Origin of the sequence: Caulobacter sp. DWP3-1-3b2 (assembly GCF_049896325.1) — a bacterium.
Lineage (GTDB): Bacteria > Pseudomonadota > Alphaproteobacteria > Caulobacterales > Caulobacteraceae > Caulobacter.
Map to the genome: position 1 here is coordinate 1 of NZ_JAFCUB010000011.1, position 55647 is coordinate 55647.

At 66.8% G+C, this 55647-nt stretch carries 57 protein-coding genes and 1 pseudogene (1 of these 58 only partly in view); 38 read left to right on the forward strand and 20 right to left on the reverse strand.

What is annotated here, in order from left to right:
- From ACP7AG_RS09765 to flbT, 4 genes are all read right to left on the reverse strand, one after another.
- A partial coding sequence (locus ACP7AG_RS09765; RefSeq protein ID WP_426030666.1) for a hypothetical protein occupies positions 1-181 on the reverse strand: 181 nt, incomplete at its 3' end.
- A 199-nt stretch (positions 182-380) separates the two neighbouring features.
- Complete coding sequence (locus tag ACP7AG_RS09770; protein ID WP_426012110.1) at positions 381-1199, reverse strand: flagellin; 819 nt, start codon at positions 1197-1199, stop codon at positions 381-383.
- Between the two features lie 248 nt (positions 1200-1447).
- Positions 1448-1810, reverse strand: coding sequence for a flagellar biosynthesis regulator FlaF (gene flaF, locus ACP7AG_RS09775; protein ID WP_426012112.1), 363 nt, complete (start codon positions 1808-1810; stop codon positions 1448-1450).
- Positions 1770-2195 carry a flagellar biosynthesis repressor FlbT gene (flbT, locus tag ACP7AG_RS09780; protein ID WP_426012114.1) on the reverse strand — a complete coding sequence of 142 codons (426 nt, stop codon included), beginning with the start codon at positions 2193-2195 and terminating at the stop codon, positions 1770-1772. Before flbT ends, flaF begins: the two co-directional genes overlap by 41 nt.
- 183 nt (positions 2196-2378) lie before the next feature.
- Here flbT and ACP7AG_RS09785 point away from each other — a divergent pair, with 183 nt between their 5' ends.
- The 7 genes from ACP7AG_RS09785 (at position 2379) to ACP7AG_RS09815 (ending at position 8128) form a co-directional block, all read left to right on the forward strand.
- Complete coding sequence (locus tag ACP7AG_RS09785; RefSeq protein WP_426030667.1) at positions 2379-4178, forward strand: tetratricopeptide repeat protein; 1800 nt, start codon at positions 2379-2381, stop codon at positions 4176-4178.
- A gap of 81 nt (positions 4179-4259) precedes the next feature.
- Entirely contained in the window at positions 4260-4979 is a 720-nt protein-coding gene (locus tag ACP7AG_RS09790; RefSeq protein ID WP_426030668.1) for a cytidylyltransferase domain-containing protein, read from the forward strand.
- The gene (gene pseH / locus ACP7AG_RS09795) at positions 4976-5551 is read left to right on the forward strand and encodes a UDP-4-amino-4,6-dideoxy-N-acetyl-beta-L-altrosamine N-acetyltransferase (protein WP_426030669.1); all 576 of its coding nucleotides are present in this window, start codon (positions 4976-4978) and stop codon (positions 5549-5551) included. The genes ACP7AG_RS09790 and pseH overlap by 4 nt, the downstream gene beginning before the upstream one ends.
- Positions 5552-5635: 84 nt before the next feature.
- Positions 5636-6022 (forward strand): primosomal protein, encoded by a 387-nt coding sequence (locus tag ACP7AG_RS09800; protein ID WP_426030670.1) that lies wholly within the window; start codon positions 5636-5638, stop codon positions 6020-6022.
- A 67-nt stretch (positions 6023-6089) separates the two neighbouring features.
- Positions 6090-6245 (forward strand): hypothetical protein, encoded by a 156-nt coding sequence (locus ACP7AG_RS09805; protein ID WP_426030671.1) that lies wholly within the window; start codon positions 6090-6092, stop codon positions 6243-6245.
- Between the two features lie 96 nt (positions 6246-6341).
- The gene (locus tag ACP7AG_RS09810; protein WP_426030672.1) at positions 6342-7211 is read left to right on the forward strand and encodes an AAA family ATPase; all 870 of its coding nucleotides are present in this window, start codon (positions 6342-6344) and stop codon (positions 7209-7211) included.
- A gap of 80 nt (positions 7212-7291) precedes the next feature.
- The gene (locus ACP7AG_RS09815; RefSeq protein ID WP_426030673.1) at positions 7292-8128 is read left to right on the forward strand and encodes a hypothetical protein; all 837 of its coding nucleotides are present in this window, start codon (positions 7292-7294) and stop codon (positions 8126-8128) included.
- Between the two features lie 59 nt (positions 8129-8187).
- Here the strand turns inward: ACP7AG_RS09815 and ACP7AG_RS09820 are convergent, their stop codons facing one another.
- Complete coding sequence (locus ACP7AG_RS09820) at positions 8188-9000, reverse strand: universal stress protein (protein ID WP_426030674.1); 813 nt, start codon at positions 8998-9000, stop codon at positions 8188-8190.
- A 131-nt stretch (positions 9001-9131) separates the two neighbouring features.
- Here ACP7AG_RS09820 and ACP7AG_RS09825 point away from each other — a divergent pair, with 131 nt between their 5' ends.
- The 3 genes and pseudogenes from ACP7AG_RS09825 (at position 9132) to ACP7AG_RS09835 (ending at position 11082) form a co-directional block, all read left to right on the forward strand.
- A complete protein-coding gene (locus tag ACP7AG_RS09825; RefSeq protein WP_426012132.1) occupies positions 9132-9773 on the forward strand; it encodes a YfbR-like 5'-deoxynucleotidase in 642 nt (213 codons plus the stop codon).
- Positions 9712-10774: pseudogene (locus ACP7AG_RS09830) on the forward strand (NUDIX hydrolase). Before ACP7AG_RS09825 ends, ACP7AG_RS09830 begins: the two are co-directional and overlap by 62 nt.
- A gap of 104 nt (positions 10775-10878) precedes the next feature.
- A complete protein-coding gene (locus ACP7AG_RS09835; protein WP_426030675.1) occupies positions 10879-11082 on the forward strand; it encodes a hypothetical protein in 204 nt (67 codons plus the stop codon).
- Positions 11083-11113: 31 nt separating this feature from the next.
- Here ACP7AG_RS09835 and ACP7AG_RS09840 read toward each other — a convergent pair whose 3' ends face one another.
- From ACP7AG_RS09840 to ACP7AG_RS09850, 3 genes are all read right to left on the reverse strand, one after another.
- Positions 11114-12097: a sterol desaturase family protein gene (locus ACP7AG_RS09840; RefSeq protein ID WP_426030676.1), complete on the reverse strand. Its 984-nt coding sequence runs from the start codon at positions 12095-12097 to the stop codon at positions 11114-11116.
- A complete protein-coding gene (locus ACP7AG_RS09845; protein ID WP_426030677.1) occupies positions 12094-12483 on the reverse strand; it encodes a hypothetical protein in 390 nt (129 codons plus the stop codon). The genes ACP7AG_RS09840 and ACP7AG_RS09845 overlap by 4 nt, the downstream gene beginning before the upstream one ends.
- A 221-nt stretch (positions 12484-12704) precedes the next feature.
- A complete protein-coding gene (locus tag ACP7AG_RS09850; RefSeq protein WP_426030678.1) occupies positions 12705-13244 on the reverse strand; it encodes a porin family protein in 540 nt (179 codons plus the stop codon).
- A gap of 304 nt (positions 13245-13548) precedes the next feature.
- Between ACP7AG_RS09850 and ACP7AG_RS09855 the strand changes: the two genes are divergently transcribed.
- Complete coding sequence (locus ACP7AG_RS09855) at positions 13549-14664, forward strand: beta-ketoacyl-ACP synthase III (RefSeq protein ID WP_426030679.1); 1116 nt, start codon at positions 13549-13551, stop codon at positions 14662-14664.
- A gap of 34 nt (positions 14665-14698) precedes the next feature.
- On the opposite strand, the gene ACP7AG_RS09860 is transcribed toward ACP7AG_RS09855, so the two are convergent.
- Together ACP7AG_RS09860 and ACP7AG_RS09865 are read right to left on the reverse strand one after the other, a co-directional pair.
- The gene (locus ACP7AG_RS09860; RefSeq protein ID WP_426012141.1) at positions 14699-14941 is read right to left on the reverse strand and encodes a hypothetical protein; all 243 of its coding nucleotides are present in this window, start codon (positions 14939-14941) and stop codon (positions 14699-14701) included.
- A 45-nt stretch (positions 14942-14986) separates the two neighbouring features.
- Positions 14987-16465 (reverse strand): M48 family metalloprotease, encoded by a 1479-nt coding sequence (locus ACP7AG_RS09865; RefSeq protein WP_426030680.1) that lies wholly within the window; start codon positions 16463-16465, stop codon positions 14987-14989.
- A gap of 175 nt (positions 16466-16640) precedes the next feature.
- Here ACP7AG_RS09865 and tcyJ point away from each other — a divergent pair, with 175 nt between their 5' ends.
- The 7 genes from tcyJ (at position 16641) to ACP7AG_RS09900 (ending at position 22910) form a co-directional block, all read left to right on the forward strand.
- Complete coding sequence (tcyJ, locus tag ACP7AG_RS09870; RefSeq protein WP_426030681.1) at positions 16641-17441, forward strand: cystine ABC transporter substrate-binding protein; 801 nt, start codon at positions 16641-16643, stop codon at positions 17439-17441.
- A gap of 141 nt (positions 17442-17582) precedes the next feature.
- Positions 17583-18239 (forward strand): cystine ABC transporter permease, encoded by a 657-nt coding sequence (gene tcyL / locus ACP7AG_RS09875; RefSeq protein ID WP_426012147.1) that lies wholly within the window; start codon positions 17583-17585, stop codon positions 18237-18239.
- Positions 18240-18247: 8 nt separating this feature from the next.
- The gene (locus ACP7AG_RS09880; protein WP_426012566.1) at positions 18248-18991 is read left to right on the forward strand and encodes an amino acid ABC transporter ATP-binding protein; all 744 of its coding nucleotides are present in this window, start codon (positions 18248-18250) and stop codon (positions 18989-18991) included.
- A 63-nt stretch (positions 18992-19054) separates the two neighbouring features.
- Entirely contained in the window at positions 19055-19357 is a 303-nt protein-coding gene (locus ACP7AG_RS09885; RefSeq protein WP_426012149.1) for a hypothetical protein, read from the forward strand.
- Between the two features lie 65 nt (positions 19358-19422).
- On the forward strand, positions 19423-21513 hold the full coding sequence (recG, locus tag ACP7AG_RS09890) for an ATP-dependent DNA helicase RecG (RefSeq protein ID WP_426030682.1): 2091 nt from the start codon (positions 19423-19425) through the stop codon (positions 21511-21513).
- A gap of 45 nt (positions 21514-21558) precedes the next feature.
- Complete coding sequence (locus tag ACP7AG_RS09895) at positions 21559-22548, forward strand: phosphotransferase family protein (RefSeq protein WP_426030683.1); 990 nt, start codon at positions 21559-21561, stop codon at positions 22546-22548.
- Positions 22545-22910 carry a DUF6285 domain-containing protein gene (locus tag ACP7AG_RS09900; RefSeq protein ID WP_426030684.1) on the forward strand — a complete coding sequence of 122 codons (366 nt, stop codon included), beginning with the start codon at positions 22545-22547 and terminating at the stop codon, positions 22908-22910. The genes ACP7AG_RS09895 and ACP7AG_RS09900 overlap by 4 nt, the downstream gene beginning before the upstream one ends.
- A gap of 13 nt (positions 22911-22923) precedes the next feature.
- On the opposite strand, the gene ACP7AG_RS09905 is transcribed toward ACP7AG_RS09900, so the two are convergent.
- Together ACP7AG_RS09905 and ACP7AG_RS09910 are read right to left on the reverse strand one after the other, a co-directional pair.
- Complete coding sequence (locus ACP7AG_RS09905) at positions 22924-24069, reverse strand: DUF3089 domain-containing protein (RefSeq protein WP_426030685.1); 1146 nt, start codon at positions 24067-24069, stop codon at positions 22924-22926.
- Positions 24070-24119: 50 nt separating this feature from the next.
- Positions 24120-25322, reverse strand: coding sequence for an acetyl-CoA acetyltransferase (locus tag ACP7AG_RS09910; RefSeq protein WP_426030686.1), 1203 nt, complete (start codon positions 25320-25322; stop codon positions 24120-24122).
- A 63-nt stretch (positions 25323-25385) separates the two neighbouring features.
- Here ACP7AG_RS09910 and ACP7AG_RS09915 point away from each other — a divergent pair, with 63 nt between their 5' ends.
- Both ACP7AG_RS09915 and ACP7AG_RS09920 read left to right on the forward strand, forming a co-directional pair.
- Positions 25386-25643, forward strand: a complete 258-nt coding sequence (locus ACP7AG_RS09915; RefSeq protein ID WP_426012159.1) for a type II toxin-antitoxin system VapB family antitoxin — start codon at positions 25386-25388, stop codon at positions 25641-25643.
- Positions 25640-26026 carry a type II toxin-antitoxin system VapC family toxin gene (locus tag ACP7AG_RS09920; RefSeq protein WP_426030687.1) on the forward strand — a complete coding sequence of 129 codons (387 nt, stop codon included), beginning with the start codon at positions 25640-25642 and terminating at the stop codon, positions 26024-26026. The genes ACP7AG_RS09915 and ACP7AG_RS09920 overlap by 4 nt, the downstream gene beginning before the upstream one ends.
- Before the next feature lie 7 nt (positions 26027-26033).
- Here ACP7AG_RS09920 and ACP7AG_RS09925 read toward each other — a convergent pair whose 3' ends face one another.
- The 3 genes from ACP7AG_RS09925 to kdsA all read right to left on the reverse strand — a co-directional run bounded on the left by ACP7AG_RS09925 (position 26034) and on the right by kdsA (position 29549).
- The gene (locus tag ACP7AG_RS09925) at positions 26034-27521 is read right to left on the reverse strand and encodes a hydroxymethylglutaryl-CoA synthase family protein (RefSeq protein WP_426012163.1); all 1488 of its coding nucleotides are present in this window, start codon (positions 27519-27521) and stop codon (positions 26034-26036) included.
- 144 nt (positions 27522-27665) lie between these two features.
- Complete coding sequence (gene rfaD / locus ACP7AG_RS09930; RefSeq protein ID WP_426030688.1) at positions 27666-28667, reverse strand: ADP-glyceromanno-heptose 6-epimerase; 1002 nt, start codon at positions 28665-28667, stop codon at positions 27666-27668.
- Positions 28668-28676: 9 nt separating this feature from the next.
- Positions 28677-29549, reverse strand: a complete 873-nt coding sequence (gene kdsA, locus ACP7AG_RS09935; RefSeq protein WP_426012166.1) for a 3-deoxy-8-phosphooctulonate synthase — start codon at positions 29547-29549, stop codon at positions 28677-28679.
- A gap of 63 nt (positions 29550-29612) precedes the next feature.
- Between kdsA and ACP7AG_RS09940 the strand changes: the two genes are divergently transcribed.
- From ACP7AG_RS09940 to ACP7AG_RS09950, 3 genes are all read left to right on the forward strand, one after another.
- Entirely contained in the window at positions 29613-31061 is a 1449-nt protein-coding gene (locus tag ACP7AG_RS09940) for a cryptochrome/photolyase family protein (RefSeq protein ID WP_426030689.1), read from the forward strand.
- A gap of 87 nt (positions 31062-31148) precedes the next feature.
- Positions 31149-32384: a class I SAM-dependent methyltransferase gene (locus ACP7AG_RS09945; protein ID WP_426012169.1), complete on the forward strand. Its 1236-nt coding sequence runs from the start codon at positions 31149-31151 to the stop codon at positions 32382-32384.
- Between the two features lie 87 nt (positions 32385-32471).
- Complete coding sequence (locus ACP7AG_RS09950; RefSeq protein ID WP_426012171.1) at positions 32472-32750, forward strand: hypothetical protein; 279 nt, start codon at positions 32472-32474, stop codon at positions 32748-32750.
- Here the strand turns inward: ACP7AG_RS09950 and ACP7AG_RS09955 are convergent.
- Complete coding sequence (locus tag ACP7AG_RS09955; RefSeq protein WP_426012172.1) at positions 32747-34285, reverse strand: cryptochrome/photolyase family protein; 1539 nt, start codon at positions 34283-34285, stop codon at positions 32747-32749. The genes ACP7AG_RS09950 and ACP7AG_RS09955 overlap by 4 nt on opposite strands.
- A 105-nt stretch (positions 34286-34390) precedes the next feature.
- Between ACP7AG_RS09955 and ACP7AG_RS09960 the strand changes: the two genes are divergently transcribed.
- The 10 genes from ACP7AG_RS09960 (at position 34391) to ACP7AG_RS10005 (ending at position 42960) form a co-directional block, all read left to right on the forward strand.
- Positions 34391-35389 carry a cysteine synthase A gene (locus ACP7AG_RS09960; RefSeq protein ID WP_426030690.1) on the forward strand — a complete coding sequence of 333 codons (999 nt, stop codon included), beginning with the start codon at positions 34391-34393 and terminating at the stop codon, positions 35387-35389.
- An 82-nt stretch (positions 35390-35471) separates the two neighbouring features.
- Positions 35472-36320, forward strand: coding sequence for a 3-mercaptopyruvate sulfurtransferase (gene sseA, locus ACP7AG_RS09965; RefSeq protein WP_426030691.1), 849 nt, complete (start codon positions 35472-35474; stop codon positions 36318-36320).
- Between the two features lie 178 nt (positions 36321-36498).
- A complete protein-coding gene (metC, locus tag ACP7AG_RS09970; protein WP_426030727.1) occupies positions 36499-37659 on the forward strand; it encodes a cystathionine beta-lyase in 1161 nt (386 codons plus the stop codon).
- 62 nt (positions 37660-37721) lie between these two features.
- Positions 37722-38282, forward strand: a complete 561-nt coding sequence (locus ACP7AG_RS09975) for a DUF1697 domain-containing protein (RefSeq protein ID WP_426030692.1) — start codon at positions 37722-37724, stop codon at positions 38280-38282.
- 64 nt (positions 38283-38346) lie between these two features.
- On the forward strand, positions 38347-38550 hold the full coding sequence (locus tag ACP7AG_RS09980; protein ID WP_426030693.1) for a hypothetical protein: 204 nt from the start codon (positions 38347-38349) through the stop codon (positions 38548-38550).
- Positions 38547-38669 carry a hypothetical protein gene (locus ACP7AG_RS09985; protein ID WP_426012182.1) on the forward strand — a complete coding sequence of 41 codons (123 nt, stop codon included), beginning with the start codon at positions 38547-38549 and terminating at the stop codon, positions 38667-38669. The genes ACP7AG_RS09980 and ACP7AG_RS09985 overlap by 4 nt, the downstream gene beginning before the upstream one ends.
- A 91-nt stretch (positions 38670-38760) precedes the next feature.
- On the forward strand, positions 38761-39129 hold the full coding sequence (locus ACP7AG_RS09990) for a BlaI/MecI/CopY family transcriptional regulator (protein WP_426030694.1): 369 nt from the start codon (positions 38761-38763) through the stop codon (positions 39127-39129).
- Positions 39119-40912, forward strand: coding sequence for a M56 family metallopeptidase (locus ACP7AG_RS09995; RefSeq protein ID WP_426030695.1), 1794 nt, complete (start codon positions 39119-39121; stop codon positions 40910-40912). Before ACP7AG_RS09990 ends, ACP7AG_RS09995 begins: the two co-directional genes overlap by 11 nt.
- A 144-nt stretch (positions 40913-41056) precedes the next feature.
- On the forward strand, positions 41057-42604 hold the full coding sequence (locus ACP7AG_RS10000) for a GMC oxidoreductase (protein ID WP_426030696.1): 1548 nt from the start codon (positions 41057-41059) through the stop codon (positions 42602-42604).
- The gene (locus ACP7AG_RS10005) at positions 42601-42960 is read left to right on the forward strand and encodes a hypothetical protein (protein ID WP_426030697.1); all 360 of its coding nucleotides are present in this window, start codon (positions 42601-42603) and stop codon (positions 42958-42960) included. Before ACP7AG_RS10000 ends, ACP7AG_RS10005 begins: the two co-directional genes overlap by 4 nt.
- 3 nt (positions 42961-42963) lie before the next feature.
- Here the strand turns inward: ACP7AG_RS10005 and ACP7AG_RS10010 are convergent, their stop codons facing one another.
- Positions 42964-43311, reverse strand: a complete 348-nt coding sequence (locus ACP7AG_RS10010) for a hypothetical protein (RefSeq protein ID WP_426012192.1) — start codon at positions 43309-43311, stop codon at positions 42964-42966.
- 416 nt (positions 43312-43727) lie between these two features.
- On the opposite strand from ACP7AG_RS10010, the gene ACP7AG_RS10015 reads away from it, so the two are divergent.
- The gene (locus ACP7AG_RS10015; protein ID WP_426030698.1) at positions 43728-44657 is read left to right on the forward strand and encodes a polysaccharide deacetylase family protein; all 930 of its coding nucleotides are present in this window, start codon (positions 43728-43730) and stop codon (positions 44655-44657) included.
- A 145-nt stretch (positions 44658-44802) separates the two neighbouring features.
- Here the strand turns inward: ACP7AG_RS10015 and ACP7AG_RS10020 are convergent, their stop codons facing one another.
- From ACP7AG_RS10020 to ACP7AG_RS10030, 3 genes are all read right to left on the reverse strand, one after another.
- Positions 44803-45843: a cupin-like domain-containing protein gene (locus tag ACP7AG_RS10020; RefSeq protein WP_426012196.1), complete on the reverse strand. Its 1041-nt coding sequence runs from the start codon at positions 45841-45843 to the stop codon at positions 44803-44805.
- A gap of 48 nt (positions 45844-45891) precedes the next feature.
- On the reverse strand, positions 45892-47049 hold the full coding sequence (locus ACP7AG_RS10025; RefSeq protein ID WP_426012198.1) for an endo-1,4-beta-xylanase: 1158 nt from the start codon (positions 47047-47049) through the stop codon (positions 45892-45894).
- A gap of 144 nt (positions 47050-47193) precedes the next feature.
- Complete coding sequence (locus ACP7AG_RS10030) at positions 47194-50466, reverse strand: TonB-dependent receptor (protein WP_426030699.1); 3273 nt, start codon at positions 50464-50466, stop codon at positions 47194-47196.
- Between the two features lie 360 nt (positions 50467-50826).
- Here ACP7AG_RS10030 and ACP7AG_RS10035 point away from each other — a divergent pair, with 360 nt between their 5' ends.
- The 4 genes in view from ACP7AG_RS10035 to ACP7AG_RS10050 are tightly spaced (at most 11 nt apart) and all read left to right on the forward strand, a layout consistent with a single transcriptional unit that may run on beyond the window.
- Positions 50827-52344 (forward strand): tryptophan halogenase family protein, encoded by a 1518-nt coding sequence (locus ACP7AG_RS10035; protein ID WP_426030700.1) that lies wholly within the window; start codon positions 50827-50829, stop codon positions 52342-52344.
- Between the two features lie 11 nt (positions 52345-52355).
- Positions 52356-53786 (forward strand): tryptophan halogenase family protein, encoded by a 1431-nt coding sequence (locus ACP7AG_RS10040; protein WP_426030701.1) that lies wholly within the window; start codon positions 52356-52358, stop codon positions 53784-53786.
- Positions 53783-55318, forward strand: coding sequence for a tryptophan halogenase family protein (locus tag ACP7AG_RS10045; protein ID WP_426030702.1), 1536 nt, complete (start codon positions 53783-53785; stop codon positions 55316-55318). The genes ACP7AG_RS10040 and ACP7AG_RS10045 overlap by 4 nt, the downstream gene beginning before the upstream one ends.
- A protein-coding gene (locus ACP7AG_RS10050) for a tryptophan halogenase family protein (protein WP_426012208.1) crosses the window boundary here: on the forward strand, positions 55315-55647 show its 5' end (the start). 1173 nt of this gene lie beyond the right edge of the window; the window shows 333 of its 1506 coding nt (coding positions 1-333); the start codon lies at positions 55315-55317; the stop codon falls past the right edge of the window. Before ACP7AG_RS10045 ends, ACP7AG_RS10050 begins: the two co-directional genes overlap by 4 nt.

Consider the following 55647-nt stretch of genomic DNA (forward strand, 5'->3'; position numbering starts at 1 on the left):
TGTTCAGGTTTTGCAGGGCGATCATCGCGCCCGAGTTCGTGTTGATGCTATTGAGACCCATGGTCGTCGTCCTATTCAAGGCATCCGACGTCATTTTGACTGCCGGGAGCGTTTTGCTCATGGGAACAGAAAGCAATTGCCGGGCCAAACCTGCCGGGTAGGCAGATCCACGCAAGCTCATGAAATCCCTGCGTTATAAGTCTATTTACCATGGTCTTGCCTGGGCAACATCTGCCTACAAGAAGTCCGAGTGGGTAAAACTTGCCGGGCAAATGAGGCCTGGGCCGGAGAAACTAGACGACCGTTGATCCCTCAAAAAGAAATGCCGGGCGGCCCGAAGGCCGCCCGGCTTTGATCGCTTCCTTGAGCCTAGTCGCCGATCACTTGAAGAGCGAGAGGATCGACTGCGGCGTTTGGTTCGCGATCGACAGAGCTTGCACGCCCAGTTGTTGCTTCGTCTGCAGCGACTGCAGCTTGGCGCTTTCCTTGGCCAGATCGGCATCAACCAGGTTGCCCACGCCGGCGTCCAGGCTGTCTTGCAGCTTGCCCACGAAGGTCAAGTGCATGTCCAGGCCGACAGAGCTGGTGCCCAGGTTCGCCAACTTGTTCGTCGCGGTCGTCATGGCCGTGGTCATGGTAGCGATCATGGTCTTGGCGGCGGCGGCGGTCGTGAAGGACGAAGTCGCGGTGAGGCCCAGGCCGACGAGCGACAGGGTCTTCGCGTTCACCGTGTAGGCGACGCCGTCCGAGTTGCTGAGGAACTGCAACTTGGTGGTGGTGCCGTCCACGAGGCTGACGCCGTTGAACTTGGCGTTGGTGGCAGCCTTGGTGATCTGGTCACGCAGCGAGGTGAAATCGGAAACCAGGGCGTTGAACGACGAGGTGTTCAGCGAGGTGTCGGAAGCGGCCAGGGCCTTTTCCTTCATCTTGCCGAGCAGATCGGTGATGGTGTCGCCAGCGGCAAGGCCAACGTCGATCGTCGACTGGCCGCGCTGGAGGGAATCCTTCACGGCATTCAGCGATTGCGACGTCGTGCTTTGCATCTTGGCCATCGACCAGATCGCGCCGTTGTCCTTGGCGTTTCCAACCTTCTTGCCGGTGTTGATGCGTTGCTGAGTGGTTTGGAGCTCCGAGTTGGTTGAGTTCAGGTTTTGCAGCGCGGTCATGGCGCCGGCATTGGTGTTGATCGAGTTCATCATGGTGGTTGCTCGCCATTTTGGGAGGAGTGCCCCGGCGTTTTGCCGGTCGGGCGTTTGCCCACGGAACTCATCGCAAGCAGTGGGCCACTTGGCGCCAGCCTCGATAAAATCGTAAGTCGCTGATGTTAAGCGTTATTTTCTAGCCAAGCTTTGGACACGAAACCGCCCGGCGAATGCAGAATTCACCGGGCGGCAGGTTTTACCGGAACGTTTTTTTCGAGGGGGCGCAAACCACCCTCCTTCCGGCCTCAGGCCGCGTCGGCGCGACCGGCCAGGCCTTGCATGATCATGCGGTTGATCTCGATCAGCGGTTCGAAATCCTCCTCCTTGCGCATGATCGCGCTGGAGTGGCGCCCGACCCAGAGGCTGAGCGAAATGATGCTGGCCCGCAGCTGCATCGGCAGGGTGTTTTCCGGCAGCGAGCAGTCGGTCGCCAGCGCCGACCAGACGCGCCTGTTCCAGTCGAGCGCGTCGATGCGCGTTGCGAGATCGTCCACCGGCGCCTCCGACGCGGCCATCAGGGCGCGCGTCACTTGGCCGAACAGACGGTACTCCATCTCACGCGGGTTTTCAGTCCGCGTCGCCGTCTGCTGGTACGCCCGAAGAGACATGCCCCAACCTCTCATCTTCGTATTCGATTAATTTGCGGCTCAGCATGAGCGCCTTGTAGTGCTCGCGCGCCATGACGTGCTTGGAAATAGCGATGCAGTCGCTCAACACGACCGGATTGCGCACGACCCCCATGAACTCGTTCAGGCGGGTCGCGAATTCTTCGTACTGACGCTCGGCGTTGGCCTCGTCCAGATACATCATCATGACCGGGAAATAGATGTGGCGCGCCGGCGTAACGACTTCGTCGAGCTGCATGATGTCTTTTTCACGCAGCACCGACGCCTTGTTCTGCAGCACCAGAACGCCGCGACGGTCGCCATTCTGGACCACCGCGCCGTTCAGCACGAACTTTTCGCCGGGTTTCAGCGACAGCTTCAATGGCACAGGGCCGCTCCCTCTTGCATTGCCATGTCGCCTCTATCCGTCGCGATGACGGTTTCAGGCCAGAAGCTAGGCGGAGGCGGTTAACGTCTCATTGCCAAGCCTGCGACCGTGCGACGCAGCTTAGGACTCAATTAAGCATACTGACCCAGAGGATGACTCTCTCCAATCGCCAAGGCCTCAATCATGTCTCTCAGTCGCGACACGCAGATCTCGGCCAGCGCCCTGGCGATGGCCCAGGAAGCCGTGGCCCAGGCCGTTAATCTCGGCTTTCGGATCTCGACGATCGGCGACTCGGCGTCCGCCGAGGCCCTGGCGCGTCTCGATCGCCAGACCAGCGACGTCCGCAACGGCGAGGTCGCCGCCCTGCTGGCCGAGTCGATCCATGCCATGCAGAACCGAGACTTCGCCAAGGGCGAGAAGTTGGCGCTTCAGGCCCTGGAACGCGACGACAAGCTGGGCGTGGCCTGGCATGTTCTGGGCATCGCCCGCGAGAAGACCGGCGATTTCGCGGGCTCGATGCGCTGCTATGAAGCGGCGCTCAAATTGCTGCCCAATCACGGGGCCGTGGCTGGCGACCTAGGGCGCCTGGCCTTCCGGATGGACATGCCGGAGATCGCCGCCAAGTTCTTCATGCACTACCTGCAGGCTCGCCCCGGTGATTTGGAGGGCGTCAACAACCTGGCCTGCGCCCTGCGCGACCTCAATCGCTGCGAGGACGCCATCGAAGTGCTGCGTCCGGCGATCAACGAACATCCCGCCCAGCCGCTGCTGTGGAACACCCTGGGCACGATCATGTGCAGCCTGGGCGACGGCGTGACCGCCGTGACCTTCTTTGACGAGACGCTCCGGCTGGCCCCGGAATTTGGCAAGGCTTACCACAATCGCGCCTACGCCAAGATCGACCTCGGCGATGTCGAAGGCGCGCTCACGGACTGCGAACTCGCCATCTCCGTGGCGGAGTCGGCCGAGGACCTCGCGACGATGAAGTTCGGCCGCGCCACAATCCTGCTGGCCTTGGGCCGGGTGGCGGAAGGTTGGAAGGAATATGAGGGACGTTTCTCCGCGGACCTGCTTGAGGCCCCCCGCTTCACCATCGAGGGCGAGCGCTACTCACCCGGCATGGACTTGGCCAGCAAGTCGCTGATGATCTGCGCCGAACAGGGCCTGGGCGACGAGGTGATGTTCGCCAACATGCTGCCCGACGTGATCGAGGCCCTCGGCCCGCAGGGCAAGCTGTCGATCGCGGTCGAGCGGCGTCTGGTCCCGCTGTTCCAGCGTTCCTTCCCGCAGATTACCGTGACCCCGCACCGCACCGTCTCCTATGAAGGCCGGGTCTATCGGGGTGCGCCAGAGATCGAGGACTGGAGCGCGATCGACCTGTGGACGCCCATGGGAACGCTGCTTGAAACCTTCCGCTCCACCGTCGCCTCCTTCCCGAACCGTCTCAACTTCCTGGTCGCCGATCCCGCCCGCGTCGAGCATTGGCGGCGGGAATTGGAAAACGCCCCCAAGGGTCCAAAGGTCGGGCTGCTGTGGAAGAGCCTGAAGCTGAACGGCGAGAGAGCCCGGCAGTTTTCGCCCTTCATGCTGTGGCGGCCGGTGTTTGAGACGCCGGGAGTCACCTTCGTCAACCTGCAATATGGCGACTGCTCCGAAGAGATCGCCCTGGCCCGGGAAGAGTTCGGCGTCGACATCTGGCAGCCGCCGGGCATTGACCTGAAGCAGGACCTAGACGACGTCGCGGCCCTCTGCTGCGCCATGGACCTGATCGTTGGCTTCTCCAACGCCACCACCAATCTGGGCGGAGCCTGCGGCGCGCCGATTTGGATGCTGACCGGGGCGTCGTCGTGGACGCGGTTGGGAGCGCAGACCTATCCTTGGTACCCACAGACCCGCTGCTTCATCACCTCGGACTACAACGACTGGGACCCCACGATGCAGAAGGTCGGCGTGGCCCTCAAAGCGCGCTTCCCGATGGTGTAGCTGCCTCACGCCAACAGTATTTCACCCCTAGATGACAACCGCGCCCTGGCGACAACACCAAGGCCACGTTCGGGAACGCCCTTGCCGCTCGCCATTCTCCAGGCCCGCATGTCGTCGACGCGGCTACCCGGCAAGGTGCTGGCCGATCTCGCGGGCGCGCCGATGATCCTGCGGCAGATCGAGCGCTTGCGACGCTGCGAACACCTCAGGCGGATCGTGGTCGCCACTTCCGATCAGCCCACGGACGACCCATTGGCCGCCCGCCTTGAAGTCGCCGGCGTGCCGGTTTTTCGCGGATCCCTGGATGACGTGTTGGGCCGTTTCATCGGCACGATCGACGCTTTCGGCCCTGTGCGCACGGTGGTTCGCCTGACCGGCGACTGCCCCCTCGCCGATCCCCAACTGATTGACGAGACCCTTAAGCTGCACCTGCGCTCGGGCGCCGACTACACCTCCAACACCCCCAGTCGCCGCAGCTTTCCCAAGGGCCTGGACGTCGAGATCTTCGAGGCGGCGGCTCTGAAGATCGCGGCCGGCCAAACCGTCGATCCGTATGACCGCGAGCACGTCACCCCCTTCCTCTACCGCCATCCCGGCCGCTTCCAGATCGCGGGCCTGGAACAGGCGGCCGACGACGGCGACGTGCGCTGGACGGTCGATCGCCCCGACGATCTGGACTTCGTCCGGGCGGTGTATGATGGCCTCCACGCCGCCAATCCGGCCTTCACATCCAACGATGTGCGCGCGTTCGTCGCCGGGCGACCAGACCTGATCCAAATGGGGGGAGATCGCCGCGCATGACCGCCTTGCACACCGTGGTGCTCCGCGACGTTGTCGAGACTGACCGTCAGCGGCTGCTGGACTGGCGCAACGGCCCAGAAGTCGCAGCCTTCATGTATTCCGACCACCAGATCAGCCCTGCAGAGCACGACGGCTGGTTCGGCGGCATGGTCGGCGACGGCCGCCGCCGTTACTGGGTGATCGAGGTCGATGGCCAGCCGGTCGGCCTGGCCAATCTCGCCGACATCGACCGCCGCAACCGCCGCTGCGCCTGGGCCTACTATCTGGCCAGCCCCTCGGTTCGTGGCCTGGGCGTAGGCTCCTATATCGAGTTCTGGGTCATCGAATACGTCTTCAAGACTCTGGGTTTCGACAAGCTATGGTGCGAGGTGCTGCTGTCGAACGACAGCGTCTGGAAGCTGCATGAGCGCTATGGCTTCCAGCGTGAGGCGCTGTTTCGTCATCACGTGATCAAGGACGGCGCGCCGGCCGACGTCGTCGGACTAGGCCTCTTGGCGGAGGACTGGCCGGCGAAGCGCGACCAGATGGTCCAGCGCCTGACTGACAAGGGCTACGCGCTACCTTTCACCTGAACGTCACGGAACATCGAACCAGGCGGCGGATTGAATCCGGGCGGCGAAGGCGCAGGGGTCCTTCGCGAGTTCAGGAGTGCCGCCATGCCGACCGACACCGACTACGACGCCCAGGACACCGCCGAGGTGCTTGACGAGACCAACCTCACCGACGATGGCCAGGACATCGCCAATTTCGACGAGATTGATGATGTGATCGACCTCACCCAAGCCGACGGTGACGCCGATGAGGACGAGGAGGACATCGGCAATATCGACGACGAGGCCCTCGACGAGATCGATGGTGAACTCGAAGGCGGTCGCGACGACGAGGGTCTCGATATCGAACGTGAACCACTCGCCGCCATCGCCGACGACGATGAGAACATCGAGGACTCGATCCCCGACGAGGCCGATACTGCGGCCGATTTCGAATCGACCGAATTGGCCGACGACGACATCGAGGCTTTGGGTTACGCCGACGAAAGCTGAACGCCACCAAACGTCCTTGAACGGCGGTTTCCCGAAGCCTAGGCCCGCCGACGACAGGAGACCGCCGATGCCCGACACGCCCGAACCTGAGCTCGATGAGACGTCGCAAGACCTTGAGAAGCAACTTGAGGAAGGCCTCGAAGATAGCTTTCCCGCCAGCGATCCGCCGTCCGTAGCCCGTCGCCATCGGCGGCATCCCGGCGGCGCCGAGGATGGCCAATAAGCCGACTTGATCCTGGCGACGGTTGGTCTGTAGGTTAGACCTGATTTGAACAACTGTTCGAGGCGTCCTCTTTCAAGACGCCGTCAGGGATCCTGCATGAGCTCGCGCTTCGAAGGCACCGCCGACTATGTCGCCACCGACGACCTGAAGGTGGCGGTAAACGCCGCCGTGGCGTTGGAGCGGCCCTTGCTGATCAAGGGCGAGCCAGGCACCGGCAAGACGGTCCTGGCCTACGAAGTGGCCAAGGCCATGGGCGCGCCGCTGCTGACCTGGCACATCAAATCAACGACGAAAGCCCAGCAGGGCCTATATGAGTATGACGCCGTCACCCGGCTGCGCGACAGCCAATTGGGCGACGAGCGGGTCAAGGACGTCAAAAATTACATCAAGAAGGGCAAGCTTTGGGAAGCCTTCGAGGCCCCGGTGCGCCCCGTGTTGTTGATCGACGAGATCGACAAGGCCGACATCGAGTTTCCCAACGACCTGCTGCAAGAACTCGATCGCAACGAGTTCTATGTCTACGAGACCAATGAGACGATCGCCGCCAAGGTCCGACCGATCATCATCATCACGTCGAACAACGAGAAGGAGTTGCCGGACGCCTTCCTGCGTCGCTGCTTCTTTCACTATATCCGCTTCCCCGAAGTGGCGACGATGCAGGCCATTGTCGACGTGCACTTCCCGGGCATCAAGCAGAAGCTGGTCGCCGAGGCGCTGCGGATCTTCTACGACATGCGCAAGGTGCCGGGCCTGAAGAAAAAGCCCTCCACGTCGGAGCTGCTGGACTGGCTAAAGCTGCTGCTGGTCGAGGATATCGACGAGGCCACCCTGCGCGAGCGGGACCCGACCAAGCTGATCCCGCCCTTGCACGGCGCCCTGCTGAAGAACGAGCAGGACGTCCACCTGTTCGAGCGCTTGGCCTTCCTCGCCCGCCGCGAGGGCTCTGGGGCGCGGCCGGGACAGTAGGCAGAGCCCCCACTTACCGCGATTTCATTGGACCTTCCGGCGTCGCCAGACCACGTTCCCGCCGAATGGAGGATTCCTTGATGCGACATCTGATGCTGCTGACTGCGGCCACGAGCCTCGTGGCCTTGGCGGCTTGCTCGCCCAAGGTCGATATCCATGACGACCGTGCTGGCCGGCCCGGCAAGCACGAATCGCTGCGGGCGATCAGCAAGCTGGATTGCCCGGAGCAGCAGGGTGAACTCAAGCGGGTCAGCGTCGCCACGGACGGGCAAAGCTGCGTCTATGCTGGCCAGAACGCTGAGGTGACGCTGAAGCTTGTCGCCCTCAACGGCGGAGACGCAGAGGCCGCGCTAGCGCCGATCGAGGCCGACCTGAAGACCTTGATGCCGGCCATGAAATCCCCGACCCCACCGCCGCCGCCCGGCGCCAAGCACGATGGCGAGACGGCTCAGGTCCGCCTGCCCGGCATCCGGATCGACGCTCACAATAAGGGCGCGGACATCAAGATTGGCGGCCTCACGATCAACGCCAATGACGGGTCGGCCGAGGTCAAGGTCGCCAAGAACGTCACCATCCGCGACGGCGACACCACCCGGAAGATCAGCGAGCGCGTCGGCAACGGCGGCTCGACGGTCAACGTCAACACCACCAGCGACGACGAAGGCGAGGTCGATGTTCACGCCAATCAGGACGGCGCCCAGATCCGTCAGCGCAAGCGCGGCGACGGCGTGCGCGCCACCTTGATCCTGGCCAGCGACAAGGCGACCAGCGGCTATCGCGTGGTCGGCTACGAGGCCCGGGGCCCCAAGGGCGGCCCGCTGGCCGTCGCCGTGGTCAAGGCCAGGGGCCGCGGCGGCAGCGACCACGATGTGTTCGAGGACATGAAGACGCTGGTCCGACACAACGTCGGGGGATGACACCTTATCAAAACCGCTTATCCCGGCGAATGCCGGGATAAGCGGGTTGGTTTTTAACCCTAGTGCGACAAAAACAGCGACGGCCCGTCGCCGTTCAACAAGCTGCGGGTCGTGCCTCCGAAAATGAATTCCTGCAGGCGCGGATGGCCAAAGGCCCCTGCCACCAGGATATCGGCGCCGACGTCGCGCGCCGCCCCCAGCAGCAGGCTGGCGGCGTCGCCGGATCCCGGCAGCAGCTTGGTCGTGGCCTGAACGCCTCGCGCGCCGAGAAACGCCACCAGCCGCTCCAGGTCGAAAGCCCGCGACGAGGCGTCCGGCGCGCCGGCCACCACCACGCTCGAAGCCTTCTGAAGCAGCGGCAGGGCGGTGCGCACGGCGCGGCTGGCCTCCTTGCCACCGTCCCAGGCCACCAGCGCCACGCCGCCCACCCTCAAGCCGGGCCGGGCCACGATTACAGGCCGTTGCTCGTCGGCGATCATTTGCTGGAAACATTCCGCCAGGGGCCCCCTGCCCCGCGCCGCGGCGCTGTCGAAGACGATGACGTCGGAGAGCCGGCCTTCCATGGCCAGCCCCGCCCAGATGGGCGACTGTAGGCTGACCGCCTTGGCCTTGGCGTAGCCGAGCTCGCCCACCATCCGCGCCACGGCGTTATGGCCTTCGACGGCGGCTTCCTTGAGACTTTCCAGGGCGGTGACCTGCACGCCGCCCATGAAGCCCTCGCCCATCCACGGCATCAGGTCGGCCATGTCGGCCGGGGCGTGGACGCACGCCAACTCGGCGTCGAAGCCTGCGGCCAGGACCGCCGCCGCGTCCAGCAACGCCCGCTCGCCCTCCGTGCCGGCAAGCGGCGCCATGATTCTCGCCCAGCTCATGATCGATCTCCCATCGGAAGCATTTTCACAGGCAACGACCTGCCCCGCATTGATCTTTGTCAACCGATGGGTCAGTCAAACCCTGGGCGGCGGCCGCCTGCGCGGCCACCTTCACCATAAGGAACGATCTCGTGGCCAAAGGGCTGCACAAGGGCCCGCCGAGGGCATGGCAGCGGATGCTGTCGGGACGCAGGCTGGACCTGCTGGACCCCTCGCCCATGGACATCGAGATCGAGGATATCGCCCACGGCCTGGCGCGGGTCGCCCGCTGGAACGGCCAGACGGTCGGCGAGCACGGCTTCTCGGTGGCCCAGCACAGCGTGGTGGTCGAGGAGATCGCCGCCCACATCAAGCCCGACCTCGAGCCCCGATGGCGGCTGGCCGCCCTGCTGCACGACGCCAGCGAATATGTGATCGGCGACATGATCAGCCCGTTCAAGGCGGCCCTCGGCGTCAGTTACAAGGACTTCGAGGCCCGGCTGGAGGACGCCATCCACATCCGCTTTGGCCTGCCGGTGAAGGTCCCGGCGGCGGTCAAAAAACTGATCAAGACGGCCGACCGGGCCTGCGCCTTCTTCGAGGCCACCCAGTTGGCCGGATTCGCGCATGACGAGTCTCTGGCGATCTTTGGCGCGCCGCCCACTGGCTACGACCTGAGGATCAACCCCCTGCCGCCCTTCGAGGCCCAGGCGCGCTATGTTCAGCGCTTCCATGTGCTGTCCAAGGCGGCGGGCTTCGAGTCCGCCCCAGGCGAGGCGTTCGAGACCGAATGACCCCGCAGCCCGCCCCCTTCACGGCGCCGTCCGTCGTCATCGGCCTGTCGGCCGTGGTCGTGGCGATCCGTGAGGGCGAGGCCGTTGTCCTGACCGTCCGGCCGCACGATGCGGTGACCGATATCGCCAGCCCCCTGCCCGGCCTGCCGTTCGGATCGTTCGACCCGGCCGGCCATCGTACCTTCGAGCTGGGCCTGCGGGCCTTCGTCACCGAGCAGACGCGGTTCCAGTTGGGCTATGTGGAGCAGCTCTACACCTTCGGCGACGAAGGCCGCGACGCCCCGCGCGCCGAGATGGGCGCGGGCGCGGCCCGCATCGTCTCGGTCGGCTATCTGGGCCTGACCCCCACCGCCGTCGAGACCCGGGCCCCCGACACCGCCTGGGCCCCATGGTCGGCCTTCTTTCCGTGGGAGGACTGGCGCCATGGCCGCCCCGCTCTGCTGGACCAGGTGCTGGCCCCGGCCCTGCGCCGCTGGGCGGCCGACGACGCCAGCCAGTGGTCCAGAGCGCGCCTGGCCTTCGCCCTGGACGGCGCGACCTGGAACGAGGAACGGGTGCTGGAGCGCTATGAGCTGCTCTATGAAGCGGGCCTGGCCCCCGAGGCCGCCCGCGACCGGGCCCGCGCCGACGGCCATGATCCGGCCGAGCCGGTCGCCCTGTCGGCGGCACTGGGCGAGCCGATGATCTCGGACCACCGCCGCATTCTCGCGACCGGCCTGTCCCGCCTGCGGGGCAAGATCAAGTACCGCCCGGTGGTGTTCGAGCTGATGCCCGCCGAATTCACCCTGTCGGCCCTGCAGCGCACCGTCGAGGCCATTGCCGGGGTGCCGCTGCACAAGCAGAACTTCCGCCGCGTGGTCGAACGCGAGGACCTGGTCGAGGGCCTGGGCCGCCAGGACGCCGACACCGGCGGCCGCCCCGCCGAACTGTTCCGCTTCCGCCGCGAGATCCTGGCGGCCCGGCCGGCCATGGGACTGAGCCTACCGCTGCTGCGGGACTAGGGCTCGAACGGTTTCGGATTGGATCGGGGACGCACGCATGCGTGCGTCCCCATTCGGCAACCCGGCTTTGCGCGGTCGCGCTTCACCGCTAACCTCGACCCAGCTTGCCCAACCTCCCAAAACCGCACCTGATTGCCGCCATCGCCGGGATCGTCCTCCTCGCCAGCCTCGGCGCCGGCGTGACCGCCTATCTCCTGCGCGACGCCAGGACCGAAGTCGCCGATCACCGCACCGACGCCGCCGAGGCCCAGGCCGTCAATTTCGGCAAGGTCTTCTCCCACTGGGATGACGAGATCCCCTCGGTCTGACGACCCAAGTCGGTCTCTTGAACTTTCTCTCTCAAAGAGAGAGGGTTTCTAGGTCCGCTTTCGGCCTCGGCGTGTCCGTTTCCGTCGCGTCGCGGTTCCCGCTTTGCGCGGCGGCCGCCCCCGCCCCGCCCCGCTCCATCCGCGCCCGCCACTTGGCCTTCAGGGTGTGGGACGTATCGCGCGAACCGTCATGGCTCCAGCCCGGTGGGCCAAAGATGTAGCCCAACGCATGGCGGGGGTGGCGGGCCACGTCGCGGCCGATGCCGATCCACTCGTGGAAGACGTTGGTCAGCAGGTTGAAGTTGGGCAGGTTCTTCACCGTGCCGTAGCGGATCTTCTCGTCGTCCGTTTCCGGGATGAAGGTGCCGAACATCCGGTCCCAGATGATCAGGATGCCGGCATAGTTGGCGTCCAGGTAGCGGGCGTTGCGGGCGTGGTGCACCCGGTGGTGCGACGGCGTGTTGAACACCGCCTCAAACCATTTGGGCATGCGCTTGATGGCCTCGGTGTGGATCCAGAACTGGTAGACCAGGCTGATCCCCTTCTGGATCGCCACCATGGCCGGCGGGAAACCCAGGAACGACAGCGGCAGCCACAGCAGCCAGGTGCCGGCGATCCCGCCCGTCCAGGTCTGCCGCAGGGCGGTCGAGAGGTTGTAGTGGGTGGAGGTGTGGTGGTTGACGTGGCTGGCCCACCAGACCCGCCGCTCATGGCTGAGCCGGTGGAAGGCGTAATAGGTCAGGTCCTCGGCGAAGAACAGCACGGCCCAGGCCCAGATCGCGGTCATCGGGATGGTGAAGACCCGGTGCGAATAGGCCCACAGGCTGGCGGCGACCACGATCCCCCCGGTCAGCAGGCCGGCGATGGTGCTGCCCAGGCCCATGGCCAGGGAGGTGGCGGTGTCCTTGGCCTCGTAGCGGGCGTCGGCCTTGCCCAGCCGGGCCAGCAGCACCTCTAGGATCACGGCGATGACGAAGAACGGGATCGCCATCTGGACGGGGTCGAAGGTCTTCATGCGGCGAACTCTTGCGACGTGAATTCGGGCGGCGGCCAGGCGCCGTCCTTCAGCACCAGGCGGGGCGACCCGTCGGCCGACTTGAGGGTCAGGCGGCCGTTAGCGGCGGTGGCGCACAGGGCCTGCGCCCAGGGCAGGTCGCGGGCCACATAGCCGTCGCCCTTGCGCCACAGGACCAGGGCTCGGTCGGCGGACCGCGCCACGACGCCGGCCCCGTCGGCGGCGATCCACAGGGCCTCGATCGGATCGTCGGGGAACTCGTCGGTCAGCAGGGCGCGCGCGCCTCCGGCGTCGAGCGGTGGCGTGGCTCGCGCAATGCGCGCCCAGGCCGCCAAGCCCACCAGCAGGGTCACGGCCGTGGCCGAGCCGAGCAATTGAATTATCATCGCCTTGTCCAAGCCGACGCCTTCCTCCCCGTTTTCTTTCAAGGTCGGGCTGTAGGCGTCGAGCGTCAAGGGCGACGTGGGGTTAGGCCCGCCCACTTGCCCCCTACGGGCCTTCGGCCGTCTTCCCCCAGAGGGGGAAGAGCTCGCGCGAGACCCCGCCCCCGATGGGGGCGGACAGGCGGCGAAGCCGCCAGGTGGGGGCAAGTGAGCGGCCCCTTAGGCTAGAACTTCCGAGCGTAGCCGACCGACATCACATCGGCGTCGGCCGCGTCATTGTCCCGGAATTGCTGGCGGGTGTAGTCGACGCGGACGCCGTTCTTGTCGTCGACCTTGTACTGGGCTCCGACGCCATAATTGACGCTGTCGGCGTCAAACTTGTTTTCGACCCCGGCCACGGTCTGCTTGAACTGGCTGTTGCCGTAGCCAACGCGGGCCAGCAGGTCGATGTGAGGCGTCACCGGCAGGAAGCCGACGCCATAGACTGCGGCCTGATGGGTCTGTTCGAGATTGGACCGGACGCCGTTGGTGTCGATAATGTCGTCCTTGACGCCGCCGGAAAGCTCGCCCTCGACGCCGAAGTGCGGGGTCAGCTTGGCGCCGAGCCGTCCCTGCACCGCGCCGGTGTCGGCGCCGTCGGCGCGGGAGCCGGCATAGCCTAGGGTCCCATAGACCTCTTGAGCGTGCGACAGGGCGGGAACGGCGGCGATCGCCAAAGAAGCGAAGATGGGCGTGGCGAGGGCCACCGACATGAGAGTTTTCATTGTTTTACTCCTGATACTGACGAGACTGGGGAGCGCCTCGACCCGGCTTGAGTAGTGTCGCCATGGGGCCGCGATAGGTCGCGGAGCGGACGGGTTTGGGGCCATTGCGTGTCGTTCCCGACATGTGCAAGGCGAATGTGGCGGCGCCGCATCGTTCCCCTCGCTGAGGCGAAAAGCTCGTGGCGTGGCGCCCAGGCCGCACCGTCGAAGGTGACGGGGGCGTCAGGCGTGCTATTGATTCGCCAGCACGAAAATTAGAGACGCGTCCCTTTAGGCGCGCCAAGCGTCACCGGGACCGCCGCCTTTGCATAAAGCCGTCATCGTCGCCACGGGGCTGTTCACCCCGCCGTTCAGCGTTTCGAACACCGAGTTGGTCGAAGCCTTCAACAGCTATGTGGAGCGCTTCAACGCCGCCAACGCCGAGGCCATCGCCGCCGGCGAGGTGACGGCCCTGGCCCCCTCCTCGCCCGAGTTCATCGAGAAGGCCTCGGGCATCAAGGCCCGCTATGTGATGAACAAGAGCGGGATCATCGACCCCGAGATCATGCGGCCGGTGCTGCCCGAGCGCCCCAACGACCAAATCTCGATCCTGGCCGAGATGGCCGTCGAGGCGGCCAAGCAGGCGATCGAGCGCTGGGGAAAGCCGGTCTCGGAAATCGGGGCGGTGATCTGCGCCGCTTCCAATATGCAGCGCGCCTATCCCGCCATGGCCATCGAGGTGCAGCAGGCTCTGGGCATCGAGGGCTTCGCCTTCGACATGAACGTCGCCTGCTCCTCGGCCACCTTTGGCCTCAAGACCGCCGCCGACTTCATCGCCGTCGGCAGCGCCAAGGCGGTGCTGATGGTCAATCCCGAAATCTGCTCGGGCCACCTAAACTTCACCGACCGCGACAGCCACTTCATCTTCGGCGACGTGGCCACCGCGGTGATCCTGGAAGAGGAAAGCCAGGCGACCGGCGGCTGGGAAATCCTGGGCACGCGGCTGAAGACGCAGTTCTCCAACAACATCCGCAACAATTTCGGCTTCCTCAACCGCACGGCCCCCGAGGGCGAAGGCGCGCGCGACAAGCTGTTCGTGCAGGAAGGCCGCAAGGTGTTCCGCGAGGTGGTGCCCATGGTCAGCCAGATGATCGCCGAGCACGCCAGCGATATCGGCGTCGATCCCACGGGGCTAAAGCGCCTCTGGCTGCATCAAGCCAATATCAACATGAACGAGATGATCGGTCGCAGGGTGCTGGGGCGCGACCCCGAGCCGGGCGAGAACGTCATCATCCTCGACACCTACGCCAACACCAGCTCGGCCGGCTCGATCATCGCCTTCCACTCGGCCAATGACGACTTCGCGGCCGGCGAGACGGGGCTGATCTGCAGCTTCGGCGCGGGCTATTCGGCGGGCACGGTGTTCGTCCGGAAGCGGTAGAGCGCCTCGAGCATTCAGAGGCTCGACCTATTGGTCATCGATGGTCGTCGCGCGCCCGCTCGGCTCGCAGCAAATCCAGGCTCGACGGCCCGGTCTGCGGGCCAAGCGCGGCACGCACGGCGTCAAGGCGCGCAATAATTTCTCGCCGCTCCAGCGCGACGCTGGCCGCCAGCGCCTGCCGCGCCTCTTTCTCAGCCGAGGTCGCGTGATCGACCGCGCACCGCTTCAGCGCGTCGATGGCGCTGCCGTCGAGGTTGCAAATGGAGATGTGGCCCATGTTGCAGAATGCCTCAGGCCCGATATCAATCCAAATCGCACCAGCTTATCGGATCGGCTGGAACGTGACCGGCGTCGCGGCCCCATTATCGGCCTTCAGCGTCCAACCGCTCGCCGACCGGCCGATGGCGTAGCAGGTCCGCGTCCCGCGCACTTCCGCCAAGCACAGCTGATCGCCTTCGAGGCTGTAGCGGCCCTGGTCCATGCCGAAGTCGTGGCGTTGGAACCACGAGCCGTCGCGTTTGAGGACCAGGTCTCCGGTCCCCACGGGCTCGGTTCGCTGAAGGGTAACCATCTGGCCGACGAAGGCCGCGCGGGCGGCGGCCGCGTCGAACGCCTGGACCTCGGCCTTCGGATGCGCCGCCTTCCAGTCCATGGCGCGGCGGATGCGACGGCCCACGGCCGGGTGATCGTAGAACAGCACCTCCTCAAGCCGACCCGGCGTGGCCGCGCGGTACTCGATCGTCTTGACCAGGGCCTTGGACAGGCCGTCGGGCTCGTTGAAATGGGTCAGGCTGTAGTGGTCGGCGTCGCTCTCGGTGATGCGGACCAGGCTGTTGATCAGGGGCGCGCCCAGCAGGCCCAGCACCGCCAGCACCACCGCCAGCACCGGCAGGCCGGCCGGATCGGCCACGCCCTTCACCGTGTCCGCGCCCAGCAGGGCGGCGACGGGCGTGAACAACCGGTCGATCAGGAAGAAGGCCAAGGTGGCCAACAGGCCCATGACTCCGGCGATCCACAAGGCGTGGTTGTGGGCGTAGTGGCCCATCTCGTGACCAACCACGCCGCGCACCTCGGCCAGGTCCGCGCCCTGCTTGAACATGGTGTCGCTCATCGCCACTCGCGCCGTGCCGAACAGTCCGGCGACATTAGCGGTGTAGGCGTTGGACTGCTTGGAGCCGTTATAGACGAAGATCTTGTCGCTCGGGATGCCGTTGGCCTTGGCCATGGCCACCACCTGGTCGCGCACTGGCCCGGCCGGCGCGAGCGTGTACTTGTTGAAGATCGGCTCGATATAGATCGGGGCCAGCACCTGGATCACGCCGAAGAACACCGCCGTCAGCGCGCCGCTCCACAGCCACCAAGTGCGCGGCGCCTTGCGGATCAGGGCGTAGAGCGCGACGAAGAACAGACCCAGCAGCGCAGCCGTGATGGCCAGGCTGATGCCGGCCTCGCCCAGCCAGCCGACGAAAGCCTGGCTGGTCAGCCCGTACGACTTCTGCCGCCACCAATCGCTGTAGGCCGACCAGGGCAGGCTGAGCAGACCGTCGATCACCAGATAGGCGACTCCCACCCCGAAACTGACCAGAACCGGCCGGGGACGGCGCTTCTCCAGCCGCCTGCGCAGGCCGACCAGCACGCCGCTGCGGACGATCAGCCATGCGACCACCAGCGAGACGACGAAGCCCCACAGCAGCAGCCAGTGGCCGCCCTGCGTATAGGCCGTGGCCTTGGCGTGGGCTTCCGGCGGCAGTTTCGCCAGATAGGCCGCCGTGGCGGCGGCGGGATCGAACAGATGAGCCATGTGACAGCGTCCCCCAGGTACTCGTGGCCAGCAGCAAAACAGAGGGCGCCGCGCGCGTCAGGTTAATTCGCGGTCAGGTTGGATCGTCCGGACCCCAACGGCGCTGCTTGCCTCTAGCGGCCGGACGCGGGCTGTATAGAACTGCACGTTCGACTTTCGCTCTTGAGGCTTCCGCATGCGATTCCCCGTTCGTCGTCAGTTCCTGCTTGGCCTTGCCCTAGGCGCCGCTGGCCTCATCCTCGTCGGTTGCGGCGGCCAGTCCGGCAATGTCGCGCAGACCGGCCTCAAGCGCATCGAGGCGACCAAGACCCTGCGGATCGGGCTCGAAGGCACCTATCCGCCGTTCAACTTCCAGGGCAAGGACGGCCAGCTTACCGGTTTCGAGGTCGACTTCGCCAAGGCCCTGGCCGCCCAGATGAAGGTCAAGGCCGAGTTCTCGCCATCGCCGTTCGCCGGCCTGTTGGGCGCGCTGGAGTCCAAGCGCATCGACGTGGTGATCAACCAGATCACCATCACTCCCGAGCGCGCCGCCAAGTACGACTTCTCGCGGCCCTATACGATCTCCGGCATCCAGATTATCACCCGCAAGGGCCAGACGGGCGTCGCCGCGCCCGCCGACCTGGCTGGCAAGAAGGTGGGTGTCGGCCTGGGCACCAATTACGAGAGCTGGCTGCGGGCCAATGCGCCCGGCGCCATCGTCCGTACCTATGACGACGACCCCACCAAGTACCAGGACCTGAAGGCTGGCCGTATCGACGCGGTGCTCAACGACCGGCTGGTGGCCGCCGACTTCGTCAAGACCACGCCGGATTTCGTGGCCTCGGGCCCGGCCTTCGCCAGCCAGGGCATGGGCGTGGCCATGCTGCGCGATCCGGCCCTGAAGGTGGCGATCGACGAAGCCATCGACGCGATGCGCGCCGACGGGCAGTTGGCGGCGATCTCGATCAAGTGGTTCGGCGCGGACGTGACGAAGTGAGGCTGACAAAAAACGGTTGTCATCCCGCACGAGCGCGCAGCGCGAAGATCCGGGACCGACGCGTGAACGCTGGCGCTTCCGGCGGTCCCGGATCTGCGCTCCGCTTGTCCGGGATGACAAACTTGGTGGGTTCGGTCTGATATGTCCGCCGCGCTCGACCTGCTCGCGGAGTCCGCCCCGCTGCTCCTGAAAGGCGCGGGCTACACCGTGCTGCTCAGTGTCATCGGCATGGGTGTGGGCTTGGTGATCGGTTTCGGCCTGGCCCTGATGCGGCTCTCCCGCAGTCCCCTGCTGCGCTGGCCGGCGGCGGTCTATGTGTCGGCGATCCGGGGCACGCCGCTGCTGGTGCAGCTGTTCCTGATCTATTACGGCCTGCCGCAGTTGGGGATCGAGCTGCCGCCGCTGCTGGCGGCCGGCATCGGCTTTTCGATCAACATCGGCGCCTATGCCGGCGAGATCCTGCGCAGCGCCATCGCCGCCGTCGACAAGGGCCAGTGGGAGGCCGCCAGCGTGCTGGGCATGAGCCGCGGTCAGGCCCTGCGCCGGGTGATCCTGCCCCAGGCCGCCCGCACCGCCGTCGCGCCCCTTGCCAACAGCTTCATCAGCCTGGTCAAGGACACCTCCCTGGCCGCCACGATCCAGGTGCCCGAGCTGTTCCGCCAGGCCCAGCTGATCACCGCCCGCACCTACGAGATCTTCACCATGTATCTGGCGGCCGCCGCCCTCTACTGGATCCTGTCCAGCCTGCTGGCCCTGGGCCAGGGCCGGCTGGAGCGCCAGGCGGAGAACGGTCGATGAGCGACAGCATGGGGAGCGCCATAGCCGCCACGGGCCTGGTCAAGCGCTTCGCCGCCGTCACCGTGCTGAACGGAGTCGACCTGACCGTCAGCCCCGGCGAGGTGGTGGCGATCATCGGTCCCAGCGGCTCGGGCAAGAGCACCCTGCTGCGCTGCCTGGCGGGCCTCGAGCTGATCGACAGCGGAACCCTCACCGTCGCCGGCTTGACCGCTGGCGGAAAAGTCCCTCTCGCCCGCGCGCTGAAGGGCCGGGTCGGCTTCGTCTTCCAGAACTTCAACCTCTTCCCGCACCGCACCGCCGCCCAGAACGTCGCCGAGGGCCCGATCGTCGTGCGCGGCGAGAAATCCGCCGTGGCGCTGGACAAGGCCAGGGCCCTGCTGACCAAGGTCGGCCTGGGTCACCGGGTCGACGCCTATCCGCGCGAACTCTCCGGCGGCCAGCAGCAACGCTGCGCCATCGCCCGCGCCCTGGCCATGGATCCGGAGGTTATTCTGTTCGATGAACCGACCTCGGCGCTCGACCCCGAACTGGTCGGCGAAGTGCTGACCGTGATCCGCGACCTGGCCGCCGAGAAGCGCACGATGGTGATCGTCACCCACCAGATGGACTTCGCGCGAGATGTGGCAGATCGGACGATCTTCATGGATGACGGCGTTATTATTGAACAAGGCCCTTCCAACGCCGTGCTGGGTTCGCCTAAGGAAGAGCGCACGCGGCGATTCCTCAGCAAGGTGAGCGGACTTAGGTCATAATTTGGCCCTCGGCGCCCCCCACCTCATCGCCGCCGACGCCGTGTGCATTGAGGCGAGGTCCTAGTGAAACCCTATATTGATCTGCAAGGCGCCAATGGCGCGGTCTACCGTTACAAGCTGGCCGAGGATCGCGACCCTCGGACGACGATCGCTGGCAATTTCATCTTCGTCGATGCGAGCGGAACCGTGGTCTATGCCGGTGAAGCCAACAACCTGCATGGAGCGGGCAACCGCTTCCCCGAGGCGTCGGAAAAGCACAAGGCCGAGTATCTGTACACGCGCCTCAACGTGTCGGGCGCCTCGCGCGCCGAGGAGCTGCAGGACATCATCACGTCGCTGAAGCCGGTGATGAACAAGGGCGAATAGCTCCTGCGACATCCGCGCATCGGCGACGTCCACATCTGACGCACGCTTCGCTATGGTGAAGCCCTATGCGCCCCGAGATTCTCTTTCCGCTGTTCACGCCGGTCTCCACCCTCAAGGGCGTGGGGCCGCGCGTCGCGCCGCTGGTTGAACGGCTGGCGGGGCCGATCGTGCGCGACGTGCTGTTCACGCCGCCCACAAGCCTGATCCGCCGGACGGCCACCACCTCCGATCGGGCCATCGACGGCCAGGTCCAGACCTTCGTGGTCACCATCGACGCCCACCTGCCGCCGCAGCGTCCGGGTCAGCCCTGGCGCGTGCGGGCCTGGGACGAGCACGGCTTTGTCACCTTGACCTGGTTCAAGGGTTTCGGCTCGCATCTGGAGCGCGCCCACCCGGTCGGCGCACGACGGGCGGTCAGCGGCAAGGTCGAGCGGTTTGGCAGCGAGATCCAGGTCGCCCATCCCGACTATCTGTTCGAGGCCGACCGCGCGGGCGACATCCCGCCGGTCGAGGCCGTCTATCCCGCCACCGCCGGCCTGCCCTCGCGCACCTTCCGCAAGTTTGCCCTTGAGGCCCTGGAGCGCGCCGCCGCCCTGCCCGAATGGCAGGACCCGGCCTGGATGACCCGCGAAGGCTTTCCCGCCTGGCGCGAGGCGCTGGCCCTGCTGCACAATCCCCAGGCCGAGATCGACCTGTCGCCGCTGTCGGTCACACGTCGCCGCCTGGCCTATGACGAACTTCTGGCTCACCAACTGGCCTTGGCCCAGCGCAAGGCGGCCAAGCGCGCCCACCCCGCCCCGCGCATTATGGCCGGCGACCTGTCGGACGCCGCTGAAAAGGCCCTGCCCTTCCGCCTGACCGGCGCCCAGATCCGCGCCCTGTCCGAGGTCCGCGGCGATGTCGCCAGCGGCGAGCGCATGGGCCGGCTACTGCAGGGCGATGTCGGCTCGGGCAAGACCGTGGTGGCCATGCTCGCCATGGCCGACGCCGCCGCCTCGGGCCTCCAATCAGCCCTGATGGCCCCCACCGAGATCCTGGCCCGCCAGCACTACGAGACCCTGGCCCCGCCGCTGGAGGCCCAGGGTCTGGCGGTGATCCTGCTGACGGGGCGCGACAAGGGCGCCGCCCGCGCCTCGAAACTAGCCAAGCTGGCCGACGGATCGGCCGCCGTGGTCGTCGGCACCCACGCCCTTTTCCAGGACGACGTGGCCTTCAGCGCGCTCGGCCTGACCATTATCGACGAGCAACACCGGTTCGGCGTCAACGAACGCAAGCGCCTGCAGGCCAAGGGGCTTCATCCTGACTTGGGGGGCGCCCACCTGCTGGCCATGTCGGCCACCCCGATCCCGCGCACCCTGGAACTGACGATGTTCGGCGACCTGGACGTCTCGCGCATCGACGAGAAGCCGCCCGGCCGCACGCCCGTCGCTACCCGCGCCGCGCCGACCCCGCGCATTCCCGAAATCATCGCCCGCCTGAAGGCGGCGGCCGAGGGCGGGGCCCAGGCCTTCTGGATCTGCCCGCTGGTCTCGGAATCCGACAAGATCGACCTGCGCGACGCCGAGCGCCGCTCCGCCAGCTTGCGCGAGGCCATCGGTCCCAGCGTCGGCCTGGTCCACGGCCAGATGAACGCCGCCGACAAGGACGCGGTGATGGCCGACTTCGTGGACGGCAAGGTCAGCGTGCTGGTCGCCACCACCGTGGTCGAGGTCGGGGTCAATGTGCCCAACGCCAGCATCATGGTGATCGAGCACGCCGACCGCTTCGGGCTCGCGCAGTTGCACCAACTGCGCGGGCGCGTGGGCCGAGGGTCGCGCGAGAGTTCCTGCGTGCTGCTCTACGACCCGCCGCTGTCGGAGGTGGCCCAGCAGCGACTCGACATCCTGCGCCGTAGCGACGACGGCTTCGAGATCGCCGAAAAGGACCTGGAGCTGCGCGGCGGCGGCGATCCGCTGGGCCTCAAGCAGAGCGGCTTCCCCGCCTACCGCCTGGCCGACCCGGTGGCCCACCGCGACCTGATCGCCGTGGCCGCCGACGACGCCCGGCTGATCCTGGCCCGCGACCCGGACCTGACCTCGCCGCGCGGCCTGGCGGTGCGGACCCTGCAGGAACTGTTCGACTGGAAATCGGCCTCGCCCCTGAACGACGCGGGGTAGGCCAGCCGACGAAGTCGGCTTGAATGACGCTGGGTAAGGGCTGAAATGCTGGCGACCATGGATGTTCCGGCCGCCCTCTCCGCCTTGGCGCCGCGCCTGTCACCCGGCGCGGCGACGGCGCTCAACGCCCGGCGGTTGTCGGGCGGCGCCAGCCTTGAAACCTGGGCTTTCGACCTCGACGACGGCGCGGCGCTAATCCTGCGTCGGCGCCCGCCGTCGGCGCTGATGAGCGACACCGCCCTGCCCCTGGCCACCGAGGCCGTTCTGCTGGCCGCCGTCCGTCCGCGTGGCGCGCCCGTGCCTGAGGTGGTCCATGTCTGCGCGCCAGAGGACGGCCTCGGCGAGGCCTATCTCATGCGCCGGCTGGAGGGCGAGACCCTGGGCAAGCGCATCGTCCGCGACGAGGCCTTCGCCGGCGTGCGGCCTGGCCTAGCGCGCCGGTGCGGCGAGGTGCTCGCGGCGATCCACGCCACGCCCCTGGAGGGCCTGCCGCCCTTGGCGACCTCCGACGCCGCCAACGAACTTCAGCGCTACGAGGCGGTCTACCGCGACCTTCGCCCGCAACGGCCGATCTTCGAAGCCGCCTTCCGCTGGTTGGAAAGCCGCGCGCCACCGCTCGAGCGGCCGGTGCTGGTCCACGGTGATTTTCGCAACGGTAACCTGATGATCCACCCCGCCAGCGGCCTGGTCGGGGTTCTCGACTGGGAGCTGGCCCACCTCGGCGACCCGGCCGAGGATCTGGGCTGGATCTGCGTCAATTCCTGGCGATTCGGGCAATGGCGGAGGCCGGTCGGCGGGTTCGGTGACTATCAGGACCTGCTCGACGGCCACGCGGCGGCCGGCGGCGGAGCGGTGTCGCTGGAACGTCTGTTGTTCTGGCAGGCCCTGGGCTCGCTGAAATGGGGCGTCATGTGCCTGATGATGTATGCGAGCTTCGCCTCGGGCGCCGATCGCTCGATCGAGCGGGCGATGATCGGCCGCCGCGCAAGCGAGGCCGAAATCGACCTCGTTCTACTGATGGAGCGGCTAGGATGATCACCCACCCCACCGCCGACGAACTGCGCGAGGCCCTGGCCGGGATCGACGAGGCCTCGGCCGGTGATGCGCGCGCGGCGTTCCTGGCGAGGGTCGCCGACAATGCCCGCGCCACGCTTGAGCGCGAAGCGGCCCTCGGCCCGGTGGCGGAGGCGGCGGCGGTGGCGCGGTTGAAAGTCCTGCTGGGCGTGGACGGCGGTTTCGAGGCGCTGAACGCCGAGCTCTGCGCCCGCCTGAGCGACGGCCGGCTATCGCCCCTAGACCCGGCGGTGCTCGCCCATCTGCAGGCCAGCGTGATCGACCAGATCGCTATCGACCAGCCGAGCTATTCGGGTCTGATGGCGCTGGCGGAGCCTTGCTAACGCCGGACCATCGTCATGGCTGATCCGACGGGGCGCCCGGAATGCGAACCAGATCCGTGCGCGCCCTCAGCGTCGCTACCCGCGCCAAGGCGTCGGCCTCGACGTCGGCCCAGAACAGGTTGAAGCCGTCGACCTTGCGGCGATCGGTCCAGGACCCGGAATCCCGCAGCGACGTCGATTTCGGCCGACCAGTGTGCAGCAGCCCGTTCTCGCACTGGGCCCAGACCTGGCGCTTGAGCAAGGCGGGTCGCGAGCCCCATTCGAGGCCGGTGGCGTTGGCCGAGCCGAGGTTGAGCCGCGCGGGCTGGCGCACCTCGGTCTGGGCGCCGACCAACGGGTTGACGCACAGCGGCGCGCGGCCCTCCAGATTAACCAGATCGCCGCCGCTGTTCCAGACCAGAGAGCGGCCAGTGAACTCCTGGGCCTGCTGGAAATCACCATCGACCAGCGACGCCCAGGCCACCACGCAGCCCGCCTCGGCGCGACTGGCGCAGGCCGGGATCGCTGTCCCGGGTCCGTATTCATCAGCCGGAACCACGGTTTCGATCAGATAGGCGCCGGCCAACCGTCCCCGGACCGCGGCGTTCGGCGCGATCTCATCGTTCAGCAGGCGCGCCGCCAGGATGCCGCCCTGTTCGACCCCGACCAGCACGATCGGCCGGCCGTTATTGTCGTGTTGCAGGTAGTAGCGGAAGGCTTGGCGCACGTCGTCATAGGCGAAGCGCCGGGCGTCGCGGGCGTCGTCGCGCAGAGTCAGGAAAGTGTAGAGGCTGGCCTGGCGATAGTGCGGCGCGAAGATTCGCCCGACCCGCGCGAACGGCGCGGCGTAGTTGGGCAGCATCACGCGGTTTAGGTAACGGGCGGCCTTGGGCTGGTCGTAGGGCGCGTTCCAGTCGCGGCCGCCGTCATAGGTGGTGGGGTGCACGAAGAACACGTCGGCCGGACCCGCCGTGGCGGCCTGGGAACGCAAAACCCAGGCGGCGGGCTTGGCGTAGTCGGGAGCCGGCGGCGGCTCATAGGTCTGGAACGGCACCTTGGGATCGAGCGTGGTGCGCAGGATGTCGTAGCGCCAATAGAAGGCCGCCGACAGGAACACGGCCAGGAACAGCACGCTCCCCACGAAGATCCAGCGTTTGAAACCCTTGAAGCGCTCGCCCATGGGCCTTGCGATACCACGAAGTCCGGGGGCCGCGCGAGCGGTCGAAAGGCCTAGGCGCCCTCCTGCCCAATGATCGCCACCGAACAGACATTGCTGGCCGGCGCGCCGCCCAGATTGTGGGTCATGCCCAGCACCGGGTCCTTCAACTGTCGCTCGCCGGCCCTGCCCTGAAGCTGCAGATACATCTCGTAGAGCATACGCAGACCCGAGGCCCCGATGGGGTGGCCAAAACACTTGAGGCCCCCGTCGATCTGGCACGGCAGGCCGCCGTCGGCGTCATAGAAGCCGTCCAGCACGTCGCGCCAGCCCTGGCCCTCCGGCGAGATGAACAGGTCTTCCATCGTCACCAGCTCGGTGATCGAGAAGCAGTCGTGCACCTCCATCATCGATATCTGCTCGCGCGGCCGCTCGACGCCGGCCTCGCGGTAGGCCTTGCCGGCGGCGATACGAGCCGTGTGGAAGTAGCTGCCGTCCCAGCCATTGTACTGGCTCTCATAGCCGTTGGAGACCGACAGCTGCAGGGCCTTGACCATGGTCAGGTTGCGCTTGCCCATCGCCCGGGCGATCTCCGGCGTGGTGACGATGGCGGCGGCCGCCCCGTCCGACACGCCGCAGCAGTCGAACAGGCCCAGGGGCTCGGCGATCATCGGGGCGTTGAGCACCTGCTCCTCGGTCACGGCCTTGCGCAGGTGCGCCTTCGGATTCTTGACGCCGTTGGCGTGGCTCTTGACCGAGACATGGGCGATGGCTCGCTTGAGGTCTTCGCGCGACACCCCGTGCTTGGCGCGATAGGCGCTTGCCAGCTGGGCGAAGTTGCCGGGGGCCGAGCCATTGGGCATGATTTGCGGCGACAGCGTGCCGGGACTGCCGACCGGCAGGCCGCCATAGCCGGTGTCCTTCAGCTTCTCGACGCCCACGGCGATGGCGATGTCGGCCGCGCCCGCCGCCACGGCATAGACCGCGCCGCGAAAGGCCTCCGAGCCCGAGGCGCAGAAGTTCTCCACCCGGGTCACGGCGATATTGGGCAGGCGCAGGGCGATCGAGAGCGGCGTGCCGCCCTTGCCCGTGCCCAACTCGTCGACATGGGTCGAGAACCAGGCCGCGTCCAGCTGGCTGGGCTCGATGCCCGCGTCGGCCATGGCCTCGATATAGGCCTCGACCATCAGGTCGTCGGGGCCGGCGTCCCAGCGCTCGCCGAACTTGCTGCAGCCCATCCCCAGGATGGCGACCTTGTCGCGAATGCCCTTGGCCATGTGGTGCTCCTTGAATGTTAGCGAGACTTCTCGTTCGCCAGGATTGGGTGTATTTTCAATCCCATGGTGTTTGCGATCCAGGATAAGACTCTTGAGCTGGCCGAAGAGCTGGCCAAACGGACAGGCATGAGTCTGGACGGTGTGGTGACCCACGCCCTGCGCGCCGAACTTGAACGCACCAAACCGCTGCCACCTCGGCTGAGCCGCGAGGAGATGTTGGCGGCTGTTGCGGAGATCCAGGCGCGCGTTCGCGCGCTGCCGATACTGGACCCGCGCACGCCTGAAGACATGCTGTATGATGAGGACGGACTGCCGAAGTGATCGTGGTCGATACGTCCGCGATCCTGGCGATTTTGTGGGAAGAAACCGAATCGTCTCTTTTCAGGGACCGCATCGCGGGCGCAGAGAGCGCCTTGATCTCCGCCGCGACGCGTCTTGAAGCCCACATCGTCTGTTTGAAGCGCCGAGGTCTCGAGAATGTCGCAGCGTTGGACCTGCTTCTGGCGAGGCTGCAGGTCGTCACGATCCCCTTCGACGAGCACCAATTCTTGCTGGCCCGTCAGGCGTTCAGCCAATATCGACAGGGCCGCTACGGCCTGAACTACGGCGACTGCTTCAGTTACGCCCTGGCCAAATCTCGCGACCTGCCGCTGCTGTTCAAGGGCGAGGACTTCTCCGCCACCGATGTTAAGCGCGCGCTCTGACACCGACCTACTCCGCCGCGATCGCGGTCTGAGCCGCCATCGCCGCCCGGTCCGGCGCGGCCTTCCAGAAGTAGCGAACAAAGCCGCGCTTCTCATCGACGTCCTTGATGCGGAACACCATCTTGACCGGCAGGCCGCTGTCGACCTCGCCCTGCTCGACGTCGGTGATGTCCATCATGATCCGCCCGCCGCCCTCGAACACGATCATGCCGTAGTGGTTGGGCGGGCTCATTGAGAAGGTCAGGAAGTCGGCCGAGTAGCTCAGCACCGAGGCGCGGCGCTCGGCGAAGCGGTATGGCTCCTGGGTGTCGACGGCGGGATTGTTGGGCGCCACCGAGATTCGGGTGCGGGGGAACTGCACAACGCCGGTCTCGCGGCAGCGGCCGCCGACCAGGCCCAGGATCATGTCCTGGTTGCGATAGAGGGTGGTCAGGGCCGTCTTGTTGTCCTTCTCGGCCCTCATGCCCTTGTCCCATTCAATGAGGCCGTTGAAGGTGAGGAATTTCAGGTAGTTCTCCTCAACTCTTCGGTCGAGTAAGGCGCCTGTGACGCCTCGCGCCGGACAGGCGTTCGTCGCGGCGTCGGTCACACGGAACACCAGGGCTTCCGCGCCCTGGCCGAACTGCGCGACCAGGATCACGTCGCCGGCCTTGGCCTCTTCCAGAGCATGGGCCAGCATCAGCGGGCCATGGGCGCAGCCCGCCTCGCCGAGGGTCAGGGCCAGGTTGTCGCGCACAGCTTCGGGGGCAATCCCCACCGTCTTGGCCAGGCTGGCGGCCATGCCCGAGAATGTCGAGGGGAAGCAGAAATGGGTGATGTCTGAAGCCATTAAGCCCGCATCCTCCAGCGCGCCGCGAATGGCCGGCGGGACGAGTTTGACGATGCCTTCGTCGCGAATCCAGCGCTCTTCCCAGCCGTAGTCGAACTCGGCGTCCGCGCCTCGGAAGTGATCGACGAAGTCATCGGTGACGCTGCCGCGTCCCAGGAACTCCGCCGCTCCCGCCTCGGCCGATACTACGAACGCCGTCGCGCCGTCGCCGAAGTCCAACTCCTGGGGTGAAGCGGCGCGGGCTCGACGATGCTCGCCGGTCGCCACCAGGGCGCGTTGGGCCGCCCCGCCCATCACCGCCGCCAGGGCCTGACCGAGCGCGGCAAGCCCGCAGCGCTGCGAGCCGGTGATGTCGGCCGAGCTGATCGACTTTTCCAAGGTCAGGGCGGCGGCGACGATCCCGGCGTTCTGACGGTCGACGAACGGCGCTGTCGTCGAGGCGAAATAGAGCGCGTCGATGGCCGAGCGGTCGTCGCCCGGACCCAGCGCGTCGCGGGCGGCCTCGACCGCCATGGTCAGCGCGTCCTCGTCCCAGTTGGCCATCGCGCGTTCGCCCTTGGCCTTGGCGCGAAGATTCGGCGCGACCCAGGCATTGGCTGTCGTGACCGCCTTGCGGCTGAGACGAAGGCGGGGCGCGTAGACGCCCCAGGCGGCGATGCCGACCATATTCCACTCCCGGATCGACGCCTGTCTTGGCCACTTATCGACGGTTAGCCTACGCTCGCGGAAGGGGGCGGCAAGTGTGACCCGACGTCAGTCAGCGCGCTCCACGATTGGGGCATGCGCATGCGCATGCCCCAGCCGCAGATCTCAGCGGTAGGGATCGTCCGTGTTCAAGAACCCGGCCACATAGTCCTCGACGCCATCCTCGAGCGCGGTCATTGGCGCGTTGTAGCCGGCGGCCCGCAGGCGATCCATCCTGGCCTCGGTGAAGTACTGGTACTTGCCGCGCAGCACCTCGGGCATGTCGACATAGTCGATGTCCGGCGCGCGGCCGACGGCGCGGAAGGTGGCCTCGGCCAGGGCCTTGAACGAGCGGGCCTTGCCAGAACCCAGGTTATAGACGCCGTTGACCTGCGGGCTCTTGGCCAGCCAGGCGACCACGTCGGCCACGTCGCGCACATAGACGAAGTCGCGCAGCTGGCCGCCGTCTTCGTAGTCGGGGTTGTGCGACTTGAAGAGCTTGACGCCTTCGCCGACCGCGACCTTGGGCCAGATCTGGCACACCACCGACTTCATGCCGCCCTTGTGGTCCTCGTTGGGGCCATAGACGTTGAAGAACTTCAGCCCGACCCACTGAGACGGGCGCGCGCCGCGCTCGGCTTCGCGCACGGCGTAGAGGTCGAACAGCGCCTTGGACCAACCATAGGCGTTGAGCGGCCGCAGGGCCTTGAGGCTGTCGCTGTCATCCAGCCCTTCGAAGCCCTGCCGGCCATCGCCATAGGTCGCGGCGGACGAGGCGTAGATGAGCCGGCGCTGGTGGGTGGCGCACCACCGCCAGAGATCCCTCGACAGAGTAAAGTTCGAATGGATGATCTTGTCGGCGTCAGGCTCGGTGGTCGAGGACACCGCGCCCATGTGGACCACCAGCTCGACGTCCTCGCCGCGCAAGGCCAGCCAGTCGAACAGGGCCTCGGGGGCCACGAAATCGGCGATCGGCGACTTGGCGAGGTTGCGCCACTTGTTCTCGGCCGCCTCGCCCAGCCAGTCGCAGACCACCACGTCGAAGGCGGGGTCTTCGCAGAGCTTGGCGACAATGTTGGAGCCGATGAACCCGGCGCCGCCGGTGACGAGGATGACGCGTCTGGACATGGAAGCGTCTTACGCCGCTCGCACCCGCTTCGCCAAGGCGTCGAACTCCAGCAGGTCGGCGACCAAGGCTTCGAACCGGCTCATCGGCACCATGTTGGGGCCGTCGGAGGGGGCATTGTCGGGGTCGGGATGGGTCTCGATGAACACCGTGGCGACGCCGACGGCGACGGCGGCGCGGGCCAGGATCGGCACGAACTCGCGCTGACCGCCCGAGGACGTGCCCTGCCCGCCCGGCTGCTGGACGCTGTGGGTGGCGTCGAACACTACCGGGCAGCCGATTTCCTTCATGATCGGCAACGACCGCATGTCCGAGACCAGGGTGTTGTAGCCGAACGAAGCGCCACGCTCGCAGGCCATGACATTGGGATTGCCGGCGCCAGTGATCTTGGCGATCACGTTCTTCATGTCCCAGGGCGCCAGGAACTGGCCCTTCTTGACGTTGATCGCCCGGCCGGTGGCGGCGGCGGCCAGCAGCAGATCGGTCTGGCGGCACAGGAAGGCCGGGATCTGGATGACGTCAACGGCCTCGGCGACGGCCTCGCAGTGGCTGATCTCGTGGACATCGGTCAGGGTCGGCAGGCCGGTGACCTGGCGGATTTCCTGGAAGATCGGTAGGCTCTCGTGCAACCCGATGCCGCGCTGCGCGCTGGCCGAGGTGCGGTTGGCCTTGTCGTAGCTGGTCTTGTAGATCAGGCCGACGCCCAGGCGGTCGGCGATCTCCTTCAGGGCATGGGCGGTCTCCAGCGCGTGCTGGCGGCTTTCCATCTGACAGGGGCCGGCGATGATCGACAGCCGCTCGGCGTTACCGATCCTGACAGGGGCGCCCTTGCCTGTCTTGATCTCGATGACGGCGTTGGGGGCGACGGCGTGTTGCTGACTCAAGAGGGAACTTCCGGATAAGGGTGTCGTTTCAGGCGCCCAACAGGTGGCCTTTCAAACGGGACGGTGCAAGTGGCGATCGACAGCAGCGAAAGTACGCCCATCCTTGTCTGGCTGCGCCAGGACCTACGTCTGACGGACAATTCCGCCCTTATCGCGGCGGCCCAAACCGGGCGTGCGGTGATCCCGCTCTATATTCTCGACGAAACCCCCGGCGTCCGCCCGATGGGCGCGGCGTCGCTGTGGTGGCTGGACAGGTCGCTGGCCGCGCTGGCCGCGTCGCTCGAGGCGATCGGCTCGCGGCTGGTGTTGCGCAAGGGCGTCGCAGAGACGATCCTCGCCGACATCATCGCCGAAACCGGCGCGACTTGCGTGCTATGGAACCGCCTGTACGACCCCGCCGCCATCGACCGCGACACGGCCATCAAGGCGCGACTGAAGGACGACGGCGTCGAATGTGAGAGCTTCAACGCCAGCCTGCTCAACGAGCCGTGGACGGTGAAGAACGGCTCCGGCCTCCCCTACAGGGTCTTTACCCCTTACTGGCGCGCCGCGCGGGGTCAGCTCGGCCCCGTGCACGTCGAACCGGCGCCGAAGACGCTGACCGCGCCCGACGCGTGGCCCGCGAGCGACGCCCTCGCCGGCTGGAAACTGCACCCCACGAAACCTGACTGGTCAAAGGGCTTCGACCCGTGGACGCCGGGGGAGGCCGGCGCCCTGGAGCGGCTGGACGACTTCCTGTCCGGGTCCGTCGACGGCTATGGCCAGAAGCGCGACTTCCCCGGCGTCGAGGCCGGCTCGCGGCTTTCTCCCCACCTGCACTTTGGAGAGATCGGCCCGCGCCAGGTCTGGGTCGCCGCACGCCAGGCCGCCGAAGCCGGCGACGCCCCGGCCGGCGAGGTCGAGAAGTTCCTCTCGGAGTTGGGTTGGCGCGAGTTCAACGCCTCGATCCTGTTCCACAACCCAACCCTGCCGACGGCAAACTTCCGGCCGGAGTTCGACGGCTTCCCGTGGGCCAAGGACCCGGCCGCCTTCGAGGCCTGGAGCCAGGGGCGCACCGGCTATCCGATCGTCGACGCCGGGATGCGCGAGATGTGGGCCACCGGCTTCATGCACAATCGGGTGCGGATGATCGTTGGCTCCTTCCTGATCAAGCACCTGCTGATCGACTGGCGCGAGGGCGAGGCCTGGTTCTGGGACACGCTCGTCGATGCGGATCTCGCCAACAATGTCGGCAATTGGCAGTGGGTGGCCGGCAGCGGGGCCGACGCCGCGCCCTATTTCCGGATCTTCAACCCGATCGCCCAGGGCCAGAAGTTCGACCCCGCCGGAACCTATGTCCGGCGGTGGGTTCCGGAACTGGCGAACCTTCCTGACGCCCTGCTCCACGAGCCTTGGAAAGCCGCCGCGCAACTAAGCGCCGCCGCGGCTCGTACCTATGCCAAGCCGGTGGTGGGGCATGCGGCGGCGCGCGAGCGGGCGCTGGGGGCCTATCGCAGCCTGAAGGGGGACTAGCGCCCTCGTCGGGCTGCGATTTCTCCCCATTTACACATCGGTTTCGAGTGCTTTAACTTTCTCCCTCAGTTAGGGATGGGACCGTCGATGACCGATATCCTGCCTGCCACCTGGTCGGTCCTGGGCCGCGACCCGGAGCTACGCCGAGCCCCTGCCGCCTTTCGCTCGGCCCTACGCATCGCCGTCGAGAACTGGGCGGTGGGCACGCTGACCTTCATCCTGCCCACGGGCAAGTCACTGCGGATCGTCGGCAAGACGCCCGGACCGGACGCCGTGATCCAGGTTCACGACTACCGCTTCGTCCGCCGGGCCCTGGCCTCTGGCGATATCGGTTTCGCCGAGGGCTACATGGCTGGCGAGTGGGACACGCCAGACCTGTCGACCGTGCTGGAAGCCTTTTCCCTGAACTTCGACAAGCTGACGGCCCTGGTCAGCGGCAACCCCTTGATGCGGGCGGTCAATGGCCTCTACCACCTCTTTCATCGCAACGACCGGCAGGGTTCCAAGAAGAACATCCATGCCCATTACGACCTGGGCAACGCCTTCTATTCACGCTGGCTGGACCCCAGCATGACCTATTCGTCCGCTCTCTACGAAACCCCCGGCCAGTCGCTCGATCAGGCCCAGCGCGCCAAGTACGCGGCCTTGGCCCGGTCGATCGATCTGCGGCCCGGCCAGCACGTGCTGGAGATCGGCTGCGGATGGGGCGGCTTCGCCGAATACGCGTCCAAGGAGGTGGGCGCCCGGGTCACGGGCGTCACGATCTCCCAGGCCCAGCACGACTTCGCCAAGCGGCGCCTATTCGACCAAGGCCTGGCCGACAAGGCCGACATCCGGCTGATCGACTATCGCGACGTCCAGGGGCAGTTTGACAGCGTCGCCTCGATCGAGATGTTCGAAGCGGTCGGCGAGGCCTATTGGCCGACCTATTTCGGCAAGATCCGCGAGGTGCTGAGCCCCGGCGGCCGGGCCGGCCTGCAGATCATCACCATTCGCGACGAACTGTTCGACCACTACCGGGTCCAGACCGACTTCATCCAGCGCTATGTCTTCCCCGGCGGCATGCTGCCCAGCGAGCAGCGCCTGCAACAGGAAACCGCCGCCGCGGGCCTGACCTGGACCGGGATCGACCGGTTTGGCCAGAACTACGCCGACACCCTGGCTGAATGGGGCCATCGGTTCGAGGCGGCCTGGGACGAGATCAAGGGCCAGGGCTTCGACGAGCGCTTCCGGCGGTTATGGCGGTTCTATCTCAGCTATTGCGAGGCCGGGTTCCGGACCGAGCGCACCAATGTGATCCAGTTGGGGCTTTCCCGGGCATAGGGTGGCGCGGGCCTAGCAAGTTAGATCGCGCGGTCCGACCTTTGATGGGCGTACACTGACGCAAAGCGTCTCAGAGGTCGGCCCCCAATGAACCTCTATACCATGGTCCTGGATTTCCACGGCGGCACCTACATTACCCAGTTCGACGCCGAGACGGCGGTCGATGCGGTCACCGCCTGGTGTGGCGAACTGCAGGAAGAACAGCTGCTGGGCGAGGTGTCGTCCGATATCGCCGAGGGCATCATGATCGACGCCGTCGGGAACCGTCTGGTCGAGGTCGAGGGCCTGCACAATGTCTGGTGCGCGGCCACGACGGCGGGCGGTCCGCTGGCCTTGCTGAACGTCATCGAGACCCACGTCGGCTAGACACCCATCGCGCCTCGCGTCGCGGCCGCCTTGGCGCGAAACGCCGCCCGCTCGGCTTCGGGCATGCGAGACAGGGTCTTGAGCGGCATCATCATCCGCCCCAGGCCGGCCAGGCGCGCCTCATGTCGATCGAGAAAATCCCAGTATAGCGCGTTGAACGGACAAGCGTTTTCGCCCAAGCGGTCCTTCACGTCATAGCGACAGCCTTTGCAGTAGTCGCTCATCCGATCGATATAGGCGCCGCTGGCCGCATAGGGCTTGGAGCCGACGATGCCGCCGTCGGCGAAGGTGGCCATGCCGCGGGTGTTGGGCATCTCGACCCACTCATAGGCGTCGGCGAACACCACCATGTACCAGTCATCCACGGCGTCTGGATGCACGCCCAGCAGCATGGCCAGATTGCCGGTGACCATCAGCCGCTGGATATGATGGGCGTAGGCATGGTCGCGGGCCGAAGCCACGGCGTCGGCGACGCACGCCATGTCGGTTTCGCCGCTCCAGTAGAACCACGGCAACTTGCCTTCGGCGTCGAGCGCGTTGCGCAGGGCGTATTCGGGCATCTTCAGCCAGTAGACCCCCCGCATGAATTCCCGCCAGCCGAGGATCTGGCGGATGAAGCCCTCGACGGCGTTCAAGGGCGCCTTGCCCGCCCGCCAGGCAGCCTCCGCCCGCCGGCAGATGTCCAGCGGGTCCAGCAAGCCGATGTTCAGGGCCGGCGAGATCAGGCTGTGCCACAGGAACGGCCGTCCCCAACTCATGGCGTCCTGGGCCTCGCCGAACCCGGCCAGCATGTCGGCGATGAAATGGTCGAGGATCGCCTCTGCTTCCTGCGGGTTGGTCGGCCAGTCGAAGGTCTCGACGCGGCCGAAGTGATCCTCGAAGCCCGCCTCGACCGTCGTCATTACATCTCGGGTCACGGCGTTGGGCACGGTGCGCAGGCGCGCGGGCGGCCGCACGCCGGCGGGCAATTTCTTGCGGTTCTCGACGTCGAAGTTCCACTGGCCGCCGGCGGGTTTGTCGCCGTCCATCAGCAGGCCGGTGCGGCGGCGCATCTCGCGGTAGAAATACTCCATCCGCAGTTCCTTGCGCCCCTCGGCCCAGGCGGCGAACTGAGCGCGGGAGCACAGGAAGCGATCATCCTCTCGCGCCTCAACGGGGATCGACAGCGTGTGCGCCAGGGCCAGCAGGTGCTCTTCCAGGGCCCACTTGCCGCAGACGGTGCGGATCACCCGCTCCGCCGGCTCCTCGGCCAGGGCGCGCGTGATCTCACCAGCGATCGAGGCGGTATTGGCCGGGTCATCCAGCCGCACATAGCGAACCCGGACGCCGCGCGCCTCCAGCCGGGCGGCGAACTGGCGCATGGCCGACCAGACCAGGACCAGCTTCTGCTTGTGATGTTTCCAGGCCGTAGCCTCGGCGACGGACTCCGTCATCAGCACGACGTCGTGGGCGGGGTCCAGGTCCGCCAGCGCCGACAGGGTCTCACTCAGTTGGTCGCCCAACACCAGCCGCAGCGCGCCTTGCCGTTTGCTCATGAACCAAACCTTGCCTTCAGGAAAACTGGGCTTGCGTCTGCTCGCCCGCGCACGATCTACCATGCACTCTTGTTTCCGCAGCAGCCCGTCTCAGCCCAGCGCCCCATGACCATCAAGACCAGCGTCCTGGACGCCATCGGCGACACGCCCCTGATCCGTCTCAACCGCGCCAGCGAGGCGACCGGCTGCGAGATCCTCGGCAAGGCCGAATTCATGAATCCCGGCCAGTCGGTCAAGGACCGCGCCGCCCTGGGCATCATCCGCGACGCCGAGGAGAAGGGCCTGCTGAGGCCGGGCGGCCGTATCGTCGAGGGCACGGCGGGCAATACCGGAATCGGCCTGGCCATGGTCGCCTCTGCCCTGGGCTACAAGACCACCATCGTGATCCCGCGCACCCAAAGCCAGGAGAAGAAGGACGCCATTCGCCTGCTCGGCGCGCACTTGGTCGAGGTGGACGCCGTCCCCTATTCCAACCCCGACAACTATGTTCGCTATTCCGGCCGCCTCGCCGAGGAACTAGCCAGGACCGAGCCCAATGGCGTGGTCTGGGCCAACCAGTTCGACAATGTCGCCAACCGCCGGGCCCATTGCGAGACTACTGGCCCTGAGATCTTCGAACAGACCGACGGTGCGGTCGACGGCTTCATCTGCGCCATCGGTTCGGGCGGCACCCTGGCCGGCGTCGCCCAGGCCCTGCGAGCCCGCAAGCCGTCGGTGAAGATCGGCCTGGCCGACCCGCATGGCGCCGCGCTCTACAGCTGGTACGCCGACGGCGAACTCAAGTCGGAAGGAACCTCGATCAGCGAAGGCATCGGCCAGGGCCGGATTACCGCCAATCTCGAAGGCCTGGTGGTCGACCACCCCTTCCGGATCAGCGACGAGGAGATGCTGGAGCAGGTGTTCGACCTGGTGCAGCACGAGGGCCTGTGTCTGGGCGGCTCGTCTGGGATCAACGTGGCCGGCGCGATCCGCATGGCCCGCGCCATGGGCCCCGGCCACACTATCGTGACCATCCTCTGCGACCACGGCTCGCGCTACCAAAGCAAGCTGTTCAACCCAGCGTTCCTCGCCGAGAAGGGCCTGCCGACCCCGCCGTGGATGTAGGTCGCGCTTGCTCCCCGTCGCCGATCGCGTGATCTTGCCCACCCTTCGCGTTGGGGCGAGTCAGACCCCGAAAGGCCAAGCCATGACCCAAGACCCCCTTGTCTCGACTGCCTGGCTGCAGGAGCACCTCGACGCGCCGGACGTGCGGATCGTCGATGGGTCCTGGCACATGCCGGCCGCAAAGCGCGACCCTAGGGCCGAATACAAGTCGGTCCACATCCCCGGCGCGGTGTTCTTCGACATCGACGAGATCGCCGACGAGACCTCCGACCTGCCGCACATGCTGCCCTCTCCGATCAAGTTCGCCTCGCGGGTCAAGAAGTTGGGCCTGGGGGATGGCTCGCGGATCGTGGTCTATGACAGCACCGGCATCCTGCCCGCCGCCCGCGTCTGGTGGGAATTCCGGGCCATGGGCCACGAGGACGTCGTGGTGCTGGACGGCGGCCTGCCCAAGTGGATCGCCGAGGGACGGCCGGTGGACGACGACGTGGTCATGCCCCAGGAGCGCCACTTCACCCCGCGCTTCCAGGCTGACCTCGTCCGCTCGATCGAGCAGATCAAGCGCAATATCGAGACCGGCCGCGAACAGGTGGTCGACGCCCGCCCCGTCGGCCGCTTCACCGCCGCCGAGCCCGAGCCCCGCGCAGGCCGGCGCGGCGGCCACATCCCCGGCTCGCGCAACGTGCCGCTGGCGGGGCTTCTGGCGCCCGACGGCACGATGCTGAGCGCTGAAAGGCTGGCGGCGGTGTTCGAGGCGGCCGGCGTCGATGTCGCCAAGCCCGTGGCCACCACCTGCGGATCGGGCATCACCGCCTCGGTGGTGTCTCTGGCGCTCGCGCGGCTCGGCAAGCCGAGAGCGGCAGTCTATGACGGCTCCTGGACCGAATGGGGCGGGCGCGAGGACGTGCCGGTGGCGACGGGCGAGGCCTGACTTCAAAAATCCTCCCCCTGTGGGGGAGGTGGTTGCGAAGCGACCGGTGGGGGGAGTGTTGGGATATTCATTGGGCATCTCGCCAGCTGCCGATCACCCCCCTCCGTCGGCTTCGCCGACACCTCCCCCACAGGGGGAGGACCTGCAACACCGAGAACCGCGAGTCCGCGCCATGCCCCTGGATGAAGAAACCCGCCTGGTCCGCACCGGCTCGCCGTCGCGGGACGGGATCAAGCTGGCGCGGACCGTTAATCCGCCGATCCAGCGCGGCTCGACCGTGCTGCTGCCCAACGCCGCGTCGCTGTATGACGACAATCAGCTGACCTACGGCATTACCGGCCTGTCCTCGCCCGCCGCCTTGCAACTGGCCCTGGCCGAGCTGGAGGGCTCGCCGGACGTCACACTCTATCCGTCGGGCCTGGCGGCGATAACCGGCGTCATGCTGGCTTTGCTAAAGTCCGGCGACGAGATCCTGGTGGTCGACAGCGCCTATAGGCCTACCCGCCGGTTCTGCGACCGGGTACTGACCCGCTTCGGCGTAGCGACGACCTATTACGACCCAGCCCTGTCGCCCGACGCCCTGATGACCCTGTGCACGCCGCGCACCCGGATGATCCTGCTGGAAGCCCCCGGCTCGCTCACTTTCGAGATGCAGGACCTACCCGCCATCGCCGCGGCGGCCACGGCGCGCGGCGTGCTGACCCTGATCGACAACACCTGGGCCGCCAGCTTTTACTTCAAGCCCCTGGCCCACGGGGTGACCATCAGCGTGCAGGCCCTGACCAAATATGTGGGCGGCCACTCGGACGTCTTCATGGGCAGCGCCGCCACCGCCGACAACGTCATCGGCAACCAGCTGGGCGACGCCATGTGGGACATCGGCTGGTCGGTGTCGCCCGACGACGCCTATACCGTGCTGCGCGGCCTGCGCACCCTGGCCGTCCGCCTGCCCGCCCACCAGGCCGCTGGCCTGGAGATCGCCCGCTGGCTGCAGGGTCGCCCCGAGGTGGCCCGCGTGCTGCACCCGGCCCTGGAGGACGATCCCGGCCACGCCCTGTGGAAACGCGACTTCACCGGCGCCTGCGGCCTGTTCGGCGTGGTGCTGAAGCCCGCCTCGCAGAAGGCCGTCCACGCCTTCCTCAACGCGCTCGAAATATTCGGCTTGGGTTTCTCGTGGGGCGGCTATGAGAGCCTGGCGATCCACTGCGATCCACAGCTGAAGAACCGGTCGGTTCCCGTGACGCTGGAGGGGCCGCTTTTGCGGCTGCATGTGGGGCTGGAGAGCGTGGCGGACCTGAAGGCGGATTTGGAACGCGGCTTTGCGGCGCTCAACGGCTAAATCGCTCAGCGACGCCGCCGCCGCGAAGGGCTAGACAACCGCCTCGTTCGAAAGGCCCGACCATGTCCCTGCACATCGCCCTGCTCCGCGGCGTCAACGCCGCCGGTGGTCGCCTGATCTCCGCCGACGAACTGACCGGCCTTGTGACGGACCTGGGCTTCTCCGACGTGCGCATGGGTCCCAAGCCCGGCGACCTGATCTTCAACAGCGGCGAGCGCACCGGCGCCGAGCTGCAGACCCAGCTGGAGACCGAGCTGTTGACCCGGCTGGGCCTGCGCACCGACGTCTATGTCCGCACGGCCGAGGCCTGGCGAGCCCTGGTCGCCGCCAATCCATTCCCGGACTTCGCGGCGGCCGATCCCGGCTGGCTGATGACCCTGTTCTGCAAGGACACGCCCGACAAGAAGGCCATGGGCGCCCTGCGGGCGGCGATCCGCGGTACGGAACAGGCGCGGGCCGAAAGCCGTCAGATCTACGCCATCTATCCCGACGGCGTGGGCGGCTCGAAACTGACAAATGGCCTGGTCGAGAAAACCCTCGGGACCCGGATCACCGGCCGCACCTGGACCGCCGTCCTGGCCTTGAACGCGATGATCGAAGACCCTCCCGCCGACGAGGCCTGATAAACCGTTTCGCGCGTTCCTATATGCTGAACTTGGTCGTCGAGAGCGAGCCGCCGCGAGGTGGTTGATCGGCTCCGACGCGGCCGGCCTTCGAGACATCGACCCCATGAACTGGCTCTTCGAGCTTTCTGCGGCGTGCGCGCTGCTGGCCTTCGCCTTCCCGCTCGTCTGGAAACTTGTGGCGCCGACGCCGGTGCTGCGTCCGGCGTTGGCGCGCACAAAGGCCCGCCGAGCCGCCGCGCCAGTCGATCAGGACACCGGCGCATGAAGACCTATCCGGGCACACGTCCCTCCGCACCTAAGGGCACTAGCGATCCGCGCTCCACGGGCGGTGATCGTCCGCGGCCGCCCGTCGATCCCGGCGCCCTGCGCGGCACCAAGACCTAGCCGTCTCCATTACATATCGTTTACAATCATAATCGCTGATTGACCCGAACGATTACGTCGGTAATCGTTGCAGGAGCCCAGGAGAGGTTCCATGCGGATCAGTACGGCCGAAAGCCAGATCATGAAGGCGCTGTGGGCGAAAAGCCCACTGACCGCCGAAGACCTTACCGCCACGCTGGCGGACGAGCAGAACTGGGCCGAGGGCACAGTCAAGGCGCTGCTCAACCGCCTGCTGAAGAAGGACGCCATCGCCGCCGAGAAGGACGGGCGTCGCTTCCTGTATCGGCCGCTGGTGGCCCAGGGCGACTATGTTCACGCCGAGAGTCAGGGCTTGTTGGATCGCCTGTTCGACGGTCGCCTGGCGCCGCTGGTCAGCCACTTCTCGCAGCGTGAACGACTGAGCGACGACGACATCGCCGAACTGCGCCGCATCCTGGAGGCGCACGACGATGGCCGCTGACTTCCTGGCCCTTCTGGTCCACGCCAACCTGGCGATCGGCGCGGCGGTGCTGCTTGTGCTGGTGCTTCGCCGGCCGGTTCGCGGCCTGTTCGGCGCTCGCGCCGCCTACGGTCTCTGGCTGGTCGCGCCGCTGGCGGTCGTGGCGGTGATACTGCCCGCGCGCACCGTGACGATCCCCATTGCGCAGCTCCGGCCCGTCGCCGTCGCCGTCGACGCTGCCGCGCAGCCGTCGGCCATTGCCGCCCAACCAGCCCCCGCTGTCGCGCTCCTCAGGTCCACGCCGCGCATTCAGGACTGGGACCCGCAAGGCCCGCTGGTCATCGCCTGGGCCCTGGTCGCCCTGCTGGCCCTCGGTGTCCAGGCCGCGCGCCAGCGCCGGTTCGTGCGGTCGCTGGGCCGTCTTCGCGGCGAGGCGGACCTGTTCCACGCCGAGCATGTCGGCGTCGGCCCCGCGGTGATCGGCGCCTTCCTGCCCAAGCTCGTTCTACCCGCCGACTTCGCGCTGCGCTTCACGCCGCAGGAGCAGGCCCTGATTCTCGCCCACGAGCGCAACCACCTGGCGGCCGGCGACGCCCAGATCAACGCCCTTACCACCGCGGTCCAGTGCCTGTTCTGGTTCAATCCCCTGGTCCATCTGGGCGCCCAGCGCCTGCGGATCGACCAGGAGATCGCCTGCGACGCCGCCGTCCTGACCCGCTTTCCCATCGCCCGCCGCGCCTACGGCGAGGCGATGCTGAAGACCCAACTGGCGCCCTTCGCGCCGCCGCTCGGCTGCCACTGGCCAGCCGCGGCCAACACCCAACTCAAGGAGAGGTTTGTCATGCTCACCCAGCACCGCCAAGGCCGCGCCACCCGCCTGATCGGCGCCGCCGCCGTCGCCGCCCTGGCCCTGGGCGCGGGCTTCGCCGTCTGGGCCGCCCAGCCCGCCCGCATCGTCCACCAAGACAGCGTCCAGGACGCCCGCGAGGAGACGGCCCACGACAAGGCACGCGACCGCCGCAGCCCGCTGTTCAAGGCCGTGCGCGACGGTGACGCCAGCGAGGCCAAGGCCCTCATCGCGGCCGGCGCCGATGTCGACTTCAAGGCCTCGGGCGACGGCACGCCACTGATCGAAGCCGCGCGCTCAGGACGGGCCGACCTTGTCGAGCTTCTGCTGGCCAGGGGCGCCGACGCCAATCTGGCTTCGCGCGGCGACGGGAATGCGCTGATCGCGGCCGCCTCCGAGGGTCGGCCCGACATCGTCGAGGCGCTGGTCGAGCGCGGGGCCGAGGTGAACGCCTATGTCCCCGGCGACGACACGCCGCTGATCAACGCCATCCGCTCCGGTGACCTGGCGACGGTCCGCTACCTGATCAACCAGGGCGCCGATGTGAACCGCGCGGCCCTCGGCGACGGCAGCCCACTGATCGAAGCTGCCCGCTCCGGACGGCTCGACTTCGTCGAGCTGCTATTGGCCAAGGGCGCCGACGCCGGCAAGGCCGTGCGCGGCGACGGCGACCCATTGATCGCGGCGGCGGGCAGCGGCGACCTGGCCATCGTCAAGACCCTGGTCGAGCACGGCGCGTCGGTGGAGTCCTTCGTGCCCGGCGACGAAACCCCGCTGATCAACGCCGCCCAGTCCGGCGACCTGGCCACGGTGCGCTACCTCGCTGAGAAGGGCGCGGACGTGAACCGCGCCGTGCCCGCCAATCGAGGCCAAACCCGCTCGCCGCTCGGCGAGGCGCTCAAGCACGGTCACAGCGAGATCGTCGACTACCTCAAGGCCAAGGGCGCGCGCGCCTAGAGCATCGCGCGGAAAAGTGGCCACCGGTTTTCCGCAAAAGCGATGCGAAAACAGAAGTCTAGAGCAAGCCGTGCGATTCCTATATCGCGCGGCTTGCTCTAGCCGCGCGCCCTCACCTCCCACGCAACACCGACAGGAAACACGATGGCTTTCATCGACGCCCGAACCTTGCCTGACGCCAGCCGAATCCAGGCCGATCTGCTGATCATCGGGGGCGGCCTGGCCGGGATCACCCTGGCCAAGGAGCTGGCCGGCGGGGCGCTGAAGGTCGCGATCCTGGAAAGCGGCGGCCGCGAGCTGGACATGGAAATCCAGGGCCTCTATGCCGGCTCGGCCATGGTGCGCGCGCCGGACAATCCCGACAAGCCGTTCGACGACTATCCCGCCCAGTCGCGGGCCCGGGTGCTGGGCGGCTCGGGCATGATCTGGGGCGGCAAGTGCGCGCCGCTAGATCCCGCCGACTTCGCGGCCCGTCCGTGGGCGCCGCACAGCGGCTGGCCGGTGACCCGAGAGCAGATGCAAGGCTTTTACGACCGGGCCTGCGACCTGCTGGAGATCCCCCGCTTTGATCGCGACAACACCCTCCTGAAAGACCCAACCCGCACGCCGCTGGCCCTCGACGCGGAGGACGGCTTCTTCTCGGCCCCGCGCGCCTTCACCCGCTATTCGGGCGGCAGCGACAAGGCCGCCTTCGACCGTTTTCGAACCGATTTCGCGGATGCCGCCAACATCACGGTCTATCTGCACGCCAATGTCACCCAGATCCGGTTGAACCCGACCGGCGACCAGGTCGGGGGGCTGGACGTGGCCTGCCTTGACGGCAAGCGACACACGGCGAGCGGCAAAACCTATGTTCTGGCGGTCGGTGGCATCGAGAACGTCCGGCTGCTGCTGGCCTCCAATGGGGTCCACAAGGGAGGCGTCGGCAACACCCACGACCTCGTCGGCCGGTTCTTCCAGGGCCATGTCACCTATTCGGTGGACGGCGACGCCGAGAGCGAAGCCTCGGCCGTCCACGTGTCGCGCGACGCGCCGATGGGCCTGTATCTCAATCCCACCCGCACCAGCCCCCACTGCGTGCTGGCCAGCGGCGCGCCGGCGCAAGAGCGGATGGGAGCCGGTAACTTCACCGTCACGCTCTACGCGGCCGATGAGACCGGGATCGCCCAGGCCGACACCAAGGCGCTCCGCCAGGTCGCCACGACCCTCGACGGCGGCATGTCCGGCGGCGGCCAGCTCCTGGGCTGTTTCGCCATGTCCGAGCACTTCCCCAATCCCGACAGCCGCGTGACCCTGGACGCCTCGGCGAAGGACCCACTTGGCCTGCCGCGCATCCGACTGGAAAGGACCTACGGCAAGACCGACTGGGACAGCCTGGAACGCTCGACCGCCGGGTTCGGCGACGCCTTGGGCGCCGCTGGCCAGGGCCGTTTCTGTTGGCCGATCAAGCGGAGCCAACTGCTGGCGATCTCAAGCGCCTCGCGCCATCACATGGGCACGACGCGGATGAACGCCGATCCGAAGCGGGGCGTGGTCGATCCGGACCTGAAGGTGCACGGAACCGGCAATCTGTACGTGGCCGGCAGCTCGGTTTTCCCAACCTCGGGCATCGCCAATCCCACCCTGACGATCCTGGCCCTGGTGATGCGCCTGGCCGATCATCTGAAACAAGAGCTCGGAGCCGACCGATGACCGCCCTCGCCCGCCGCGACCTGCTGGCCGCCCTGTTCGTCGTCACGGCCAGCGCCGGCTTGCCATCGCTGGCCGCCGCCGTCCCGAGCAACCCCAAGGCACGATTGTTCGGCGAACTAGACCTGACCGCCGCCGCGCGGGTGGGAGAGGCCTGGCTGGCCGGCCGCGCGCCGACCACAGTCACAGCCCTGGTCGCGCGGCTGTTTCCTCGGGGCCGCGAGCCCGAGGCCTTGTCCGCCCTGCGCCGCGCCGTGGCCGACGACTTCCGGCGCGGCGCGGTATTTGTGCATCGCGGCTGGCGGTTGTCCGACACCGAAGGCGCGCTGTTTGGCCTGTTGGCTCTCGAGGCGCGTTAGGCGTCAGCGCTTCTTGGTCAGGTCCAGCGCCGCCAGATCTCGCGCCGTCGCGGCCATGGCGTCGTCACCGATGCCGCCACCCATCTTGGGCTGCAGTTCCTTGAGGGACAGGGTCTTGAAGCTGTCGTACAGCGGGTGGTCGGTCAGGCCGGGCACATCCTTGTCCAGCACGGCCTTGCCCGCAGGATCGGCGACGATCACCGCGATCGGCGTGTCGAGGGTCAGGAACGCCTTGGTGGCCATTTGCCCGGCAACTGGCGTGGTCGGCGCGGGTTGCTGGGCCAGGGCCGATCCCGAAAAGGCCGCGATCGTCGCCATCATCGCCACAGCACCGCAGATCGAGGTACGCATCAGTCTTGGTCCTTCCTAAACGAGGTTCAGGACGGCAATCCGCTTCGTGGCCATGGGGTTCAACCCCAAACCTTGGCGGCGAGGTCAGGAATGGCGCCGACGCCGCCTCTTCTCGCAATCCGCTGCAAGTCTGCGCACCACGCGGTCAGTCGCCAACCTCGGCGCTAGCCGTCAATGGCCCCGGCGAGGCCGGCGTCAACGCCTTTGTCGAGCGCTCGGAACGATAAGACTTCAAGGTCGCCTTGGCGCGGCGCGCCGTGGAAAACAGATCAGTGAACCACCGGTACCGCTACCTTTTTATCTCATGACGGCTGGTCACGATGGCCAGTTCTTGCCACTCTCATGCTGCGGGACGCGGTCTTGCCCGCCAAGACAGTTGTCACGCCAAGTGACGATAATGACCCTGGGGTGGAAACATGATGTCATTCACGAGCGTCGTGTCGCTATACGGCCTGGTCGCCTTGACCGCCGTCGCCAGCCCCGTCCTGGCCAAGCCAGAACCCATCGAGATCGCCCTCACCTTCGACGACCTGCCTGCTCACAGCGCCCTGCCCCCCGGCCAGACGCGGGTCGGGATCGCCGAGCAAATCCTGGCCGCCCTGCATGAGGCCGGCGCCCCGTCGGTCTATGGTTTCGTCAATGCGGTGCAGGAAGAGCGTGAACCCGAGTCCGCCGCCGTGCTAGGCCTCTGGCGCGCAGCGGGCCACCCGCTGGGCAATCACACCTGGTCGCACATGGCGCTGAGCAAGAACAGCCTGGCCGACTGGCAGGCCGACCTGATCCGCAACGAGCCGGTGCTGGAGAAGCAGATGGCCGGCGCCGACTGGCGCTGGTTGCGCTTTCCGTTCCTCGACGAGGGCGACACGCCCGAAAAGCGCGACGCCGCCCGCCAGTTCCTGGACCAGCACCATTACCGCATCGCCAGCGTGACCATGAGCTTCGACGACTGGGCTTGGAACGAGCCCTATGCCCGTTGTGTCGCCAAGGGCGATACGGCGGCGATCACCGCGCTGGAGACCAGCTATCTCCAGGCCGCCAAGGACAGCTTCAACTATTCCCGCGCCATGGCCCACAGCCTGTACGGCAAGGACATTCCCTATGTGCTGCTGATGCATGAGGGGGCGCTCGACGCCCGTCTGCTGCCGCGTCTGCTGGCCTTCTATCAGAGCCAGGGAGCCCGCCTCGTCACCTTGGACACGGCAGAGCGCCATCCGTTCTACGCCGCCGACTTCAGTTCCGCTCCGACAACGGCGTCGGTCACCTTGGAGAACGCCATGGTCGCGCGAGGTCTCCGCGTGCCGATCAAGACCTGGGATGTCCAGGCGCTCTCGACGGTATGCGGTTAGAGCATTTCCCAACCTGACTGCGTCAGGCCGTGAGCTCTAATCTTCTGTTTTGACGCATTTTTCTTCACGCGTACCGGAACCACTTCGCTCGAAAAATGCTCTAGCTCAAGTCTTCCCCCTGTGGGCGAGGACCTTCGGGAGCGGGCTAGCCGAAGGCGCGCTTCAGGAACGCCCGGATGTTCAGCGCCAGACGGGGCGACAGCGGACCCAGCACGCCCTTGCGGTCCTCCGGAAGATGGGCGGCGGGATCGCCGTTCACCTCGAACAGGTAGTGGTCGAAGATCGCCCGCCAGGCGGCGCGTTGCGGAGCCGGCAAGTGACGAACCGCCAGCAGGCCGTGGACCAACACCTTGAACGGCGACCCGGCCTCGGGCGGCAGGTCGCGCCACCAATAGTTCACCAGCACGTTCAGCGAGTCCAGCGAGCGCACGTGGTGCCACCACAGGGTCGGGATGTAGATCGCGTCGCCCGGGCCCAGTTCAGCGCTCAGGCCATGCTCGACGGCTTGGGCGAACCTGGGATAGCGCGCGTGATCGGGCTCATCCAGCGACACCATGCTGATCGGCTGACCCGCCAGGGTGAAGTCAAGCGGCCCGACATAGAGATTGGCCGTCTGCTCGGGTGGAAACAGCGTGAAGCGTCGCCGGCCCGCCACCACGACGGCGATATTGTCGGCCATGTCGTAATGGGTCTGGGCGGTGACCGCGTTGCCGAACCAGATGCGGGGGTCGACGGGGATGTCCAGCAAGAGGTTGCGGTTGGCCTCGGCGAACCCCGGCAACACCTTGGGCGTCGGCGCTGAGCCCACATAGACCGACGGCGGATCGACCTGATCGCCCAGGGCGAGGAGGTCGTCGAGGATCGCCGAGATCGCGCCGGGCCGGCGCTCGAAATTCACCGACCGCTCGGCGTCCTGGTAGAAGAACCGCCCCTTGATGTCCGGCGCGCCAACGAAGGCCTCGACGGGCGCGCCCTGGTCCAGGCCTTTCAGGTAGTCGGCGGCGGCCCTCGCCCCTGCCCGTCCCGCCGCCACCGCCGGCCAGTCGGCTGCGAAGCCGCGCAGCACCACCGGACGGTAGGCCGGTACGATCTCCTCGCGCAGGATCTGGCGCGTGACATCGTGGCGCTCGTCAAGGGGCTGGAACGACAGGGTCATGGCGGGAAGCTTACCGGGAATGGGTGTCAACGGCAGGCTCTAGATAACGCGCCGCGATGATCGGTCGGAACGCGAGGCTCAGGTCCGCTCCGGCGCGGCCCGGAAGGCGGCCGCCACGGCCTGGCGCAACGGCTTGGGTCGGTAGGCGTCGTCATAGAGCGTCGCCCGCTTGGCCAGGCCGTCCTTGCGGGGGGTGAAGGTCTGCAGCCAGGAATACTTGTCGACCATGCCCCAGGCCAGCACCGCTTTGGTCTGACGATAGTCCAGCATCAGGTCCAGATAGCCCTTGGCGACGGCGGCTTCGGAGGCGTCGCGCGCAGCGACGCCGGGGGGCAGATCGTGATCGTTGACGTCGAACTCGGTGATCAGCAGGTCGTAGCCCATGCCGGTCACCTCATCGATGAAGGCGCGCCAAGCCTTCTCCTGGGGCCGCCCCAGGCTACCAGGCGCGGCCGGATCTTCGGTGCCGAGGTGGCTCTGGACCCCGAGGGCGTCGACCGGCGCGCCGCGCTTGCGGAAGCCTTCCAGAAGCTTCAGCACGCCGGCGCGGTGGGCCTCGTTGCCGGCTTCCCAGCCCATATAGTCGTTATAGACCAACTGAGCCTTGGGCGCCGCCGCGCGGGCGGCATGGAAGGCGACGTCCAGCGTCTGCGCCTGGCCCATGGCGTCGGAGAACACTGTGTGGCGGACCGAACCGTCCTTGGGATCGACCGTCTCATTGACCACGTCCCAGGACCGAATCTGCGGATAGTGCGCCACGACCTTGGTGATGTGGTCGACCAGCATGGCCTCGGCGTTGGCGGCGGCCGCCGGACCCTTGCCGAAGTCGTGGGCTTTCAGCCAGGCAGGGAACCACTGGGGGTGATGCCACAGCAGGGTGTGGCCGCGCAGGGCGATGTCGTTCTGCTGGGCGAAGGCGGCGATGCGGTCGGCGCGTTCGAAGGCGAAGGTCTCGGCGTCGGGCCGCAGCACGTACCACTTCAGTTCGTTTTCCGGCACGAGCACGCCGCACTCGTTGATCAGCACCTGGCGATAGCGAGCGTCCTCGAACGAACCGGTCAGCGAGCCGGTCGGACCGGCGCCGACGGCGCTGCCGAACTGCACCCCCTTGGCCTTGGCCAGCTTGGCCAGCGACGGCGTTTGCGCCGCCTGAGCCGAACCGCCGCCCAGGACTGCCGCGCCTGCGAGGCCGAGAGCCAGAGCCTGGCGTCGGGAAAGGATGGAAGAAGAGGTCATCACGCAGCCTTCAACGAAAGCGCCGCGCCCCGTGGGACAGGGCGCGGCGAAGTCCTAGGAACCGAATGTCTCCGCCCCACCGGGCCGGAGCCGAGGCCGCGGACGTCCGACCGAGGGGCAGGCCCCGGCCGGACGCCATCGACCTTAGAAGCTGGCGCGCACCACGAAGGTGTAGCGCCGGTCGTTCATGAACCAAGACCGTCCAGCCTTGAGCAGTTGGTTGTTCAGGACCTGCGTGGTCTTGGTGACCTCGTTGGTCAGGTTCACGCCCTGCACGCCGATCTTCACCTTGGGATTGACGGTGTAGAACAGCGACCCATCCAACTGGCCGGTGGCCTCATTCATGATCGGGGCATAGGGCACGATCACGTCGCGGACGGTCAGCAGGAAGTCCGAACGCCAGTTGTAGGCCAGGCGAGCCGAGATCGGACCCTTCTCGTAGATGCCCGCGAAGTTGACGTTGTGCTTGGACAGACCTTGCAGCGGCAGCAGGCTGGTGTCGACGGTCGAGACCCGGCCGGCGGCCACGTCGGGGTCGGTCGCCGACAGCGTGCTTTGCGGCACGCCCTTGCTGTCGATGTAGGTGTAGTTGGCGTTGATGCCGAACCCGTCGAACGGCTTGGGCAGGAAGTCGTAGAACTGCTGATAGCCGATCTCGAAGCCCTTGACCTTGGCCGTCTGGTCCGAGTTGCCCGGCGTGGTGATGGCCACGTCGAAGGTAGCGCCGTTGTTGGTGAACGGAATACGCGCAGTCGAGTTCGTCGCGACGTCCTTCAGTTCCTTGTAGAAGGCCGCGAAGGTTAGCGAGCCGACCGGCGCGAAATACCATTCCACCGCACCGTCCAAATTGAACGACTTCGTCGGCTTAAGATAGGGATTGCCGACCGTCAGGTTGCCGCTGACGCTGGTGGCGGTCAGCGGAGGACCGGCGATCCCCGTGTCAGAGAGGTCCAGACCCACATTGTAGTAGTTGCGGGTCAAACCGATGTCCGGCGGCGTGATGGTCTTCGAGGCGGCGAAGCGTAGTTGCACCTTGTTGGGCAGAGCAACCTTCACGTTTACGCTGGGCAGCCAATGTTCGAAGGTGGCACGCGCGACGGTCGGGGTGGTGGCGCCGTTCGAGAAAAGACGTGTCGCGGCCCGGGTGGTCGCGGGCAGTGAACAGAAGTCTGTCGGTGCGAACGCAGGCTTCGGATTAGGCTGAGCGTTGTATCGGGCGAGAGAGTCCAGGCAGGACTGGTCGCTCGGCGGGTTTGAGGCCGGGAAGGACAGGAAGCCGGAAGCCTCGCGCTTCGTCTTGGTATAGCGCAGGCCGATATTGCCGCTGACACCGATGTCGCCGTCGAATTCATGCCTGAAGCGCAGCATGCCGTAAGCGGATTGGGTCTTTTCATTGATCGGGTTGATTTCACCCGGCAAGAACGGCGTACCGGCGACCACGCCGCAGCGTTGAGCGAGCGGAACCCAGTTCTGCGGGCAGCCATTGCCGCCGTTACGGGCCCGCCACTCGTCACCGACGCTCAGGGCGAAGGCCGTCATGGCGGCATAGTCCTTGGCCGAGTTGTCATTGTAGAACGGCCGGGCCTGGAGACCAGTCGGAACCGGCACCTGACCGCGCATGAAGTCGGTGAAAGGGTAGAGCGTGGTCTGGGCCGCGCTGGTCGAACCGCCGGGCGTTGTCGGCGAGCCGTTGATCTGATCATCGAACCAGACCGGGCCGCCGCCGCCCCAGATTTCGCTCAGCACACCCCAGTTATAGGTCGAGAAACGGGTTGTTTGATCGCGCTCGGCCCAGCGAACGCCGACCCGGGCCGATTCTAGCCAACTGTTCTCCGCGAAGCGATAATCGACGTCGATCTTTGCGGCGTCTTCTTTTCCTTCGCTTTGTTCGATGTGGTCCATCGCCGAGCGCCAGAAGCTGTTGTGCGGGCTTTGGAAGTTGTCATTCGGTGCGTTGAAGTAGGTCGAGCAGGTGCCGCTGGGCGGCGAGCAGGGCGGGATGCTAGCCCCGCTGGCCGGTGGGATGAAAGTGAACTCCGGAAGATCCGAGCCATTCAGCTTCAGGTTCAGGTTCTGGAAGCTTGAGCCCCAAATGCCCACGTCGAGATTATCGACCGTGGAGTCGACGTGTTGGTAGTCGAAGGCTACGCCGAGGCGATCGTTCGGCGTCCACTTGAAGTTAAAGCCGTAGTCAGACGTCAGATAGGTCTGCTCGACATTGCGATTGACGTTGTTGCTTTGCAGACCAAAGCTCGGCACGCGAGGATCGGCGCTGAACTGGTCATCACGCCAACCTTGCGGACCGGTGATGACGCCATTGGTGAAGACGCCGTTGCTGTCGACACCGAAGGTGGTGCCGTCGATCGGACGCGAGTCACCGTTCGAGGTCACGTTGTCGGTGGCGATTTCGATTGCGTGCTCGGTCCAGGACTGGGTCGATTCCGAGCGCAGGTACTGAAAGGTGGCCAACATGGTGTCGTCGTTGCTGCGCCACTGGCCGGCCGCAGCATAGCCCGTGCGCTCACGCTTGGTCTCGGTGCTGCGGAACGCCGCGCCGCGCGGGAACCACACGCCCTTGCCGCCACCGGGGCAGGTCGCGGCTTGCGGATTGGCGGTCTGGGCGCTGGTGAAGCCGGTGCGGCAACCGAAGTTCGACACCTGCGTGCCGTCCGAGCGGGTGGAGAGCTTGGAGTCTACGGCGCTCAGCAGCAGGCCGAACGTGCCGGCCTCGGTGTCCCACTGGTCGCTGTACAGCGCCGAGAAGGTCGGAGCCCACTTCTTGACGAAGTCGCCGTAGCTCTCTTCCGCCGAAACCGAGAGCAGGCGCTTGCTGCTGTCGAACGGCAGGCGGGTGCGCAGGTTGACCGTGCCGGAGATGCCGCCCTCGATCATGTCGGCAGACGGGCTCTTGAACACATCGACGCCGCCCATCAGTTCCGACGGGACGTCGGCAAAGCTCAGGGCGCGGCCGTTATTAGCCGAGAAGGTGTCGCGACCGTTCAGCTCCGAACGCACGAAGTTCAGGCCGCGCACGACGACGCCGCTGCCTTCGGCCGAGAAATGGTCGGGATCAACGCCGGCGGCGAAGCGGCTGATGGCCACGCCCGGGATCCGCTGCAGCGCCTCGGTGACCGACCGGTCCGGCAGGGCCCCGATGTCTTCGGAAGTAATCGAGTCGCCGATGATCTCCGAGCTTTGCTTGAGCTGCTGCGAGCTCTGCAGGCTCTTGCGAATGCTGGTGACGACGACTTCATCGACGATCTGCGCGTCGCTCGCGGGCTTGGCCTGGGTCTGGGTCTGGGCCAGCGCTGGCGCGCCGATCAGCATCGCGCTCAGCGCGATGGCCGATACGCCATATTTCAGAGCAAGAATTTTCTGATTTTGGTCGCGCGTGGTCGCGCTATGGATCAAGTGCATATTTCGCCTCCCCATTTATCGTTTAGGTCGCGCGTTACCGCTACCACTGGCCATATGAATCGACCTTTAGGTCAGACCATATTGCAATGGTTTCCGCCGTCAAGGTACCGCTACCTTATCCGTGCAGAAAAAAACGGTGCGCTCCCAATCTTTTGATTTGTCGTAACAATTGCCGTGGCTTCCAACGTCTTGCATTGGTAAGCCATCTAAGCGATGAGCCCTTCAGATAGCGCTGTCAAACAGGTTCGGGCGCGACACTGTGGCGCATGGCCTGGCAGCGGTTTTATTTTAGACAGCGTTGTCAATTTGCATCATTAGGCCGATCGCACCCAGAGGCGACGGTGGTCAGGGGGAAACGGGATGACGCAACAGGCAGTCCGAACCATCGTCATCGTGGGCGGCGGCACGGCCGGCTGGATGACCGCTGCCGGCCTGGCGGCCAAGCTGAACGGCTTGCCCATCACCATCCGTCTGGTCGAATCCGCCGAGATCGGCACGGTCGGCGTCGGCGAGGCGACGGTCCCCCACATTCGCCACTTCAACACGGCCCTGGGCCTCGACGAAGCCGACTTCATGCGCAAGACCCAGGCGACCTACAAGCTGGGCATCGAGTTTCGCGATTGGGCGCGAGTCGGCGACAGCTACATCCACCCGTTCGGGGCCTATGGCGCGGCGATCGGCGGCGTGGGTTTCCACCATCACTGGCTACGCGCGGCGCAGGGCGGCGACCCGACGCCGATCGAGGCCTACAGCCTGCCGATCATGGCCGCGCGCCAGGGCAAGTTCGCCCCGCCCTCCTCCGACCTGCGCTCCGTGGCTTCAACCTACAACTACGCCTACCAGTTCGACGCCGGGCTCTACGCCGCCTATCTGCGAACCTATGCCGAGGCGCGCGGCGTGGTCCGCACCGAGGGTAAGGTGGCAGACGTCGTCCTGCGCGGCGAGGACGGCTTCATCGAAGCGATCGTCATGGACAGCGGCGAGCGGATCGAAGGCGATCTGTTCATCGACTGCTCTGGCTTTCGGGGACTGTTGATCGAGCAGGCGCTGAAGACGGGTTACGACGACTGGAGCCAGTGGCTGCCCTGCAACCGCGCCGCCGCCGTGCCGTGCGACACTGTCGAGCCTTCGATCCCCTATACCCGCGCCACGGCCGACACCGCCGGCTGGCGCTGGCGCATCCCGCTGCAGCACCGGGTCGGCAACGGCTATGTCTATTGCAGCGACTATATCAGTGACGACGCCGCCGCCGCCAAGCTGCTGGCCGGTCTTGAGGGACCGGCCCAGGCCGAGCCGCGCTTCCTGCGGTTCGTGACCGGCCGGCGCAAGAAACATTGGAGCCGCAATTGCGTGGCCATCGGCCTGGCCAGCGGCTTTCTCGAACCGTTGGAAAGCACCAGCATCCACCTGATCCAGGTGGCGGTCACCACCCTGCTGGAGCTTTTCCCCGACCGGTCCTGCGACCAGGCCGACCAGAACGAGTACAATCGGGTCATGGAGCTGGAGTTCGAGCGGATCCGCGATTTCCTGGTGCTGCACTATCATGCCACCAACCGCACCGACGCGCCGTTCTGGAACGACCGCCGGACCATGAAGATCCCCGATAGCCTGGCCTACAAGATGGACCTGTTCCGCGACCGGGGCGTGGTGGTGAAGTACAAGGACGGCTTCTTCCTCGAGCCCAGCTGGCTGGCGGTCTATCTGGGCCAGAACGTCGTCCCCAGCGGCTATGACCCGGTCAGCGACAAGATCCCCGACGGCGCCCTGGCTCAGCGCCTCGCGGCGATGCGGGAGTCGATCGCTGGCGCCACAGCGGCCATGCCGACCCACGCCGACTGGATCGCGCGGTTTTGCGCGGCCTCGGGCGTCGCCGCATGAGGGGCGCCCCCTTGAGCCGCGTCGTCATCCTCGGCGGCGGCGTCGCCGGTTGGATGACCGCCTGCGCCCTCGCCCGCGCCCTGCCCGCCGGCTGCGACATCCGCGTGATCGAAACCGCCGACAGCGCCCCGCGGGGGGCTCTGTCGACCCTGCCTGCCCTGCGCACCTTCCACGGCCTGCTTGGCCTTGAGGAAGGGGCCCTGATGCGCGCCGCCCACGGTACGTTCAAGCTGGGATCGCGGTTCAGCGGCTGGGCCTCGGGCGATCACATCGAAGGCTTCAGCGACGTCGGCGTCGGCCTGGAGGGCGTGGCCTTCCATCATCACTGGTTGCGGGCTCGGGCGAGCCAGGACGTCGGGCCGTTCGAAGCCTACAGCCTGGCGGCCGTGGCCGCGCGGATAGGGCGCTTCACAAGGCCCAGTGAGGACGCGCGGTCGGTGCTGTCGACCCTGTCGTACGGCCTGCATCTCGACGCCGCCGGCTATGCGGCCGTTCTCAGAGCGGCGGGGCCGGGCGTCGCGCGCGGGTCTGGCGAGGTCGCGGCCGTCGCCCTGTCGGCCGAGGGCGGCGTCGAGGCCATAGAGCTGGTCAGCGGCGAGCGCGTCGAGGCCGACCTGTTCATCGACACCACCGCCGACGGCCGGCTGATCGGCGGGGCCTTGGGCGTGGCGTGGCGAGACGCCACGGCCTGGTTGCCTTGCGACCGCCTGGCGACGCGCGAGATCGCACTCCGCCCCAATCCGTCGCCCCTGACCGAGGTGGAGGCGATCGCCGAGGGCTGGCTGCGCCGGGTCCCGTTGCGCGACCGTGACGCCGTCGCCCTGGCCTATCGCTCGGACCTGACGTCCGACGACGAGGCGGTCGAGATCCTGGGCGGCGAGGACCATGTCGAGCCGCTGCGCAATGGTCGCCGCGAGCAGGTCTGGCGCGCCAACTGCGTGGCCATCGGTCCGGCGGCCGGCCAGATCGAGCCCTTGAACGGCTCCGACGCTCACCTGATCCAGAGCGGCGTATCGCGGCTGCTGGGCTTGCTTCCCGGTCGCGACGGCGATCCGCAGGCCGCCGCCGAATATAATCGCCTGATGGCCGAGGAGATGGATCGCGCCCTGGACATGGCCGTGATGCGCTACGCACTCAGCCACCGCGGGGATCCCCTATGGACCATGGCGCGCCGCGCCTCGCCCTCCCAGCCCCTGGCCTACAAGCTGGCGCAGTTCGAGAGCCGCGGTCGTGTGGTGCTCTATGACGAAGAGACCTTCATGGAAGGAAGCTGGACCGAGGCGCTGATCGGCCACGGGCTGCTGCCGCGCCGCCACGACCCGCTGGCCGAGCGACTGCCGCCCGCGCGCGCGGGCGAGGCGCTGGCCAGGCTGCGCGCCCTGATCCGCCAGACCGCCGAGTCCCTGCCCTCCCACGCCGACGCGCTGAAGGCTCACGCATGACGAACGCGCCCATCCGGAAAGTCCTGATCGTCGGCGGGGGCACGGCCGGTTGGATGACGGCCGCCGCCCTGTCCAAGGTCCTGGGCCGCCAGGTCGAGGTGACGCTGGTCGAGTCCGAGCAGATCGGCACGGTCGGGGTCGGGGAGGCCACGATCCCGCCGATCCTCACCTTCAACGCCATGCTTGGGATCGACGAGCGCGACTTCATGCGGGCCACCAAAGCCACGTTCAAGCTGGGGATTGAGTTCCGAGGCTGGACCGACCCCGGCGATCGCTACATCCACCCGTTCGGGACCTTCGGCCTGGATATCGAGGCGATCAAGTTTCACCAGATCTGGCTGAAGTTCCGCGATCAGGTCGGGCCGATCGAGACCTTCAACCTGGCCGCCGTCGCCGCCCTGACCGGTCGCATGGCTTTGCCCGACCCCGACCCGGCCAAGGTGCTGTCGAGCCTGAAATACGCCTTCCACTTCGACGCTGGCCTCTATGCCAGATACCTGCGGCGCTTCTCCGAGGCGCGCGGCGCGACCCGTGTCGAGGGCAAGGTCGCCGATGTCACCCTGCGCGGCGAGGACGGGTTCATTCAGTCCGTCACGCTCGACGACGGCCGCGTGCTGGAGGCAGACCTGTTCATCGACTGCACTGGCTTTCGCGCCCTGCTGATCGGCGAGGCCCTGGGCGGGACCTATCACGACTGGAGCCACTGGCTGCCCAACGACCGGGCCGTGGCCCTGCCCTGCGCAACCGGCGGCGACGGCATGACGCCCTATACCCGCGCCACAGCCCAGAAGGCCGGCTGGACTTGGCGCATCCCGCTGCAGCACCGCACGGGCAACGGCTACGTCTATTCCAGCGCCCATATTGGCGACGACGAGGCCCTGGCGACCCTGATGGCCGGCCTCGACGGCCCGGCCCAGGCCGAGCCGAACTTTCTACGCTTCACCGCAGGACGTCGCGATCGGGCGTGGATCAAGAACTGCGTGGCCATCGGCCTGTCGTCTGGTTTCCTGGAGCCGCTGGAAAGCACCAGCATCCACCTGATCCAGGCGGGGATCACCAAGCTGCTGTCCCTGTTCCCCGACCAGAGCTTCAATCCGCTGGAGATCGATCAGTACAACCGCCTGACCGCCCAGCAGGTGGACCTCGTCCGCGACTTCATCATCCTGCACTACAAGGCCACCGCCCGCGCCGACACGCCCTATTGGGATTATGTCCGGACGATGGAGATTCCCGAGAGCCTGCAGCGCAAGATCGACCTGTTCGCCGGTCGGGGACGGCTGTTCCAGTCCGACTACGACCTGTTCGCCGAGCCCAGTTGGATCGCCGTGCTGTTGGGTCAGGGGATCGTCCCGCGCCAGTATGACGCGCTGGTCGATAGCCTGCCCGAGGGGGACATCGTCCAGCGCCTCAAGCGGATGTCGGCCCTGATCGCCCAGACGGCCGCCGCCCTGCCCTCTCACCAAGCCTTCATCGCCCGCTACTGCGCCGCCGACGCCGCGCCCGCCAACGCCACGTCTGGGGTTCCCGCATGACCGACCACCGCCTGCGCAAGATTGTCATCGTTGGGGGCGGCACCGCCGGCTGGATGACCGCCGCCGCCCTGGGACGTTTTCTAAAGGACGGCCACACAAGCGTGACCCTGGTCGAGTCCGAGGAGATCGGCACGGTGGGGGTCGGCGAATCGACCATCCCGCAGATCAACATCTTCAATCGCATGCTGGGCCTGGACGAAAACGAGTTCGTCCGTCGCACCAAGGCGACCTTCAAGCTGGCCATCGAGTTCGTCGACTGGAAGTCGATCGGCCACAGCTACTATCATCCGTTCGGCCCCTATGGCGTCGATATGGAGGGGGTGTCGTTC

Coding starts and splice junctions, on each gene's coding strand:
- ACP7AG_RS10010 (WP_426012192.1), bottom strand. CDS start 43,311: ATGCGTACCTCGATCTGCGGTGCTGTGGCGATGATGGCGACGATCGCG.
- ACP7AG_RS09800 (WP_426030670.1), top strand. CDS start 5,636: ATGCCGACCGACACCGACTACGACGCCCAGGACACCGCCGAGGTGCTT.
- rfaD (WP_426030688.1), bottom strand. CDS start 28,667: ATGTCCAGACGCGTCATCCTCGTCACCGGCGGCGCCGGGTTCATCGGC.
- tcyJ (WP_426030681.1), top strand. CDS start 16,641: ATGCGATTCCCCGTTCGTCGTCAGTTCCTGCTTGGCCTTGCCCTAGGC.
- ACP7AG_RS09985 (WP_426012182.1), top strand. CDS start 38,547: ATGAAGACCTATCCGGGCACACGTCCCTCCGCACCTAAGGGCACTAGC.
- ACP7AG_RS09815 (WP_426030673.1), top strand. CDS start 7,292: ATGCGACATCTGATGCTGCTGACTGCGGCCACGAGCCTCGTGGCCTTG.
- ACP7AG_RS10000 (WP_426030696.1), top strand. CDS start 41,057: ATGGCTTTCATCGACGCCCGAACCTTGCCTGACGCCAGCCGAATCCAG.
- ACP7AG_RS10015 (WP_426030698.1), top strand. CDS start 43,728: ATGATGTCATTCACGAGCGTCGTGTCGCTATACGGCCTGGTCGCCTTG.
- ACP7AG_RS09915 (WP_426012159.1), top strand. CDS start 25,386: ATGGTGTTTGCGATCCAGGATAAGACTCTTGAGCTGGCCGAAGAGCTG.
- recG (WP_426030682.1), top strand. CDS start 19,423: ATGCGCCCCGAGATTCTCTTTCCGCTGTTCACGCCGGTCTCCACCCTC.
- ACP7AG_RS10045 (WP_426030702.1), top strand. CDS start 53,783: ATGACGAACGCGCCCATCCGGAAAGTCCTGATCGTCGGCGGGGGCACG.
- ACP7AG_RS09895 (WP_426030683.1), top strand. CDS start 21,559: ATGCTGGCGACCATGGATGTTCCGGCCGCCCTCTCCGCCTTGGCGCCG.
- ACP7AG_RS09845 (WP_426030677.1), bottom strand. CDS start 12,483: ATGATAATTCAATTGCTCGGCTCGGCCACGGCCGTGACCCTGCTGGTG.
- ACP7AG_RS09785 (WP_426030667.1), top strand. CDS start 2,379: ATGTCTCTCAGTCGCGACACGCAGATCTCGGCCAGCGCCCTGGCGATG.
- ACP7AG_RS09975 (WP_426030692.1), top strand. CDS start 37,722: ATGTCCCTGCACATCGCCCTGCTCCGCGGCGTCAACGCCGCCGGTGGT.
- ACP7AG_RS10035 (WP_426030700.1), top strand. CDS start 50,827: ATGACGCAACAGGCAGTCCGAACCATCGTCATCGTGGGCGGCGGCACG.
- ACP7AG_RS09840 (WP_426030676.1), bottom strand. CDS start 12,097: ATGAAGACCTTCGACCCCGTCCAGATGGCGATCCCGTTCTTCGTCATC.
- ACP7AG_RS09900 (WP_426030684.1), top strand. CDS start 22,545: ATGATCACCCACCCCACCGCCGACGAACTGCGCGAGGCCCTGGCCGGG.
- ACP7AG_RS09880 (WP_426012566.1), top strand. CDS start 18,248: ATGGGGAGCGCCATAGCCGCCACGGGCCTGGTCAAGCGCTTCGCCGCC.
- ACP7AG_RS10025 (WP_426012198.1), bottom strand. CDS start 47,049: ATGACCTCTTCTTCCATCCTTTCCCGACGCCAGGCTCTGGCTCTCGGC.
- ACP7AG_RS09960 (WP_426030690.1), top strand. CDS start 34,391: ATGACCATCAAGACCAGCGTCCTGGACGCCATCGGCGACACGCCCCTG.
- ACP7AG_RS09950 (WP_426012171.1), top strand. CDS start 32,472: ATGAACCTCTATACCATGGTCCTGGATTTCCACGGCGGCACCTACATT.
- pseH (WP_426030669.1), top strand. CDS start 4,976: ATGACCGCCTTGCACACCGTGGTGCTCCGCGACGTTGTCGAGACTGAC.
- ACP7AG_RS09925 (WP_426012163.1), bottom strand. CDS start 27,521: ATGGTCGGCATCGCCGCCTGGGGCGTCTACGCGCCCCGCCTTCGTCTC.
- tcyL (WP_426012147.1), top strand. CDS start 17,583: ATGTCCGCCGCGCTCGACCTGCTCGCGGAGTCCGCCCCGCTGCTCCTG.
- ACP7AG_RS10005 (WP_426030697.1), top strand. CDS start 42,601: ATGACCGCCCTCGCCCGCCGCGACCTGCTGGCCGCCCTGTTCGTCGTC.
- ACP7AG_RS09850 (WP_426030678.1), bottom strand. CDS start 13,244: ATGAAAACTCTCATGTCGGTGGCCCTCGCCACGCCCATCTTCGCTTCT.
- ACP7AG_RS09995 (WP_426030695.1), top strand. CDS start 39,119: ATGGCCGCTGACTTCCTGGCCCTTCTGGTCCACGCCAACCTGGCGATC.
- sseA (WP_426030691.1), top strand. CDS start 35,472: ATGACCCAAGACCCCCTTGTCTCGACTGCCTGGCTGCAGGAGCACCTC.
- ACP7AG_RS09905 (WP_426030685.1), bottom strand. CDS start 24,069: ATGGGCGAGCGCTTCAAGGGTTTCAAACGCTGGATCTTCGTGGGGAGC.
- ACP7AG_RS09770 (WP_426012110.1), bottom strand. CDS start 1,199: ATGATGAACTCGATCAACACCAATGCCGGCGCCATGACCGCGCTGCAA.
- ACP7AG_RS09860 (WP_426012141.1), bottom strand. CDS start 14,941: ATGGGCCACATCTCCATTTGCAACCTCGACGGCAGCGCCATCGACGCG.
- ACP7AG_RS09990 (WP_426030694.1), top strand. CDS start 38,761: ATGCGGATCAGTACGGCCGAAAGCCAGATCATGAAGGCGCTGTGGGCG.
- ACP7AG_RS09955 (WP_426012172.1), bottom strand. CDS start 34,285: ATGAGCAAACGGCAAGGCGCGCTGCGGCTGGTGTTGGGCGACCAACTG.
- ACP7AG_RS09820 (WP_426030674.1), bottom strand. CDS start 9,000: ATGAGCTGGGCGAGAATCATGGCGCCGCTTGCCGGCACGGAGGGCGAG.
- flaF (WP_426012112.1), bottom strand. CDS start 1,810: ATGTCTCTTCGGGCGTACCAGCAGACGGCGACGCGGACTGAAAACCCG.
- ACP7AG_RS09945 (WP_426012169.1), top strand. CDS start 31,149: ATGACCGATATCCTGCCTGCCACCTGGTCGGTCCTGGGCCGCGACCCG.
- ACP7AG_RS09810 (WP_426030672.1), top strand. CDS start 6,342: ATGAGCTCGCGCTTCGAAGGCACCGCCGACTATGTCGCCACCGACGAC.
- ACP7AG_RS09910 (WP_426030686.1), bottom strand. CDS start 25,322: ATGGCCAAGGGCATTCGCGACAAGGTCGCCATCCTGGGGATGGGCTGC.
- ACP7AG_RS10030 (WP_426030699.1), bottom strand. CDS start 50,466: ATGCACTTGATCCATAGCGCGACCACGCGCGACCAAAATCAGAAAATT.
- ACP7AG_RS09805 (WP_426030671.1), top strand. CDS start 6,090: ATGCCCGACACGCCCGAACCTGAGCTCGATGAGACGTCGCAAGACCTT.
- ACP7AG_RS09865 (WP_426030680.1), bottom strand. CDS start 16,465: ATGGCTCATCTGTTCGATCCCGCCGCCGCCACGGCGGCCTATCTGGCG.